The sequence below is a fragment of the Serratia sp. Ser99 genome (assembly GCF_024519545.1).
Classification (GTDB): Bacteria; Pseudomonadota; Gammaproteobacteria; order Enterobacterales; family Enterobacteriaceae; genus Serratia; species Serratia liquefaciens.
In genome coordinates this window covers 113,472-171,142 of record NZ_JALJRT010000009.1, presented here as the reverse complement: position 1 = coordinate 171,142, position 57,671 = coordinate 113,472, and the positions used below count along the sequence as shown (strand labels likewise).

Annotated in this window: 52 protein-coding genes and 1 tRNA gene (2 of these 53 cut by a window edge); 29 read left to right on the top strand and 24 right to left on the bottom strand. The window is 55.9% G+C overall.

Annotated elements, in window-relative coordinates; genetic code table 11:
* The 6 genes from NR114_RS18330 to NR114_RS18305 form a co-directional block, all read right to left on the bottom strand.
* Positions 1 to 46 carry the beginning of a fimbrial protein gene (locus NR114_RS18330; RefSeq protein ID WP_256814432.1) on the bottom strand. It extends 446 nt beyond the left edge of the window, so 46 of the gene's 492 nt are visible here — the first part of the coding sequence; its start codon is at positions 44 to 46; its stop codon lies off the left edge, out of view.
* Between the two features lie 10 nt (positions 47 to 56).
* The gene (locus NR114_RS18325; protein ID WP_372907099.1) at positions 57 to 722 is read right to left on the bottom strand and encodes a fimbrial protein; all 666 of its coding nucleotides are present in this window, start codon (positions 720 to 722) and stop codon (positions 57 to 59) included.
* Between the two features lie 52 nt (positions 723 to 774).
* Entirely contained in the window at positions 775 to 1,524 is a 750-nt protein-coding gene (locus NR114_RS18320) for a fimbria/pilus periplasmic chaperone (protein ID WP_256814460.1), read from the bottom strand.
* Positions 1,525 to 1,658: 134 nt separating this feature from the next.
* Positions 1,659 to 4,250, bottom strand: coding sequence for an outer membrane usher protein (locus NR114_RS18315; RefSeq protein WP_256814434.1), 2,592 nt, complete (start codon positions 4,248 to 4,250; stop codon positions 1,659 to 1,661).
* 68 nt (positions 4,251 to 4,318) lie between these two features.
* Complete coding sequence (locus tag NR114_RS18310; RefSeq protein ID WP_256814435.1) at positions 4,319 to 4,855, bottom strand: fimbrial protein; 537 nt, start codon at positions 4,853 to 4,855, stop codon at positions 4,319 to 4,321.
* 104 nt (positions 4,856 to 4,959) lie between these two features.
* Positions 4,960 to 5,496 (bottom strand): fimbrial protein, encoded by a 537-nt coding sequence (locus NR114_RS18305; RefSeq protein ID WP_256814436.1) that lies wholly within the window; start codon positions 5,494 to 5,496, stop codon positions 4,960 to 4,962.
* 434 nt (positions 5,497 to 5,930) lie between these two features.
* Here NR114_RS18305 and NR114_RS18300 point away from each other — a divergent pair, with 434 nt between their 5' ends.
* The 10 genes from NR114_RS18300 (at position 5,931) to NR114_RS18255 (ending at position 14,141) form a co-directional block, all read left to right on the top strand.
* Positions 5,931 to 6,728 (top strand): winged helix-turn-helix domain-containing protein, encoded by a 798-nt coding sequence (locus tag NR114_RS18300; protein ID WP_256814437.1) that lies wholly within the window; start codon positions 5,931 to 5,933, stop codon positions 6,726 to 6,728.
* Between the two features lie 6 nt (positions 6,729 to 6,734).
* Positions 6,735 to 7,220 carry a hypothetical protein gene (locus NR114_RS18295; RefSeq protein WP_256814438.1) on the top strand — a complete coding sequence of 162 codons (486 nt, stop codon included), beginning with the start codon at positions 6,735 to 6,737 and terminating at the stop codon, positions 7,218 to 7,220.
* A gap of 258 nt (positions 7,221 to 7,478) precedes the next feature.
* Positions 7,479 to 8,069, top strand: coding sequence for a helix-turn-helix transcriptional regulator (locus NR114_RS18290; protein ID WP_256814439.1), 591 nt, complete (start codon positions 7,479 to 7,481; stop codon positions 8,067 to 8,069).
* Positions 8,070 to 8,092: 23 nt separating this feature from the next.
* Entirely contained in the window at positions 8,093 to 8,485 is a 393-nt protein-coding gene (locus NR114_RS18285) for a hypothetical protein (RefSeq protein ID WP_256814440.1), read from the top strand.
* A complete protein-coding gene (locus NR114_RS18280; RefSeq protein WP_256814441.1) occupies positions 8,482 to 9,882 on the top strand; it encodes an FKBP-type peptidyl-prolyl cis-trans isomerase N-terminal domain-containing protein in 1,401 nt (466 codons plus the stop codon). Before NR114_RS18285 ends, NR114_RS18280 begins: the two co-directional genes overlap by 4 nt.
* A gap of 480 nt (positions 9,883 to 10,362) precedes the next feature.
* The gene (locus tag NR114_RS18275) at positions 10,363 to 10,647 is read left to right on the top strand and encodes a DUF3892 domain-containing protein (protein ID WP_256814442.1); all 285 of its coding nucleotides are present in this window, start codon (positions 10,363 to 10,365) and stop codon (positions 10,645 to 10,647) included.
* 134 nt (positions 10,648 to 10,781) lie between these two features.
* Positions 10,782 to 12,008, top strand: a complete 1,227-nt coding sequence (locus NR114_RS18270; RefSeq protein ID WP_256814443.1) for a nucleotidyltransferase — start codon at positions 10,782 to 10,784, stop codon at positions 12,006 to 12,008.
* A 1-nt stretch (position 12,009) separates the two neighbouring features.
* Entirely contained in the window at positions 12,010 to 12,489 is a 480-nt protein-coding gene (locus NR114_RS18265) for a hypothetical protein (protein ID WP_256814444.1), read from the top strand.
* A complete protein-coding gene (locus tag NR114_RS18260) occupies positions 12,479 to 13,033 on the top strand; it encodes a 3'-5' exonuclease (RefSeq protein WP_256814445.1) in 555 nt (184 codons plus the stop codon). The genes NR114_RS18265 and NR114_RS18260 overlap by 11 nt, the downstream gene beginning before the upstream one ends.
* Before the next feature lies 1 nt (position 13,034).
* On the top strand, positions 13,035 to 14,141 hold the full coding sequence (locus tag NR114_RS18255; protein ID WP_256814446.1) for an SAVED domain-containing protein: 1,107 nt from the start codon (positions 13,035 to 13,037) through the stop codon (positions 14,139 to 14,141).
* 350 nt (positions 14,142 to 14,491) lie between these two features.
* Here NR114_RS18255 and NR114_RS18250 read toward each other — a convergent pair whose 3' ends face one another.
* From NR114_RS18250 to lptF, 10 genes are all read right to left on the bottom strand, one after another.
* The gene (locus NR114_RS18250; protein WP_256814447.1) at positions 14,492 to 16,840 is read right to left on the bottom strand and encodes a primase-helicase zinc-binding domain-containing protein; all 2,349 of its coding nucleotides are present in this window, start codon (positions 16,838 to 16,840) and stop codon (positions 14,492 to 14,494) included.
* 10 nt (positions 16,841 to 16,850) lie between these two features.
* The gene (locus NR114_RS18245; RefSeq protein WP_256814448.1) at positions 16,851 to 17,186 is read right to left on the bottom strand and encodes a DUF5375 family protein; all 336 of its coding nucleotides are present in this window, start codon (positions 17,184 to 17,186) and stop codon (positions 16,851 to 16,853) included.
* Positions 17,183 to 17,446, bottom strand: a complete 264-nt coding sequence (locus tag NR114_RS18240; RefSeq protein WP_256814449.1) for a hypothetical protein — start codon at positions 17,444 to 17,446, stop codon at positions 17,183 to 17,185. Before NR114_RS18240 ends, NR114_RS18245 begins: the two co-directional genes overlap by 4 nt.
* On the bottom strand, positions 17,443 to 17,985 hold the full coding sequence (locus NR114_RS18235) for a host cell division inhibitor Icd-like protein (RefSeq protein ID WP_256814450.1): 543 nt from the start codon (positions 17,983 to 17,985) through the stop codon (positions 17,443 to 17,445). The genes NR114_RS18240 and NR114_RS18235 overlap by 4 nt, the downstream gene beginning before the upstream one ends.
* Entirely contained in the window at positions 17,972 to 18,184 is a 213-nt protein-coding gene (locus NR114_RS18230) for a hypothetical protein (protein WP_256814461.1), read from the bottom strand. The genes NR114_RS18235 and NR114_RS18230 overlap by 14 nt, the downstream gene beginning before the upstream one ends.
* Positions 18,184 to 18,447 (bottom strand): AlpA family transcriptional regulator, encoded by a 264-nt coding sequence (locus tag NR114_RS18225; protein WP_256814451.1) that lies wholly within the window; start codon positions 18,445 to 18,447, stop codon positions 18,184 to 18,186. The genes NR114_RS18230 and NR114_RS18225 overlap by 1 nt, the downstream gene beginning before the upstream one ends.
* An 872-nt stretch (positions 18,448 to 19,319) precedes the next feature.
* Positions 19,320 to 20,579: an integrase arm-type DNA-binding domain-containing protein gene (locus tag NR114_RS18220; RefSeq protein ID WP_256814452.1), complete on the bottom strand. Its 1,260-nt coding sequence runs from the start codon at positions 20,577 to 20,579 to the stop codon at positions 19,320 to 19,322.
* Between the two features lie 164 nt (positions 20,580 to 20,743).
* Positions 20,744 to 20,828, bottom strand: a tRNA-Leu gene (locus tag NR114_RS18215).
* Positions 20,829 to 21,208: 380 nt separating this feature from the next.
* Positions 21,209 to 22,279 carry an LPS export ABC transporter permease LptG gene (gene lptG / locus NR114_RS18210; RefSeq protein WP_020825022.1) on the bottom strand — a complete coding sequence of 357 codons (1,071 nt, stop codon included), beginning with the start codon at positions 22,277 to 22,279 and terminating at the stop codon, positions 21,209 to 21,211.
* The gene (gene lptF, locus NR114_RS18205) at positions 22,279 to 23,373 is read right to left on the bottom strand and encodes an LPS export ABC transporter permease LptF (RefSeq protein ID WP_020825021.1); all 1,095 of its coding nucleotides are present in this window, start codon (positions 23,371 to 23,373) and stop codon (positions 22,279 to 22,281) included. The genes lptG and lptF overlap by 1 nt, the downstream gene beginning before the upstream one ends.
* 280 nt (positions 23,374 to 23,653) lie before the next feature.
* On the opposite strand from lptF, the gene pepA reads away from it, so the two are divergent.
* From pepA to NR114_RS18185, 4 genes are all read left to right on the top strand, one after another.
* Positions 23,654 to 25,165 carry a leucyl aminopeptidase gene (pepA, locus tag NR114_RS18200; protein WP_020825020.1) on the top strand — a complete coding sequence of 504 codons (1,512 nt, stop codon included), beginning with the start codon at positions 23,654 to 23,656 and terminating at the stop codon, positions 25,163 to 25,165.
* A gap of 209 nt (positions 25,166 to 25,374) precedes the next feature.
* Entirely contained in the window at positions 25,375 to 25,824 is a 450-nt protein-coding gene (locus NR114_RS18195) for a DNA polymerase III subunit chi (protein WP_012005017.1), read from the top strand.
* Between the two features lie 13 nt (positions 25,825 to 25,837).
* On the top strand, positions 25,838 to 28,714 hold the full coding sequence (locus tag NR114_RS18190) for a valine--tRNA ligase (protein WP_116691369.1): 2,877 nt from the start codon (positions 25,838 to 25,840) through the stop codon (positions 28,712 to 28,714).
* A 328-nt stretch (positions 28,715 to 29,042) separates the two neighbouring features.
* Positions 29,043 to 29,546 carry a GNAT family N-acetyltransferase gene (locus NR114_RS18185; RefSeq protein WP_041414155.1) on the top strand — a complete coding sequence of 168 codons (504 nt, stop codon included), beginning with the start codon at positions 29,043 to 29,045 and terminating at the stop codon, positions 29,544 to 29,546.
* A 47-nt stretch (positions 29,547 to 29,593) separates the two neighbouring features.
* On the opposite strand, the gene NR114_RS18180 is transcribed toward NR114_RS18185, so the two are convergent.
* A complete protein-coding gene (locus tag NR114_RS18180) occupies positions 29,594 to 30,583 on the bottom strand; it encodes an acyltransferase (RefSeq protein WP_256814453.1) in 990 nt (329 codons plus the stop codon).
* Positions 30,584 to 30,935: 352 nt separating this feature from the next.
* Here NR114_RS18180 and NR114_RS18175 point away from each other — a divergent pair, with 352 nt between their 5' ends.
* The gene (locus NR114_RS18175; RefSeq protein WP_129983232.1) at positions 30,936 to 32,543 is read left to right on the top strand and encodes a GMC family oxidoreductase; all 1,608 of its coding nucleotides are present in this window, start codon (positions 30,936 to 30,938) and stop codon (positions 32,541 to 32,543) included.
* Between the two features lie 24 nt (positions 32,544 to 32,567).
* Here NR114_RS18175 and miaE read toward each other — a convergent pair whose 3' ends face one another.
* Both miaE and rraB read right to left on the bottom strand, forming a co-directional pair.
* Positions 32,568 to 33,332 (bottom strand): tRNA isopentenyl-2-thiomethyl-A-37 hydroxylase MiaE, encoded by a 765-nt coding sequence (gene miaE, locus NR114_RS18170; RefSeq protein WP_234530828.1) that lies wholly within the window; start codon positions 33,330 to 33,332, stop codon positions 32,568 to 32,570.
* A gap of 99 nt (positions 33,333 to 33,431) precedes the next feature.
* On the bottom strand, positions 33,432 to 33,860 hold the full coding sequence (rraB, locus tag NR114_RS18165; protein ID WP_020825014.1) for a ribonuclease E inhibitor RraB: 429 nt from the start codon (positions 33,858 to 33,860) through the stop codon (positions 33,432 to 33,434).
* 163 nt (positions 33,861 to 34,023) lie between these two features.
* On the opposite strand from rraB, the gene argF reads away from it, so the two are divergent.
* Entirely contained in the window at positions 34,024 to 35,043 is a 1,020-nt protein-coding gene (gene argF, locus NR114_RS18160; RefSeq protein WP_046374616.1) for an ornithine carbamoyltransferase, read from the top strand.
* A gap of 202 nt (positions 35,044 to 35,245) precedes the next feature.
* On the top strand, positions 35,246 to 36,814 hold the full coding sequence (locus NR114_RS18155) for an ABC transporter substrate-binding protein (RefSeq protein ID WP_116691371.1): 1,569 nt from the start codon (positions 35,246 to 35,248) through the stop codon (positions 36,812 to 36,814).
* 238 nt (positions 36,815 to 37,052) lie between these two features.
* Here NR114_RS18155 and NR114_RS18150 read toward each other — a convergent pair whose 3' ends face one another.
* The 3 genes from NR114_RS18150 to NR114_RS18140 are packed head-to-tail and all read right to left on the bottom strand — an operon-like array spanning position 37,053 to position 39,810.
* Positions 37,053 to 37,451 carry a RidA family protein gene (locus NR114_RS18150; protein WP_020825011.1) on the bottom strand — a complete coding sequence of 133 codons (399 nt, stop codon included), beginning with the start codon at positions 37,449 to 37,451 and terminating at the stop codon, positions 37,053 to 37,055.
* Positions 37,448 to 38,908: an amidohydrolase family protein gene (locus tag NR114_RS18145; protein WP_256824845.1), complete on the bottom strand. Its 1,461-nt coding sequence runs from the start codon at positions 38,906 to 38,908 to the stop codon at positions 37,448 to 37,450. Before NR114_RS18145 ends, NR114_RS18150 begins: the two co-directional genes overlap by 4 nt.
* 38 nt (positions 38,909 to 38,946) lie before the next feature.
* Positions 38,947 to 39,810 (bottom strand): MurR/RpiR family transcriptional regulator, encoded by an 864-nt coding sequence (locus NR114_RS18140; protein ID WP_046374619.1) that lies wholly within the window; start codon positions 39,808 to 39,810, stop codon positions 38,947 to 38,949.
* A gap of 193 nt (positions 39,811 to 40,003) precedes the next feature.
* Here NR114_RS18140 and NR114_RS18135 point away from each other — a divergent pair, with 193 nt between their 5' ends.
* The 12 genes from NR114_RS18135 (at position 40,004) to NR114_RS18080 (ending at position 53,909) form a co-directional block, all read left to right on the top strand.
* A complete protein-coding gene (locus tag NR114_RS18135; protein ID WP_234530583.1) occupies positions 40,004 to 41,245 on the top strand; it encodes an amino acid deaminase in 1,242 nt (413 codons plus the stop codon).
* 19 nt (positions 41,246 to 41,264) lie between these two features.
* Positions 41,265 to 42,053, top strand: a complete 789-nt coding sequence (locus tag NR114_RS18130) for an ABC transporter ATP-binding protein (protein ID WP_234530582.1) — start codon at positions 41,265 to 41,267, stop codon at positions 42,051 to 42,053.
* A 236-nt stretch (positions 42,054 to 42,289) separates the two neighbouring features.
* On the top strand, positions 42,290 to 43,246 hold the full coding sequence (locus NR114_RS18125; protein WP_020825006.1) for an ABC transporter substrate-binding protein: 957 nt from the start codon (positions 42,290 to 42,292) through the stop codon (positions 43,244 to 43,246).
* Positions 43,246 to 44,250: an iron ABC transporter permease gene (locus tag NR114_RS18120; RefSeq protein ID WP_234530581.1), complete on the top strand. Its 1,005-nt coding sequence runs from the start codon at positions 43,246 to 43,248 to the stop codon at positions 44,248 to 44,250. The genes NR114_RS18125 and NR114_RS18120 overlap by 1 nt, the downstream gene beginning before the upstream one ends.
* A gap of 313 nt (positions 44,251 to 44,563) precedes the next feature.
* Positions 44,564 to 45,499: an aspartate carbamoyltransferase gene (gene pyrB, locus NR114_RS18115; protein WP_020825004.1), complete on the top strand. Its 936-nt coding sequence runs from the start codon at positions 44,564 to 44,566 to the stop codon at positions 45,497 to 45,499.
* 12 nt (positions 45,500 to 45,511) lie between these two features.
* The gene (gene pyrI, locus NR114_RS18110) at positions 45,512 to 45,976 is read left to right on the top strand and encodes an aspartate carbamoyltransferase regulatory subunit (RefSeq protein ID WP_020825003.1); all 465 of its coding nucleotides are present in this window, start codon (positions 45,512 to 45,514) and stop codon (positions 45,974 to 45,976) included.
* Between the two features lie 157 nt (positions 45,977 to 46,133).
* Entirely contained in the window at positions 46,134 to 46,520 is a 387-nt protein-coding gene (gene ridA / locus NR114_RS18105) for a 2-iminobutanoate/2-iminopropanoate deaminase (RefSeq protein WP_044554008.1), read from the top strand.
* Between the two features lie 207 nt (positions 46,521 to 46,727).
* The gene (locus NR114_RS18100; protein ID WP_234530580.1) at positions 46,728 to 49,709 is read left to right on the top strand and encodes a non-ribosomal peptide synthetase; all 2,982 of its coding nucleotides are present in this window, start codon (positions 46,728 to 46,730) and stop codon (positions 49,707 to 49,709) included.
* Positions 49,710 to 49,954: 245 nt separating this feature from the next.
* Positions 49,955 to 51,391: a circularly permuted type 2 ATP-grasp protein gene (locus NR114_RS18095; RefSeq protein ID WP_041415185.1), complete on the top strand. Its 1,437-nt coding sequence runs from the start codon at positions 49,955 to 49,957 to the stop codon at positions 51,389 to 51,391.
* Positions 51,385 to 52,314 (top strand): alpha-E domain-containing protein, encoded by a 930-nt coding sequence (locus NR114_RS18090; RefSeq protein WP_128865681.1) that lies wholly within the window; start codon positions 51,385 to 51,387, stop codon positions 52,312 to 52,314. Before NR114_RS18095 ends, NR114_RS18090 begins: the two co-directional genes overlap by 7 nt.
* Positions 52,311 to 53,105, top strand: coding sequence for a transglutaminase family protein (locus tag NR114_RS18085; RefSeq protein ID WP_046374624.1), 795 nt, complete (start codon positions 52,311 to 52,313; stop codon positions 53,103 to 53,105). The genes NR114_RS18090 and NR114_RS18085 overlap by 4 nt, the downstream gene beginning before the upstream one ends.
* Positions 53,106 to 53,180: 75 nt before the next feature.
* Positions 53,181 to 53,909, top strand: a complete 729-nt coding sequence (locus tag NR114_RS18080; protein ID WP_020824997.1) for a proteasome-type protease — start codon at positions 53,181 to 53,183, stop codon at positions 53,907 to 53,909.
* A gap of 62 nt (positions 53,910 to 53,971) precedes the next feature.
* Here the strand turns inward: NR114_RS18080 and NR114_RS18075 are convergent, their stop codons facing one another.
* Together NR114_RS18075 and mgtA are read right to left on the bottom strand one after the other, a co-directional pair.
* Positions 53,972 to 56,365 (bottom strand): beta-N-acetylhexosaminidase, encoded by a 2,394-nt coding sequence (locus NR114_RS18075; protein ID WP_048762839.1) that lies wholly within the window; start codon positions 56,363 to 56,365, stop codon positions 53,972 to 53,974.
* A gap of 271 nt (positions 56,366 to 56,636) precedes the next feature.
* A protein-coding gene (gene mgtA / locus NR114_RS18070) for a magnesium-translocating P-type ATPase (RefSeq protein WP_234530578.1) crosses the window boundary here: on the bottom strand, positions 56,637 to 57,671 show its 3' portion. 1,674 nt of this gene lie beyond the right edge of the window; only the last 1,035 of its 2,709 coding nucleotides appear in the window; its start codon lies off the right edge, out of view; its stop codon occupies positions 56,637 to 56,639.

Sequence of the window (57,671 nt, the reverse complement as noted above, 5' to 3'; positions counted from 1 at the left end):
TCAGCACACCTGCCAGCGCTCTCGGCAGCGTTACGATCCCATTCATTGCGGCCGCCTCAGTCATAGCTCAGATGAAAATCCACCACGGCCCGATAGCTGCCCGCCATCAGAGCGGCGGGAGTGCGTTCCGGGGTTATCGTGTAGCTCAGCGTATTCTGCCCCGGCGTCAGCAACAGCGGTTTCCCCCTGCTACCCAGGCGAACGTCTTCCCCCTGCGCATTTTCAAGCCGCAGCCCCAGCCCGGAAACGCCCTGCGCCTTCACCAACTGCGGGTTATCGGCGTCACGCGTCGCACGGAAACTCACCGTTACCGCCGGCTGATTGTCTGTCCAGGCCAGGCCACCGGTACGCACATCGCGGCTACCGGCCGGGCTGCGCAGACAATCCTCCAAACGCAGCTCGAATCGGATCGGTTCGCCGCGCGCGCCAACCGTTCTTAGGCGCCCCCCCCCCGTCTCACCGAGTGCGATATCCTGATGGGCGCTGGTCATCTCCAGCCGACAGGCGCTCTCGGTTAACGCCCCATGAACGTACAGGGTGCCGTTGGCGCCTTCGACATCCCAGTTGTCCACCGCCGCCTGCGCCGGTGGCAACAACCACACCACTGTCCCCAGCGTTATCGGGGCCATCAGCATCAATCCGAACAACGCGCCGTAATACTTCAGCTCAATCGCCCCGCACAGGCCCCGTCGGTATCTGCCCGTCTCGTGTGTCATGCCCATACTCTTGTCTCCCTTCGGTTCACCAGTGCCTGCACCGCCAGTTCATGCTCTGCTAGGCTTTCTTCGCCGGTATCACCGTGCATGTGTTGCCGGAGCAACTGAAGCTCAGCTGCGGCCGGCCGCCATAGTCGTTAACGTAGGTCAGCACCGGGCTGTTACCTACCTCCGCCGCACTCACCGTCAATGGCAAATTGCCCTTTGGCGGCACCATCATCGGCTCGAAGTTTTTGATCCCCGCACCGTCTTTTTTGGTGGCGGCATCAACCAGCGTGACGTAATACGCCGTCGGATTATTGACTACATACTTGTCGCCTTGCTTGCTCAGGGTCAGTTGCTCCTGCGGCGGCGGTGCGTTTTTGTCCATCGCAATGGCGGCCGGGCGGTAGAACAATTTGATACGCGTCTGCAACGCAATTTGCAGCGTGTTCGGCTTGGTGCTCTTCGGCGGAATTTCCCGCAGGTTGAAGTAATAGACCATCTCGCGGTCCTGCGGCAGCGTCTTCGCCACCGGCAGCGCCTGGATTTTCACCTGGCTCGGCTTGCCCGGCTCGATGCGCTGAACCGGAGGCAGTACCGTGAGGGGGCTCTGAATTTTGTTGCCCTTGTCGTCTTCAATCCAGCCCTGCGCCAGGTAAGGCAGCTGCTTGTTTTGGTTGCTGACGCTCAGGCTTACCGATTTTTGGCTGCCATCGAAAATAATCCGAGTGCGGTCCAGCGCTATCGCCGCCTGGGCCTGCTGAGCCAGCAATGCCGCGAGCAGGGCCCCAGCCACTGCCGTCGGCAACAGGCCCTTTTTCCGCATGGACGCGACTGGGCGACCTTTGTGATGCTGTTTCATGTTCAATTCACTCTTTCGCATGTTTTCATTCCCGGCCGCAGCGGCCCTCCTAGAATTTGGGTTAAATCTGCACGCCGTGTTATCCCTCAGCGCGGCGGTTACGAAGCCTGCTCCTGCTCAGGTACAACCACTGGCAGTGGCGCGCCCTTCGTCCGCACTTCAGGCTCGGTGTGCGCCCCCAGCGGATGACACGGCAACAGCAGCGTATTCATCAGCATGTCTGCCGGCAAAGGCGTTGGCATGCGCACCTCACACTGCGCGCCGCCGTTCCAGTGCACCGTCATGGCATCGCCGGCGTTAATGCCGCTCAGGTAAACACTGCCGCCGTCATTGACGATGCCCGTCTCCTGCTTACGGGCGTTCATCACCGTGGCGCCGAATGGGGGTTCACTGCCATCGGCCAGTTTGATGACCGCCATCGCCTTCTCACCGGCAATCACGTCGAACTGGCGGTAACCGATAGCGCCTTCGGTGAGCGTGGCCTGCACTACTGACTTCGTGGCTTCGGCGTTATCACCGAGTTTGTTCACATCGATACTCGCCCTGTTGCGGTAATAGCTGTTCACGTCCCCGATGACCGCCTTGCCCCAGGCATTGGTGTTGGTGGTGCTGCCATAGCCCCGCACCGGCACGTCCGCCACCCCCTGCGTGTCAATCAGCATGCGGGTGCCGCCCGGCACCCCGGCTCGATGCAGCGCCCCGCCATTCGCCGTCATCGTCATGCCGCCCTGCATCGACATCCCGAAGGCGCTGTAACGGTTTTCCTGATAACTGGCGTTAGCGCTCATCCGCGCCTTATCGCCTTCATGGTTGTAATACCCGTTCACATTCACCCCATTGCGCGAACTACCGGCCCGCAACTGGTAGTTGTTGTGCTCATCAATCCGGTCGTAATACCCCACCTGATGAGTGGTGTCGTCGCGGTTCACCGTGGTGTTGTAGCTCACCGTTGAGTTATCCCCCCACGGCATCGACAGTGAAAGGTAGGCCCCATCGTCTTTCGTTCCGTTGTATTCATTACGGTACGCCGACAGCGACAGGCTCAGGTTGCGGAACCGGCCCACGTCGAAATAACGCGACAGCGTCAGGTTGTAACGGTCATTAGCCGGCCGATCCCAATGCGTCTCGTGGCTATAATTGAGATAGGTACTCAGCCCCCAGTCGCGGAAGTGCTTATTGAAGGTAATGGTGTACATCTCTTTGCCATTCCCCGTTCGGGTGCCGTAATAGCGCGCGTCCAGATACTCACTCATGCTCATAAAGTCCTGCTCCGAGAAGCGATAGCCGGCAAAGGTCACCTGGCTGTCGTATTCGTCGAAGCTCTTTGAGTAACTGAGGCGATAGGAGCCGCCGCTGAGCGTGCCGTCTTCCTGTGGCAACCGCGCCCGCGACTGGGTAGCGTCAAACGACAGTGCCCCCAATGCCATCAGGTCACGGCCGATACCCAGTGACAGCGCGTTGTAGTCGCCGCCAGCCAGCGCACCGCCGTACAGCGACCAGCCGTTGCTAACCCCCCAGGAAAACTCGCCGGTGCCGAACAGCGGACCGCTCGAATGGTGCTGCCAGTCTGACGGTTTACCCGTCGCCAGCTTGAAGCGCACCGAGCCTGGCCGCGTCAGGTACGGGATGTTCGCGGTATTCACCACGAACTCCTGCACGCCACCATCCTGCTCTTCCACCCGCACGTTCAGCTCGCCGCTGACCGCATCATTGATGTCCTGAATGCGGAATGGCCCTGCGGCAACCGTGGTCTCAGACAGCACACGCCCCTGCTGGCTGATGGTGACTTTGGCGTTAGTTTTCGCCACCCCCACAACTTCCGGCGCATAACCGCGCAGATTAGGGGGGAGCATGCTGTCGTCCGATACCAGACTCGCCCCCGTAAAACGGAAACTGTCGAACATGCCTGAATCCAGATAGTTTTCACCCAGCGTCAGCTTCGAGCGCAGCGCCGGTATTGCCCGATAGGCGTAATACCGGCTCCAGTCCAGCTGTTTATTGGTCGGTTGCCCGCTCCCCGTCTGATGGTCAAGATTCGCCTGCCAATCGGCACGCAGACGCCATGCGCCCAGGTTGGCGCCCGCCGTACCGTTGCCGCTGAGGCTATAACCATGCGAGCCGTCCCGCTGCTGATGCTGGCTACGCGCATTGACGTTGTAATCGAAGAGCAACCCTGGAATACCCTCATCCCAGCGAGACGGCGGATCCCAGTTCTCGTCGCTGTACTCCAGATAAGCCTGAGGAATACTCAGGTAAAGAGAAGACGTGGGCAGATCGCCACGCACTTCCATTCCCTGTACGCTGGTCTCGTTCAGGCATTCTCCCTCGCGCCACCAGGTCAGGTCTTTCAGTACGCCGGGTTTAAATCCCAGTTGTTGCACCAATGCGGGGCTGAGGCAGGCGCGACTGCCGTTTGGGTCACCCTCCGGCGCATAAAATGAGATCTGTTGCTCCTGCAAGTCATTCTTATTAACGTGCACCACCATGCCGTAGGTACCTGGCATAATGTAGCCACTGCGCGAGAATTGGCTCAGATCAATGTTTTTCCGATCGTTGACATCCAGCACATCTGTATTGAACTGAATATTATCGGCAGCATGAGCGCTTATCACTGAAGTACCCAGCGCAAGGGAAATAAACAATCCTAACGAATGCAGAGGCGCAACTTTTCCAAGCGAAGAAAACTCCATGCCATTACCCTATTAGTATAAATAAATCCATTACGCGAGGCGAAAAACAGCGCTCTTCCAGAAGGAAATTAAAAATAGTCCAGTTTAAATCGGATAGATGATAGATAATCCCCAGCTTTCAACGTCTGACTATTGGCCACCAACCTCATGGCGTAATTCAATTGACTATCGCCGGGGACAATATCCATTGGTGGCATAGCCTTGCCCGGCATTGCGACATTACCCTGAGTATCGATGATTTGCAGCGCTACGCCGGAGGCATCACCGTTAACACCAAATAACCCGCCATTAGCTTCACCATCAAAAGTAACCTGAAACTTCTTCCAGCCTTCCTTTCCAGGACGCTCAGTGATGCAGTTAACCAAATCAATGGAAAAAGGCTGGCTGCGGCCTTGCCCATCGCGAATAATATCTGACAAGGGTAGAACCCCCATATCAATGGTTTGCTCCCTGCTGTCAACAGCAATAGCACAAGCGGTGTCTATAATGGATCCTTGCATATTTACCCGCCCCCATCCGGCAATATGATCGTCGGCTAAAACAGAGACCACTGGAAAGGAAAACAGGCAAGAAACCACTATAATAACGGTATTATGCAGCCTCATAAAACGTGCTCCATACTTTGTAATATTGTCAAAAAGGCATGCGGGGATACCGCATGCATATATACACATACAGAGAAAACACTTACTTTATGTGGAGTGAACTTTTAGTTATAAGCCAGAGTAAAATCGGCCACCGCTTGGAATTCACCTTCAGTAATAGATGCGGCAGAAGCGGTATCACCCTGCATGTAGGCGGCGAAACTCAGCGTGTTGTTACCGTCCTGCAATGTTTGCTCTTTAGTTGGCTCGCCCAGTTTGATGATTTCACCATCAGCCTGAGTGATGGCTACGCTGGCGCCTTTAGCCGTGCCGGTAATCCCCAGCAGGCCATTTTTAGCTGCAGATTCCATACCCGTAAAGGTTACCTGCACCTTATTTTTGGTGGCAGGTGATCCAAACGTGCAGTTCTCCAGATCGATCGAGAAATTACGCGGGGTAGATTTCCCTCCACTGAGTAAAGCAACCTTAGAGATCTGGCCCAGCTCAACTGTTTGATCAATAGATTCTGGAGTAATAGAGCAAGGTGCATCAATAATAGAACCGGTAAAGGTGACTTTACCATGGCCCTGGTCGGCGGCCTGTGCACCAGAAACTGTACCGAATGCCAAAACTGCTGCCATCATGATTTTATTCAATTTCATTTCCACTTTATCCTTATTTAAGGTCTATCCCATTTTTGTGAAGTCGCCACTATTTCGGCACTACAGATCCAGCATATCAAAGGGTTATTTCTTCTCACCCCGTAAATTAGCAGCATCATGGTTACCGGCAACTGGAAACAATGATAAACGCCAAAAAAAATAAAAGCCAAATAATCTAATTAATATATAAAAATTAGATTATTATGCTAAAACGCCACCAAAAACATCAAAAAATTAGATATTAGTTTCAAGTTTATTAACTAAATTAAATATCAATACTACTTTAAATTCAAAGAGATCCGGACTGAAAAAGAATTTCCATAAAGGTGTTGACTGTTAGTGCAAAATTCCAATAAATTCTATCAACATATATTTGAGACTATTCTTATCACCAAGTATTTTTGCCTATACACCAGGAATGAACGGGTATCCACATGAAATACATAATAAATCTAACTATTGTTTTTGACCCGGAAAGCAGGACATTGATACTGAGAAACGATAACCAGCTCACGGCTGGGTTATCTAACCCAGCAACACGGCTATTAATTGAGCTAATAAAAAACAATAAAGTCGAATTGACGCGCGAGGACCTAATAAAGCGCGTCTGGGAGGACTATGGTTTTTCACCTTCCAGCGCTACGCTGAGCAATCATATAAGTGAACTAAGAAAAGCGTTTGAGACACTTGGTGTAAGCAAAAACATTCTCATTACCATACCGAGAACAGGGTTCAAAATGGAGGCTGAAATTCACCCCGAGACCAAGGTGCCTGACAAGCCAGCCGCTACAGGAAAGATCGGGGATAACTCGTTACCTCTCGAGTCAGAGCCCGAGAGTAATACAGCTTCATTATTAATAGAGACCAGCCAGGATAACCATTCCGGCAGGATGAAAAAAACGCTATTTTTTCTAGCCCTTGCTTTGATAGCCATTGCAATAGCGACAGCATTCGTTACCCTGCCCAAAAGTGACGAACCTATGTTAATCGGCATTCATGAGCAATGTAAAATTTATACTTTTGATGGTAATGAACACGGTATTGAACAGCTCAATGGCGCACAGGAAATGCTGGCTGCTGAGGAAGTAGATTGCACAAAGCAGGGTCGTGACATTTACTATATGGAAGCTCGCCCCACCAACAAGTTACTCAAGGTAAAATTTATGGCTGCATGCACAAAAAATGGAAATTCGAGTTATAAAAATTGCAACAACTACAAATTGGTCGAGTAGATTGAAATGAATAAAATGAATATCGGTTTTTTGATTTTTTTCATCATTATCTTGGGTTGCGCTGCCCTTTACCTTAACTACCCGAGCGAGAAACCTTTTCGTTGTAACGCTCACGTAAGTACATACTTTACTTCCAAAGATGGCAAGAAGCTTGTACTCAATCTGGATCTCAATGTTATCACCGCGCGAGAGGGACGCAGTGAAGTTCTTGCTGTAGGCTCTGTTACAGGGTTAGACAAAGATTACGTTATCGCCCGGCGGATATTCATTTCCATGAAGGAATCTGATTTTAAAAATTTATCCAAAACCCTAGTCACCCGAGAAGAACGTCACCCTATTGATAACCTTCCGGAAGAAATTTGGCGAGAATATGTGCTACCTGAAGCGCCAGGCGTCGCGTTTTATGCAGAAGCGAAAAAAATAAGGGAAAACTTATATCTTATCAAAGGGCTAACAAACCCCTATTTCATTTGCACCCTAAGCCCGCGTTAGCCTCTTGGGCGGCTTAACTTCTTCCCCTTATGTAGTTAAGCCCCCTCACCCCAAAAATCATCGCAGTTAATTTAACTAATTAATTAATATAATTATGGCTAATTATATTAATTAAATTTAAAAAACCATACCAAATCAGAGCTTAACTTCATATTGAACCCATTAAATTCATTACCTTGAGTGTGTTACAGCTTGTTAGATAACCTAGTATCATCGCTGATTGAGTCGAGTTTACTCCGCCACGAAGATAATACTATCATGAAGAATACATTAAACATCGTCATCATTGACGATAATAAGTTTTATACTGCCGGACTAATTATGGTGTTATCCATATACTTTAAAAATAAAAAAATGAAGGCGATTGTCTCCGATTGCTCTAATATCCATACTGCAGATATCATTTTTCAAGCTATATGCAGCGGGGTAGTCGTCGCTCCGCATCCCCGAGCGAATAAAGGCAAGCCGCTTTACTTCGCTATCGCGGATAGCAAAAAAGCTCATTTGCAGCATCTATATCGTGGTGTGGAAAAATCAAACATATTATACCGGCACCAACCGGTAGCCCTAATATTTCAATGTATTGAAAGCACTATTTTTCCACAACTATTATCAAACGAGCAGGCGCGACCATCCGCTGAGCTCTTTATCCATGAACCACTCACACCACGTGAACACGAGGTTTTATTCCACCTCAAACAAGGAAAAACGCCTGCTGGTGCGGCGATCAGTATGGGGGTCAAGGTAAAAACCATAAGTTCTCACAAACGCGCGGCAATGAAAAAATTAAATTTCAGACGTACCAACGAACTCTTCCATTGGATGCTGCAAGGCGGTTTATCTCGTTAACAGGCAAGAAAAGGAAATTAAACATGCGTTATAACCCACTCGTTGTTGCCATCGCATTGATGGGCATGCTGTTACTCAGCGGTTGCCAGTCGGTGGAAAAAAACCGGGCTAAATCAACCTCAACGGTAGCGTTACAAGATGAAAAAGTGAAACGTGAAATCCAGGATTTAAAACAATGCCAACAAAATTTAAACGTGCTCGCCACGTTAAAAACAGATAACTACGCCGTTAAAAAGAAAATATTTGACGATCTGATGTCTGGAGCCTCTCAATATGCCGGCATTCGCGCTCAGGTTAATGCGAATACTCAAGATACCGTTGATGCACTCTATCGTTACCAGGTTAGCTATCAGTGCGCCGAGATTAATCAGGCGCTGCTTGCCGAGCTGGCCAAACGCGGCGGGGCGGTGAAATGACCTTATGGAAGCGACGGCTCTACCGTTTTCTGGCCTGCCTGCTGGGAGGCTTACTGTTACCTGCTGCTTCGTCAACACCGCGCAATGGTAATGCCGATATTCCGGCCTTGCTGCAGTTTGCCGAGCAATACAGCGAAAAAAGCTATCCGGCAGAAAAAGCCCCTGTCGCGCGGGATCGCCCTCGCACCGAAAAACGCCCAACCCAAAGTGCCGAGAAAGGTAAGCCCGACAAAAAACCGCCACCGCAGCGCGAAATCTGGAGAATTAAGGATAAGGCGATCCAGCAACAGCGCACGGAAATAGCCCAGCTAAAATTACAGATAACCCGTCTGCAGCAAAACGCCGTAACGGCAACGGCAACGGCAACGGCAACGCCGGATTGGGCCGCGCTATCCCAATTGGCGCAAAGCTTGCGCCAGGCGCTGGGGATGACCCCGACAGAACGCCAGGCAAAAGCCAACCTATTACAGATACAGCAGCGCTGGGATCAGGATCGGGCGGTATTACAGCAACAGTTGTCCAAAGCAAAAGCAGAAAACCAGGCCTTATCAGCGGCAGCCAACCACCAAAAAAATTTGCTGATGGAAGTAGAAAAGCGAGACGCGGTGCTGCAGGAACAGCAAGCTGAATTGCAGTCGCAGCGCCAACTGATGCAAACCGAATTGGATGAAACCGTTAAAAAGCTGGCAGATACGCGAGCCGACATGGTTTCTTTGCAGGCGCGAAGCCCGCGCCTGGTGACTGCCGATGCGCTCAAAGACGCACAGCCGCGTGAAGATTACGCCGCTGGTGTTTCCCTGGGAGAAGAAATTCTGCAAATGCAGGAAGAAAGACACCGTTGGGGAGCCAACTCGGAGAAAGGGATGATATTGGCCGGTATTGCGGATGCCTTTGCAGGTAAACGTATGTTGTCCGATGACGAACTCAATAACACCCTGACCACCGCCGAGAAAAAGGTGGCAGCTGCAAGAGAGAAAATTAACGTAACCCAGCGGCAAAAAGGTGCGGCATATATAGAGGAGTTCAAGAAAGATAAGCGAGTTCACCAGGCATTATCCGGATTCTGGTACCGTATAGACTATGCGGGTGATGCGCAGATCCCCGCTACCGCCTCAGTGGATGTGGTGGTAAAAGAAACGCTGGTCGACGGCACCGTAGTGCAAGATATGGAAGCAACTGGCGCCACACTGTCGCAGCCGGTGACGGATTTCCCGCCGTTGTTTAAAGAGGCAATTTCGCTACTGAAAAATCACGGTACGATGACCCTGGTGGTTCCCCCAGAGCAGGCTTACGGAGAGAAAGGTTATCCGCCTAAAGTCCCCCCTAACGCCACCATGATTTACACTTTGCGTATAGCGGAGATGTACCCACCCGCTCAAGCTAAAACACAGCTCTAGCCCCACTAGCCCTCCCTGATATCTCTCATGAATTTAATAGGGATAGCAGGCTGATGCGCAATCTATCAATGACAGATAAAACGCGGCATAGCGTTTAATAAAACTTAAATTAAATTAAATTAAATTAAATTAAATTACGAATATAAACACATTAAGGGCAGAGAAACCATCAATATAATATTAAAATAAACATTAATTATAAAAATTATTTTCTCAAATTATAAAAAAACACATGGTAATAAATCAAAAAAACCATCACATTGGTGTTGACTTTAATTAGAGCAAAAAACATGATTAATGCGACAAATAATTAGAAACCTCATTACCCGTAATAGACTGGCTATTGAATGCACTACCATTATCCGGCTATACATTTATAGCAGTGATTTCAACCCAGGTTACGTAAAGGGCTATCCGGACTCATGGTTTCTGTTTCCCCTTACGCCTATGCGTAAATATTCCCCTAACCAAGGAGTTGTTATGTCAGACCATCAAGTCACCTGTATCAAAAAATCCGATCACCAAAACGCGCATGAGCGCATTCAGGCTATTGGCGGTGTCAACGCCGATGGCACCCGTTGGTCACTGCCCCAGGCAGACGCCATTGCCGGTATCGAGGCGGGCACCTGGCGTTTTTGGGTCACTGAGAATCGCCATTCCGTCTGGGTGATTGTCTCAACCAGCGCAGCGGGGAATAAATACCTTAAAACGCAAAATGACGGCGAACACCCCAATAACCTGCTCAGCCTGCCGGAATGCCCCTGATGCAACCCGGATTTCATGATTGATACGGTTTGCAGGGCCCTCTTGCGGCTCATCGCTTCACCTCTTTTTATTATTGGCCGCTGTAGCGTTCTCACGCTCGCAGTACAGCAGCCCCCATAGCATAAGGAAATACTATGTACGGTTCCGCTACCGCCAGAAACCTGTCGGCAGGAAAAAAGCAGCGTATCGCCGATTTATTATCGCAAATTATTGAAACGCTGGATCTCACCAAAACCCAATACGCCAACATCGAAAGCGCCTATAACGGTGTCGGCACCTTCCTGTCTGAAGGCGACGACCCATTACTGCAAGATGCCGTTATTTACCCGCAGGGCAGCGTACGGCTCAACACCACCGTTAAGCCCAAAAATGAAGAGCAATACGATATTGACCTGATTTGTTATCTGCCCCATGCCACCCAGGCGGATTATACCGGCGTGATATCGGCCATTCGCCAGCGGCTGACGTCGCATAACACTTATAAAGACCTCTTAAGCGATTTGCCCCGTGGATTCCGTATCAACTATGCCGGGGATTATCATCTGGATATCACGCCGGGCCGCGCGCACACCGGTGCAGCAGAACGTATAGGCCAGCCGCTGTGGGTCGTGGATGTGCAAACCGCCTGGAAGGAGTCCAACCCCAGCGGCTATGCGAAGTGGTTCGAGAGCAGCGCCAACGTGCAGCCTCTTCGCTCCATTCTGGTCATGGATTCCGCCAGCCGCGTCGGCACCGAGGCGTTGCTCCCGCTCCCCGACAACAGCGATAAAAAACTGCTTAATCGCATCGTACAAATTCTCAAACGCCACCGAGACGAATGGGCCGTCGAGCAGGATGACGTCCGGCAGCGCTGCCGCCCAATTTCGGTCATCATCACCACGCTGGCGTGCCATGCCTACAACCATATCATTGCTGACAGGTGCGCCTACGACAACGACCTGGATATCCTGTTAGACGTGCTGGAACTGATGCCGGATTTCATCGTGTCGACACAGGGAGAAATACAGGTCAGCAACCCGCACATGCTGGAGGAAAACTTCGCCGAGAAGTGGAACCGTTCAGAGCAGGATGAGGGCCCTCAGCGCAGTGAAACCTTTTACCAGTGGCATGCCGCGGCCCAGGCGACGTTTAACACCATCGCCGCCAGCGTGGGGGAAGATAACCTGTTCCTGAGCCTCGAAGACAGCTTCGGCAAAAAGCCGGTCGATGTCGTCAGGCAACGCCTGATGGAGCATATGCAGTCAGCCAGAGAACAAGGCAGCCTGCATCTTGATAAGAAAACCGGCGGGCTTATCGCCACCGGCCTCGCCAGTACGGCAGCCAATGCCGGCGTGCCTAAAAACACCTTCTACGGTGAATAACGTGGTTATCAGGCATCACTGCAAACCGCTGACCATCGCTCAGCAATATCACGCGTTGAAATCCGGCGTTCCGTATGAACGGCTGCGCATTATCCATCACGATCGTACCCTGCTGTGGGAAGGGTGGCTGCAACCTTCACTGTTCAGCCGCCGCTACAGGGTCGCGGTTCGGTACAGCCTCGGCACCCCACCGATTTGCGTGGTGACAGAACCGAATCTTTTCGCGTTGGCCGGTACGCGGGCTATTCCGCACCTGTATCCCGCCGACAAGCATATTCCCGGCGCCAGGCTGTGCCTCTTTTTGCCTGACTCACAGGCCGACGATGGGCTCAGCGAATGGCGCGCCCAGTTAAAAATCAGCGACACGATCATTCCCTGGGCATCGCTCTGGCTGTTTTATTTTGAACAGTGGCTGCACACCCGCGACTGGGAAGGCGGTGGCAAGCACCCACGCACCAGCGAGGTTAAAAATGAGCGTTGAACATGAAGGCTTCATCTCGGTCGATATTGAAACCTCCGGGCCCATACCCGGCGTATGCAGCCTGCTCTCTATTGGCGCCTGCGTCATCGACCACCCGGCGGATAGCTTTTACATTGAAGTGCAGCCGCTGAATCTGCATTACGATGCTGAGGCGCTGGCCGTTACCGGTTTCAACCTGCAGATCCAAATAACGCGCGGCATCGACCCGAAAGTGGCCATGCAGCAATTTGCCCACTGGGTCACCGCCGTCACCGACACCGCGAGTAAACCGATTTTCGTCGGTTTCAATGCGGCGTTCGACTGGTCATTCATCAATTACTACTTTCACGTTTATCTCGGCCATAACCCGTTTGGCTTTGCCGCCCTCGATATCAAAGCCTTGTACATGGGCGCCACCGGCTGCGACTGGCAGGACACCCGCTCCAGCCGTATCGACGCCCGATTTAATCTCAAAAACCAAGGCAGTCACAACGCGCTGGATGACGCGCTGTATCAGGCCGAGATGTTTGTGAAAATCAACGCACACATGAGGGAAAAACGCTGACATGGAAACGGTAAAATATATTCTGATAAAGCTGGTCGACTGGAAAACGCGCCAGCGGAAAACCCAATACCTCATCATGCTGCTCGGCGCCGGGCTCCTGGGTGCGAACAACTTGCTGGGGAAGGCGTTAACCCTGGAAAAAGGCGATGCCCGCTTTTCGCTGGCCGTCTCGGAGGGGAATGTCATCACGGACTCTGCCGTCACGTTTGTGGCGGCGTTTATCATTCTGGGGGGATTTGTCTGGCTGCTGGTCGACGCCTACCGGGAGGCTAAAATCACGGTGCGCAAAAAGGGGGTGGTCATCGAAGGGAGAGCGCTGCGGAAAGTCGCGACAACGCCGCTGCATAAAACGGTCTCTCGTCATTTCAACGGAAAGATAGACGCATTAACCCTCGATATGACGCAGCGGATGCAGGATGGCGCAATCAGTCACCCGGAAGAGACCTTTGACGACAATATCAGCACGCTGGCCAGCAATATCGCCACCCGCATTGACGGTATCGATCATCAGGACCTGACGCTGGTGTATGGCGGGCAATTGCCGGTTCCGTTCACCTTCTACATTGGCGCCATTCTCGATGACAATGGCCCAGTTTCTGTTTTTGACTGGGATAGAGCGCAAGAAACGTGGCGGCCGATTGACAACAAAGCCGACGATGACGGCGACGATTTTACCCTGATGGAAAGCCTCGTCACCTCAGCGGCCAAAGATGTGGTGCTGGCGGTCTCGGTGTCATACCAGGCCGATATTGCGGCCATACGCCAAACCTTCCCCGCCTACCCGCTGTCGCATCTCTCGCTGAATGCCACAACGCTCGGTAATCACTGGTCGCTGTCCAAACAAACCCGGCTGGCGCTGCAATTTACCGAACAGGTCAAAATGCTGACGGCGTGCGGCGCCGAACGCATCCACGTGATTTTGGCCGTCCCCAGCAGCATTGCGCTCAATTTCGGCCGCCGCTATGACCACCGTAATCTGGCACAACTCATTGTTTATCAGTATGAGAAAGAACAGCAACCGGCCTATCCCTGGGGGGTGGTGATGCCGACGCAGGGGCAACGCCGGGGCGCGGTGGTTAAGCCTCCCGTCGTTCACTCAACCAACTGACTGTCGGGCAGCCCTGTGGTTCAGCGCGTGCGTCAAGAAACTCACCAAGAGAAGGGAAGGCAGCGTCGCTGCATTGGGGTGGCGTGTGCAGGCTGCAATGGCATCGCCGCAGCAAACCAGCCGTCCGGCAGCGGTGCTCTCTTTCTCAACGAGGATATAAAAAAACCGGCCTGAGCCGGTTTGGGGAACGCTTGTCGTTATGATACCGGCCGCTCTGCGGCCGGGGTAATGCCCTGGTGTTGCTGCGTTTTTTTACTGCCACTATAGGCGGCGCGGCGATTGAGCGTCCAATGGGTTCGGCAGATCAATAAAGGTCTATTGATCGGCCCGGCCGATCGACTCACTCACCGTCACACAGCGCCACACTTCGGCAGCCAGTCCGCTTCGCACTCTTCACTCAAGACCACATTGGTTTGCATCCCCAGCCGGGTTTTACGTTTGAGCAGGGTTTTCTCATACTCTCTCAATGTCTGTGGCACCGCCAAACCAAACGCCGTCAGGTTCATCACGTGCTGATAGCCTCGTGCCGCCATAAACGACAGGTAGGCGTGGTACAGGTAGCGGCGCGGGTTGGCCGGGGTGATGTTGGCATTGCCGATCATCATGCCTTCCGGAGTACCCAGCACCGTCAGGTAGCCGCAAAAATCAACCAGCGGGTCGGCCTGGCGTTTGATGGTCAGCGCCTCGTCCGAGCTTTGCTGCGCCTGGAGCAATGTGCGGGCCTCGTTCGGGTTGGCGAAGCGCTGCATCAGGTGACGCACAATGACTGCCAGCTCCTGAGTGATTTTGTCCAGCAGCAACGGGTCGCGCTCGGCCAGCGGTATCGCGTCCGGGAAGGTGATAATCACCCGCCGCCGGGAGACGCCGCCGCTGCGGTCACTGAACTGCATCGGGTTGTTGTTCACCGCCAGTATCACCGCCGGGATGTAGGCGGCGTAGGCATCGCGGTACTTCGGGTCGATGGCGACCACATCACCGCCGGTGATGGCCTTGATGCCCGCCCCGTCACCGCTCCATTTCTCCTGGTCAGGCAGGATAATCAGCGAGAAGCCGACCACCGAGGCACGTTCGCGCGCCGACTCCAGGTTGTCGATGGTGGCAGAAGTGGTGTTATCGACACCGGCCAGCAGCCGGGCAATGGCCGCCATCACGCTCTTGCCGCTGCCGCCGGGGCCGGTCACCTCGAGGAACAGCTGCCAGTCGTAGCGGTTGGCCAGCACCATAAAGAGTGCCGCGAGAATACGCTCCTGTTTGTCGTGATTGCCCCCGGCGGCCCGCGTCAGCCATTGCCAGAAGTGCGGCGCATGGTCGGACAGGTTCTCCCCGGCACGCGGCGGGGTATAGTCCACGCTGTTAACGGTGCGCAGCCAGTGCTCTTGCCGGTGGGCGCTGAACTGCCCGCTGACGGTATCGAATACCCCGTTACGAAAGCCTATCAACCGGCGGGCCGGGTCGCCCATCTGCGGCACCATCAGCTTGAGGGTGTCCAAAATGCTGTTGATACCGGCGGCAGAGAACGGCGCGCGTACCTTCTGGAACAACGCGGCAATCTCCCGGCTCAACTGCCGGTGTGGCAGCACCTGCCAGGCGCCGCGCGTATAGCGGCACAGCTCTTCCCCCACCGGCGGTACCGCCAGGGTATTGCCGTAGTGTTCAGCCAGCAGCTCGGCTTTCTCACTGGCGCTCATGGCTTTCAAGTCGGCATCGCTCAGCGTGTCGAACGGGCTCGGCTGCGGCGGCTGGCTGAACGCCTGGAGCTGCGCGCGCGTGGACTCAGCGCCCTGCTGACAGTAGACATCGTTCCAGTCACCTTCCGTGGGCGGTAGTGCCGGAGTGCCGCCAGTGAGTGTGGCCGCCTCGGCGGCGCGGGTCTGCCCGGTGCCGTTCCAGTCATTATCGGCCGCCAGCAGCAGCCTCGCATCCGGATAGTGGCTGCGCAGTTGCTGCGCCACGGCCGCCAGGTTGTTGGCACTGAGCGCCGCGCACACCGTCTCACCGGTCAGGCGGTGCACGGTAAGGCCGGTGGCGTAGCCTTCGGTGAGCCAGATAACCGCGTTGTCCGGGCCGTTCAGAATGTGGCAGGCGGCTTTCACCTGCCCGCCTGCCAGCATGCGCTTGTCACCATTGGAGTTAATCAGTTGCACGTTGATCACCTCGCCCCCGGCATTGTGCAGCGGCAATAACAGGTCGCCGGGCTGGAAGGTGATACCACCAACGCGCAGCGGCTGGCCCTGCAAGGTCAGGGTTTCTGCCTCCGGCCAGCCTTTGGCGCTCAGGTAGGGGTTACCGGTTAGGCACTGAGCGGCGGCCACCAGAGCCTGTGCCTGTCGCGCGGTTTTGCGCTGGGCCTCGGCCTTGTCTTGCCCGCAGCCCTTCTGTAATACATAGCGGGTCTCAGCGGCCGGTGGCAAAGCGCTGGTGCTCTCCCCCATCACGGCGGCCACCTGTTCGGCGGCGGCCCTAGCAGACAGTGACAGGGCCTTTTCCACCAGGTTGAGGCCATCACCGGCCCCGCACTGATTGCAGAACCAGGTGCCGCGACCGTCCTGGTTGTCGAAGCGGAAGCGATCTTTACCGCCGCAGGTCGGGCACGGCTGCGGCTTGCCGTTCGGCTGCAAGGCGATGCCGAGAGCCGGGAGTATCACCGGCCACTGGCCGGTGGCGGTGCGTACGGTCTGGGAAACGAACTGGGCGCTCATCTTCTTCTCCTCAGTGTACGATGGCGTTCTGCGATGCCGACAGGCGCTCGCAACACACCTCGTCCATCATCTTTTGCCCCAGCGCGGTCAGGCGCGGCGCAGCTACCAGAACGTCCGGCTGCACCATGTCGCTCAGCATCGTGCACGCCATGTCCATGCCATCCTCTGCGCCGTACTGACGCACAAAATGCCCTTCCAGACGCAGGGCAATCGTCATCTGCAGCTCGTCCAGCGTGTAACCCAGGCTCACCCGGTAAAAGGCACAGGTGTCCAGATAGGCCTGCGCCACGGCGCGACGGAAAACGGCGGTACGGACTTCAATCGGTAAACAGGATGAGGTATTCATGCGGCGGTGGCCTCCATGCGGGCAAGGATTTGGGATTCACAGGTATTGACGACGTGGCCGAGCTGGTCGGTCAGTAAGGCAATGACCGAGGCAAACGATGCCCGCTGCACGGCATCGGGGCGCTGCCCGCCGAGGTCGAGAGTGTCCAGCAGGTCAAGGAACAGCACACCGGTGGCGTGCGCATGCTGGAGACGCAGAAAATCGGCGTGCGGGATAGGGTAATGAGTGTCGCGGTAGTAGCGGTCGGCCAGGGTGTTCATGCTGCCGCCTTAACCGGCAGACGACCGGCAAAGGACAACACGTAATCACGAGCCAGCAGGCGGCGGGAATTGCATTCGGTATCCGCCACGGTGCGCACCATACGCGGTGAAGCCGTCAGCGCAGAACGGCGCACGGCCGCAAACAGAAAGCAGAATGTAGGGTGAGTCGGGGTGAGGGTCATCGCCATGGTGGCAGCCTCCAATAAGTATTGATTATTGCTACCACCGAAGTTCTCACGCAAGGGTGGTAGCCCAGACGGGGGTGAGAAACCGGCCTTATTGGAAACCGGCCAGCCCGAAGGCTGCCCCGCCTGAGCCACCATTGATTGACTGCTGCGATAGCATAACATCCACCGCGCAAAAAATGAGCGCACTAAGGCCACGACATAAAAAAACACGCCTGGCGCGTGTTGTGTCGCCAATAAGTAACTCGGGTTCTCACGCCCGGCTGCCGATTTTGCGGCAGCGGAAGGACTATAGCGCAGGGCCGGACGTGGGGGCAAGCCATAAGACACCCCCGGACGTTCAATCGATCGCATAGTGATCAACCACTTCATCAGCACAGATACGACGCCGCTCTGCATGCCAGTTCGTCAGGCAAATCACAACGTGTTTTTCGCTGCGGTGCTCAGGTAAAACGATATCCGGGTGCTTGCGCTGCAACAAGATGGTTTTCGCTACAAACAAGGCGTCGTTGTCACTCAGGGCAAAACAGTGTCGACCGAGGGTTAACTGCATCACTCGGCGCTCCCCTGATAACGGTTGGCAATACGTTCATCCATCCACTGCTCGACCTCAGAGGCCAGCCAGGCGACGTTTTTACCGCCGAGGGAGACCTGAACCGGAAACTGCTTGCGGCTCATCATCTCGTACACGGTGGAGCGGGACAGGCCGGTGGTGTAGAGCACTTCCGGCAGACGGATAAAGCGCTCGCGCGGGGTGTAACCGCCAGGGATAACCGGCGACAGGGTGGATGGGATGGAGGTGGGAACGGTCAACATAAAACGCTACCTCTTTGTGTCCGGCCAACTCTGGCCGGAATAGTGTGAACTTCAGTAGCGCCCTATTATGTGAATATTTACCGGGGAGGCAACAAGGTGTTGTTGTGTGGTGGGACAGCTTTTATACCTGTTTTTCAACCAAGTGGGCATATAGGTTAATATTGACCTTTATTGGCAAACCTTGGCAAACCCAAAGAAATGAACGAGCCATGAATAGCCGTTTATTAATAGGTAGAAACAGGCGTGCAGGCACAACCTTAAGCTAGCCAGATAAAAGGGCCTTTTTAGCCGCGCGAACAGCAGTGAACACCGGGTGATGAGTGAGGAAATGACTCGTCACAGTTTATTTATTGATTTAACTATTTTTTTATTTAAGTGAACAGTAGTGAATAGTTTAAAGAAGAACTAAAACCGCAAAGGTGATTTTGCAGTCAACATCTGAGCCAGTTGCATAACAAAAACGCAGGCGGGAAAAATACAGCATGCTCACACTGGCGGCACAAGAACCCATCTCGAACCTCGCCGTGATGGGGTAATCAGGCCCACTTCCATCACACTATCTCCCCCTGAAAACAGCCTTTTTCCTGGCTAGCCGGTGTCAAATCGCGCGTGCATGATTTTGCATGCAAGAAAATGCATCTTTCATCCCCAGCCGCACCAGGATTGGCGCGGCTTGCGACCTCTCATGCAACTGCATGAAAAGCGACATATGAAGTGCGCAGGCGAGGCGGGGGTAGTATTGCGCGCAAGGGGGTATCACAAAGAAAAACCATCTTGGAGGGTTTGTTTTACTACAGTGCTATTTCTTAAGTTTTTAGGGGGAGTACCTTGAGGTGACACTCCCTTAAAGACAAAGCGCTATTGTGAATTACTCATCTTTTTTCACGGGCAAAATCATAGGGCCCGATGCTTGCTTCTTTATTCGCATCTAGATAATCAGCCCACCACTGCACCATCAATCTACGCTCATCCAAATGCTCGGAGGTATGGATATACGCCGCACGCACATTATTGCGTTCAGAGTGGCTTAATTGGCGCTCTATTGCATCATCACTCCACAAACCTGACTCCCCCAAAGCACCACGAGCCATTGTCCTAAAACCATGCCCGCACACCTCCGTTTTGGTGTCATATCCCATAGCACGCAGCGCGTTATTCACTGTGTTTTCGCTCATAACTTTTTTGGGATCATGGTCACCAGGGAAAAGTCGCTCATTACTGCAACTTAGCTCTTTCAACCTCTCCAGCAAGATCAACGCCTGGCGACTGAGCGGAACAATATGTTCTTCCTTCATCTTCATACCACGGTGCGAATAGCGTACACCTTTGATTTCTTCTCGTTGCGCCGGTATGCGCCAGCAAGCTCTATCAAAATCGAATTCATCCCAACGAGCAAAGCGTAGCTCGCTAGAACGCACAAAGGTAAGTAAGGAAAGCTCTACAGCAATACGGGTCATCAGACGACCACGATAAGCCGCAAGGCGAGAAAGAAACTCAGGAAAACGATGTGGGGGCAATGCGGGATAGTGTCGGGCTTTGGTCGTTGCCAATGCCCCAGCCATATCACTGGCAGGATTCGAATCGATATAATCGTTCTGGACTGCATAACGCATGATGGCCGTAACACGCTGCTGGAGACGCTGCGCAACATCGTGCTTGCCAGTAGCATCAACGGCTTTAATCGGTGTTAAGAGGTGGCTGGTTTTTAGACCGCGAATATCAGACGTTCCAATACGCGGGAAAATATACAGCTCCAGATAGCGAAGCACACGTGAACGGTGATCCTCACTCCAACGCTTATTGCTGGCATGCCATTCTCTGGCGATGGTTTCGAAAGTATATGCCCCCGCCGCTTCGGCCTGGGTTTCTTTGTGTTCGGCTTTCGGGTCTATCCCCTGCACCAGTAACCTTTTGGCCTCATCCCGTTTACTACGAGCTTCGGCAAGGGTTATTGACGGCCATACGCCAAAAGCTAAGCGATCTTCTTTTTTGTCGCTAGGTCGGCGGTACTTCATACGCCAGTACTTGGATCCCTTTGCCGTGACTTCAAGGTACAAACCGCCCCCATCAGCCATTTTGTAAGTTTTCTCTTTAGGCTTGGCGGTCTCGACCTGGCGGGCATTGAGCTTCATTTTGGGGGCACATTTCTAATCGAAGTGGGGATGCCCCCAATTATGCCCCCTGTGGGGTCTGGATTGCAACGGATGTACTCGGACGGATTCAGACCAAAAAAAAAGCCTTTCGGCTTTAATTTTAGTAACTTGCGGACTGTTACGGACGTTCTCGAACATACCAATGGTGCCGAAGGCCGGACTCGAACCGGCACGTATCTCTACGGTTGATTTTGAATCAACTGCGTCTACCGATTTCGCCACTTCGGCACTGCAAGTAGTATGCGGAAAACGGGTGCATTATACCTTTCAGCGATCCACGTGCAACACTTATCCGTTGTTCAATGAGTTAAGTGCTGAAAAAATCGTCGCCGGGGTCACATTGGGTTCGTTTTTTGGGCAAAGTAAGGCGTGTCGATTGGGGATAACTGTGGCAAACGGCAAGGGCGCAGCATGCGGCGCCCCTACGGAAGACATCGGGGATAACTGTGGCAAACAGCACGGACGCGGCGTGCAGCGCCCCTACGGATGATATCGGCGATAATGTGCACCTGTGCATAGCGTTATCAGCAGTAGTGCGCTGCAGAGCTCCCAGAAACAAAAAAGGCGTAACCGCATGGCTACGCCTTTTTAAATCGTCTGTCGTGCCGCTACTTGCGTTTTAGCAGCATATACACGCTGATCAGCAGGAACAGCATGCTTGGCAGCAACGCGCCCAGTACCGGCGGCATGTTGTACACCAGGCTCAGCGGGCCGAATATCTGGTCCAGCACGTAGAACAGGAAGCCGAAGCTGATACCGGTCACCACACGCACGCCCATCGGCACGCTGCGCAGCGGCCCGAAGATGAACGACAGCGCCATCAGCATCATCACCGCGACGGAAAGCGGCGAGAACACTTTGCTCCACATGTTCAACTGGTAGCGGTTGGCTTCCTGGCCACTCTGTTTCAGGTACTTCACATAGTTGTGCAGGCCGCTGATCGAAAGCGAGGTTGGGTCCAGCGCTACCACGCCCAGTTTGTCCGGGGTCAGGTTGGTTTTCCATTCGCCGGTCAGCGTCTGGGTGCCGGTCACCTGCTTTTCATTGGTCAGGTCAGAGGTATCCACCTGCGAAAGCTTCCACACGCCGTCTTCAAAGCTGGCGGTGGCGGCATAGCGCACCGTCTCCAGCCTGCGCTGGTCGTTGAAGTGGTAGATGTTGACGCCGGAAAGCTCTTTCTCGCCCGCCACGCGCTCGATGTAGATGAAGTCGTTGCCGTCCTTCGCCCACAGGCCGTTTTTGGTGGAAAGCAGCGAGCCGCCGTACATCTGCTGCGCACGGTAGTTGCGCGCCATCTGATCGCCCTGCGGTGCCACCCACTCGCCAATCGCCATGGTCAACAGCACCAGCGGGATAGCGGTTTTCATCACCGAACCGGCGATCTGCATGCGGGTAAAACCGGAAGCCTGCATCACCACCAGTTCACTGCGCGTCGCCAGTTGCCCCAGCCCGAGCAGTGCGCCCAGCAGCGCCGCCATCGGGAAGAAGATCTCGATGTCTTTCGGTACGCTCAGCAGGGTAAACATCCCGGCGCTCAGCGCCGTGTACTCGCCCTGGCCCACTTTACGCAGCTGATCGACGAACTTGATGATGCCGGAAAGCGACACCAGCATGAACAACGTCATGATGATGGTGTTGAAAATCGTCTTACCGATATATCGGTCTAAAACGCCAAACATCAGGCCGCTCCTCTCAGGCGTGCGCGCAGCTTACGCATCGGCACCGTATCCCACAGGTTTAGCGCCAGCGCGATCGCAAAGTACGCCGCGTTGACCACCCAAAGCCATATCATAGGGTCCAGTTTGCCCTTGCCGCCGTTGGAACGCAGCGACGTCTGCAGCAGGAAGAAAATCAAATACAGCAGGATGGCCGGCAGCATGCTGAGCACGCGGCCCTGGCGTGGGTTGACCACGCTGAGCGGTACCACCAACAGCGCCATGATCACCACGGAAAGCACCAGCGTCAGGCGCCAGTGGAACTCGGCGCGCGCGTCCGGGTCGTCAGACTCCAGCAGTGTCTGCATCGACATCTGCTCGGCCTGGTTGCCGTCCACGGCGACCGTGCGGTGGCCGACCACGGCTTTATAGTCGTTGAAATCGGTAATGCGGAAGTCACGCAGCAGCGCAGTGCCTTCGAAGCGGGTGCCCTTGTCCAGCGTCACCACCTGCGAACCGTCTTTCATCTGGTTGATCTGGCCATGCTCAGCCACCACCACGGATGGGCGTTGGTTGCCGTTCGGCCGCAGTTGCGCCAGGAACACGTCGTTGAAGGTGCTGCCTTTTACGTTGCCGATAAACAGCACCGCGTTGCCGTCTTGCGAAGGTTTGAACTGCCCTTCCGCCAACCCGGCGATGCTGGGGTTGGCTTTGGCTTCACTGATCACCACGTCCTGATAGCGCGAGGCCATGGGCCCGGCCCAGAACACGTTGACCGCCGCCACGGCAGAGGTGATCAGCGCCAGCACCATCGCGGCGATAATCAGGGTGCGTTTACCCAGCCCGCAGGCATGCATCACGGTGATTTCGCTGTCGGTATACAGCCGCCCAAGCGTCATCAATAAGCCGAGAAACAGGCTTAACGGCAGGATTAGCTGCGCCATCTTCGGCACACCCAATGCGAGCAATGAAAGGACTAAATTTGTCGGGACATCGCCGTCCACCGCATCGCCTAACACCTTGACCAGGTTCTGACAAAAGAAGATCAGAAGCAGGATGAAAAGGATCGCGATTTGGCTCTTTAGCGTTTCCCGTACCAGATATCTTATGATGATCACGCTTATTACGCCTGTGAAAACTTGTCTTTTTGCAGGAAAATCGATAGTTTCATCGCTAATCCGCCATTTATTCTCATCATATGGCAACCAACACAGCTAAAATAGTATTACAACATCTAGCATTTGGGTGTCCTATAGGAACTTACTTATAGTCGCCAAAACAGAGCAATTTACGCCGTTCAGGTTAACATAGTTAGTTAACTCAATGGCGGGAGATCGTTACGGAGTACGTTATTCTAGCCGTAGCGCCTGCCTTTGTCTTTAAGATTCAGGAGAGTGCATGGAGTTCAGTGTAAAAAGCGGTAGCCCGGAAAAACAGCGCAGTGCCTGTATTGTAGTCGGCGTTTTCGAACCGCGCCGCTTGTCCCCTATCGCAGAACAACTCGACAAAATCAGTGATGGTTATATCAGCGCTTTGCTGCGCCGTGGCGAACTGGAAGGTAAAGTCGGGCAGACGTTACTGCTGCACCATGTGCCTAACATTCTCTCCGAACGCATCCTGTTGATTGGCTGTGGCAAAGAGCGCGAGCTCGATGAACGCCAGTACAAACAGGTGATTCAAAAAACCATCAATACCCTTAACGATACCGGCTCCATGGAAGCGGTCTGCTTCCTGACCGAGCTGCACGTGAAAGGCCGCAACACTTACTGGAAGGTGCGCCAGGCGGTGGAAACCGCAAAAGAAACGCTCTACACCTTCGATCAGCTGAAAAGCAATAAAGTGGAGCCACGCCGTCCGCTGCGCAAAATGGTGTTCAACGTGCCGACCCGCCGTGAGCTCACCAGCGGCGAACGCGCTATCCAGCACGGTCTGGCCGTCTCTTCCGGTATCAAGGCAGCGAAAGATCTCGGCAATATGCCGCCGAACATCTGTAACGCCGGCTACCTGGCCTCTCAGGCTCGTCAACTGGCGGACGCCTTCAGCACCAACATCACCACCCGCGTCATCGGCGAACAGCAGATGAAAGAGCTTGGGATGAACGCCTATCTGGCGGTTGGCGCAGGGTCTCAGAACGAATCGCTGATGTCGGTGATGGAATATAAAGGCAACCCGAACCCGGACGCCAAGCCGATTGTGCTGGTGGGTAAAGGGCTGACCTTCGACTCCGGCGGTATCTCGATCAAACCTGCCGACAGCATGGACGAGATGAAGTACGACATGTGTGGCGCCGCCACCGTGTACGGCGTGATGCGCGTGGTGGCGGAACTGAACCTGCCGCTGAACGTGATCGGCGTACTGGCCGGCTGTGAAAACATGCCGGGCGGCAGCGCTTATCGTCCGGGCGACGTGCTGACCACCATGTCCGGCCAGACCGTCGAGGTGTTGAACACCGACGCCGAAGGCCGCCTGGTGCTGTGCGACACCCTGACCTACGTTGAGCGTTTCGATCCGGAGCTGGTGATTGACGTTGCCACCCTGACCGGCGCCTGCGTGATTGCGCTGGGCCACCACATCACCGGCCTGATGTCGAACCACAACCCGCTGGCACACGAACTGATCGGCGCATCCGAACAGGCCGGTGACCGCGCGTGGCGCTTGCCGATGTCCGACGAGTACTATGAGCAACTGGACTCCAATTTTGCCGATATGGCGAACATTGGCGGCCGTCCGGGCGGGGCCATCACCGCAGCCTGCTTCCTGTCGCGCTTTACCCGCAAGTACAGCTGGGCGCACCTGGATATCGCCGGCACCGCCTGGCGTTCCGGCAAAGCCAAAGGCGCAACCGGTCGTCCGGTAGCGATGCTGGCGCAGTTCCTGCTCAATCGCGCGGGGCTGAACGGCGACGATTAAATCTGAGCGGTAATTCAGGTATAATCCCCAAGGGTACAGCATGCTGTACCCTTGTGTTTTTAGTAATGCTGCACAATTTTATAAACCCAATAGCTTTCGAGTTGCAGCAAGGCGGCAACCGAGAGAATCCCCAGGAGCTTACACGGGTAAGTGACTGGGGTGAGGGAGGGCAGCCAACACGGCTGCAGCTTGAAAGATGAAGGGGTTATATGAAACAGGCTACGTTCTATTTAATTGAACATGCGGAACCGGCAGGTGCGCTCAGCGCGCATGAGGCCGTGGCCTGCGCCGTTGCCGCCGAACGCTGGCGCTCCGGCAAGCGGGTGTTGATCGCCTGCGAAAGCCAGGAACAGGCACAGCGGTTGGACGAAGCGCTGTGGCAGCGCGATCCGCACCAGTTCGTGCCGCACAACCTGGCCGGCGAAGGGCCACACTACGGTGCCCCGGTCGAGCTGTGTTGGCCCGGCAAACGCGGCAACTCACCGCGCGATCTGCTGATCGCCCTGCTGCCGCAGTTTGCAGATTTTGCTACTGCTTTCCATGAAGTGGTAGACTTCGTCCCTTACGAAGACACCTTAAAACAGTTGGCGCGCGACCGATATAAAGCCTATCGCAGCGTCGGCTTCCATTTGACCACGGCAACGCCGCCAACTCACTGAACAACGATATAAAATGGAAAAGACAAACAGTCATCTCGATACCGCATACGACCCGAAAGAGATCGAACAGAAGCTGTACGATCACTGGGAAAACCAGGGTTACTTCAAGCCAAACGGTGATACCAGCCAGGAAAGCTTCTGCATCATGATCCCGCCGCCGAACGTCACCGGCAGCCTGCACATGGGTCACGCCTTCCAGCAGACCATCATGGACACCATGATCCGTTACCAGCGCATGCAGGGTAAAAACACCCTGTGGCAGGCCGGTACCGACCATGCCGGTATCGCCACCCAGATGGTGGTTGAGCGCAAGATCGCCGCAGAAGAAAACAAAACTCGCCATGACTATGGCCGCGATGCGTTCATCGACAAAATCTGGCAGTGGAAAGCGGAATCCGGCGGCACCATCACCCGCCAGATGCGTCGCCTGGGCAACTCCGTGGACTGGGAGCGCGAGCGCTTCACCATGGACGAAGGCCTGTCCAACGCGGTACGCGAAGTGTTTGTCCGCCTGCACAAAGAAGATCTGATCTACCGCGGCAAACGCCTGGTGAACTGGGATCCGAAACTGCGCACCGCCATCTCCGATCTGGAAGTGGAAAACCGCGAGTCCAAAGGCTCCATGTGGCACCTGCGCTACCCGCTGGCTGACGGCGCCAAAACCGCCGAAGGCAAAGATTACCTGGTGGTCGCCACCACCCGTCCGGAAACCGTGCTCGGTGATACCGGCGTAGCGGTAAACCCGGAAGACCCGCGCTACAAAGATTTGATCGGCAAAGAAATCATTCTGCCGCTGGTGGGCCGCCGCATCCGCATCGTCGGTGACGAGCACGCCGATATGGAAAAAGGCACCGGCTGCGTGAAAATCACCCCGGCGCACGACTTTAACGACTACGAAGTCGGTAAACGTCACGGCCTGCCGATGATCAACATCCTGACTTTCGACGGCGATATCCGCCAGGAAGCGGAAGTGTTCAACACCCTCGGCGAAATCTGCACCGATTACTGCAACGAAATCCCGGCCCAGTTCCGTGGCCTGGAGCGTTTCGCGGCGCGTAAAGCGGTGGTTGCCGCCTTTGACGAATTGGGCCTGCTCGACGAGATCAAACCGCACGACCTGACGGTGCCTTACGGCGACCGAGGCGGCGTGGTGATCGAACCCATGCTGACCGACCAATGGTACGTACGTACCGCACCGCTGGCGAAAGTGGCGGTGGAAGCGGTTGAGCAAGGCGAAATTCAGTTCGTGCCGAAGCAGTACGAAAACATGTACTTCAGCTGGATGCGCGACATTCAGGACTGGTGTATCTCTCGTCAGCTGTGGTGGGGTCACCGTATCCCGGCCTGGTACGACGTGAACGGCAAAGTCTACGTGGGCCGCAGCGAAGAAGAAGTACGCAGCGAAAACAACCTGGGCGCCGACGTGGTGCTGACTCAGGACGAAGACGTGCTGGACACCTGGTTCTCTTCCGGCCTGTGGACCTTCTCTACCCTGGGCTGGCCAGAGCAGACCGACGCGCTGAAAACCTTCCACCCGACCAGTGTGATGGTCAGCGGCTTCGACATCATCTTCTTCTGGATTGCGCGCATGATCATGCTGACCATGCACTTCATGAAGGACGAAAACGGCAAGCCGCAGGTTCCGTTCAAGACGGTCTACATGACCGGTCTGATCCGCGACGACGAAGGGCAGAAGATGTCCAAGTCAAAAGGCAACGTGATCGACCCGCTGGACATGGTTGACGGCATCTCGCTCGAAGACCTGCTGGAAAAACGCACCGGCAACATGATGCAGCCGCAGCTGGCGGAGAAAATCCGCAAGCGCACCGAGAAGCAGTTCCCGAACGGCATCGAGCCGCACGGCACCGACGCCCTGCGCTTCACCCTGGCGGCGCTGGCCTCTACCGGCCGTGACATCAACTGGGACATGAAGCGTCTGGAAGGCTACCGCAACTTCTGTAACAAGCTGTGGAACGCCAGCCGCTTCGTGCTGATGAACGCGGAAGGTCAGGACTGCGGCTTCAACGGCGGCGAGAAAGTGCTGTCGCTGGCAGACCGCTGGATCCTGGCCGAATTCAACCGTACGGTGAAGGCATACCGCGAAGCGCTGGACACCTACCGCTTCGATCTGGCCGCCAACATCCTGTACGAATTCACCTGGAACCAGTTCTGTGACTGGTACCTGGAGCTGACCAAGCCGGTCGTGAGCAACGGCAGCGAAGCGGAACAGCGCGGCACCCGCCACACGCTGATCACCGTGCTGGAAGCCCTGCTGCGCCTGGCGCACCCGGTGATCCCGTTCATTACCGAAACCATCTGGCAGCGCGTGAAAACCCTGACCGGCGAAACCGCAGACACCATCATGCTGCAACCCTTCCCAGAGTACGACGCCGCGTTGGAAGACGCGCAGGCGCTGAACGATCTGGAGTGGATCAAGCAGGCGATCACCGCGGTGCGTAACATTCGTGCCGAGATGAACATCGCTCCGAGCAAACAGCTGGAAGTGCTGCTGCGCAACTGCAGTGCCGACGCTCAGCGTCGCGTGCAGGAGAACCAGAGCTTTATCGAGCGTCTGGCGCGTCTGGAGTCTATCGCCCTGCTGCCTGCGGGTGACAAAGGCCCGGTATCGGTCACCAAACTGGTGGACGGCGCCGAGCTGCTGATCCCTATGGCCGGCTTTATCGATAAAGACGCCGAAATCGCGCGTCTGTCGAAAGAGATGGGCAAGCTGGATGCAGAAATCGCCTCGATCGAAGGCAAGCTGGCCAACGAAGGCTTTGTAGCGCGCGCGCCGGAAGCCGTAGTCGCCAAAGAGCGCGAACGTCTGGCAGCCTGCAAAGAAGGTAAAGTGAAGCTGCAGGAACAGCAGGCGACCATCGCCGCGCTGTAATCTTACGGTTCACTGCAACAGTTGAAAAACAGCGGGGATTTCCCCGCTGTTTTTTTATCGCCGTTGCATCAGCCATATAAATACCCAATAGATTTCGAGATGCAGGAAGGCGGCAAGTGAGCGAAGCCCCAGGAGCTTACATAAGTAAGTGACTGGGGTAAGAAAACGCAGCCAACACATCTGCAGCTTGAAAGATGAAGGGTATAGATGTTATTACAAGATATTAAAGCTGCATGGACGCCGCCGAGATATAACCCCGGCGCGTTTTTGTCTGCACAAAAAACGATATTCCGGAGCCCTTCGGGTTCTTTTTATGGCGAGTGTAACTATGACAACAGCAACCCCAGTACGTCTTCTGGTGCGCCCAATAACGGCTGACGACAATGCCGCTATTGCTAATGTCATTCGCGAAGTCTCTGCCGAGCACGGCCTGACGGCGGACAAAGGCTATACCGTTTCCGACCCCAATCTGGACGTCTTGTATCAGCTCTACAGCCTGCCACGCAGCGCTTATTGGGTGATAGAAGTCGATGGCCGGATTGCCGGCGGTGGCGGCGTGGCCCCGCTGCAGGGCGGTGACGACGATATTTGCGAATTACAGAAAATGTATTTCCTGCCGATTTTGCGCGGCCAGGGCCTGGCAAAACGCCTGGCGCTGCAGGCACTGGAGTTTGCCCGTCAACAGGGCTTCCGCTGTTGTTATTTGGAAACCACCGCCAGCCTGACGCAGGCCATCGGCCTGTACGAGCATCTGGGCTTCGAACATATCGACCACGCCATGGGCACCACTGGCCACGTCGACTGCGAAGTCACCATGCTGAAAACGCTTTAATCTTGCTGCTGCGCCCGCGGTCATCACGGGCGCAGTATTCAGCCTCCCTACGCCGTTACCCTGCCCTTGATCGCCAGCTCAATCCGGCTCAGCACCAGGCTGGTCAGGTAGGACACCACAATCAGCAGCAGCAGGATCAGCGGCGTATAGCGCGGCGCAAAAATCAGCTTTTGGGTAAAGTAATAGCAGTAGAAGCTGTGGGTCAGCCACATGTACATCGAATGCTTGCCCAGCTCGCCCACCACCCGATTCACCGTGCTGCCCAGCCCGTCTGCGGTTTTCATCATCGCGATGATAAACAGCGGCGTCACCAGCAGCAGCCCCGGATTATGGGCGACGATAAACACCGCCACCGTCACCATCAGCAAGATCAGCGGATGGGTGCGGCTCAGGGTAACAATCAGCTTCGACAGCCAGAAGTCCGCCGGCATTTGCTTGCTGCGGCCAAACACCATGCCAAAGCCGAAAGGCAGTAGCCAGGTGCAATATTCGATCAAGATTTCAGGCGCCCAGGCGAAATACTGTAGCCCTCTGCCGCACAGCGCCGCCAGAACCAGCAGCCCCAGCAGAGGGTAGATATTCAGCCGCGACAACAGCGGCAGAGAAAGCACGTACAGCACATAGAGTTTGAAGAACCACCACTCGCTGTTATACGTGGATTTAATGCCAATCAGGTTTTCGAGAAACAGCGACAGGGAAAGGCTATACCTTTCTCCGGGAAAGAAGAAAATGCCGATAGGGACAAAGATAAATAACACTATCCAATAGCTGATATATAAATTCTTCAGCTTTCCCCAGATATAGTGAAACGACACTTCTTTTTTCAGCGCAAACCCGTAACCGGACAGAAACAGAAACATCGAAACGCAAATCTTGCCGAACAGACCAAGATACATTTCAAGATCAACGCTGTTAACAATATGATAGACCGGGATATCCGGGCTAATTCGGATCGGGTAGGCAAACAGGTGATGGATCAGCATCAATATGATGGCAATCCCTTTTAAATAATTAGATTTATTAATCGAAATGTCCATATTTCTTAATATCTTATCCAACCACAGAGTGGCTCATCATATAGCAGCATTTTTGTGCTGACATCCTCTTTCCCGCTCGGATAAATCTCATATTTAATATTCCGTTTAGAAACAATGCGCCGGATATTTATCACCGCGTATTTTTCGCTCCGGCATCGTCACGGTCGCGCAAACCACAAAAAATATTAATATGAACATTTTATTTTTTATATATTTAAATCAATTAGTTGATAAAAATTAAAAACAATTTATGTGATATTCATTAACAAATTAACGATTTGAAATTGACCTACCGTCCGCTTGCGATACTCTGCCATGACAGGCTCATGCCGTAATCGCACAGGGAGCAGTCATGTCGGAAAACGCTTTTGATTACATCATTGTCGGCGCAGGTTCCGCCGGCTGCGTACTGGCAGCGCAGTTGATCCGCCGCACTCAGGCGCGGGTGTTACTGCTGGAAGCCGGTGGCGACGACAATAATTTATTCATCAAGATGCCGGCCGGCGTGGCGAAAATCATCGCCAAAAAAAGCTGGCCCTACGAAACCGAACCCGAGCCGCACGCCAACAACCGCCGCATGCAGATCGCCCAGGGCAAGGTGTTGGGCGGCAGCAGCTCGGTCAACGGCATGATCTATATTCGTGGCCAGCGGCAGGATTACGACGAGTGGGCCGAACGTTACGGCTGCGTCGGCTGGGGCTATCAGGACGTGCTGCCCTATTTCAAACGTGCCGAGGCCAACGAGAGCCTGTCCGACACCTATCACGGCGGTGAAGGCCTGTTGCCGGTCAGCGAGAACCGCTACCGACACCCGCTCAGCATGGCGTTTATCCGCGCCGGCCAGGAGCTGGACCTGCCCTACCGCAACGATTTCAACGGCGACAGCCAGCACGGCGTCGGCTTCTACCAGACCACCACCCATAACGGCGAGCGCGCCAGCACTGCACGCACCTACCTGAAAGCGGTGCGCAACGACCAACGCCTGGTGGTGAAACTGAATGCGCTGGTGCACCGAGTGGTTTTGGACAACAACGTCGCCACCGGCGTGGTGTATAGCCAAAACGGCGGTGCCGAAGTCACCGCGCATGCGGCAAAGGAAGTGATCCTCAGCGCCGGCGCGGTAGGATCGCCGAAGATCCTGATGCTGTCAGGCATTGGGCCACGCGAACATCTGCAACAGTTGGGCATAACCCCGCTCGCCGATCTGCCGGTGGGCAAGAACTTCCACGATCACCTGCATATGTCGATCAACGTCAGCACCCGACAACCGATCAGCCTCTACGGTGCCGATCGCGGGCTGCAGGCGCTACGCCACGGCACCGAATGGCTGGCGTTTCGCAGCGGCGTGCTGAGCTCCAACGTACTGGAAGGTGCCGCCTTCACCGACAGCCAGGGTGACGGCCGGCCCGACGTGCAAATCCACTTCCTGCCGATGCTCGACAGCTGGGACGACGTGCCCGGCGAACCGCTGCCCAATATCCACGGTTTCACGCTCAAGGTCGGTTATCTGCAGCCCAAGGCGCGAGGGGAAGTCCTGCTGCGCAGCCGCGATCCGCGCGATCCGGTGAAGCTGCACGCCAATTACCTCGGCCATCCGGAGGATCTGGCCGGCAGCGTGCGCGCGGTGAAATTCGGCCTGCGCTTCCTGCAAACCGCGGCCCTCAAGCCGCTGATCAAAGATCTGCTGATGCCGCAGCCGGCGTGGTTGAACGATGACGCCCAGTTGGAGGAGTTTGTGCGCAACTTCTGCAAGACGGTGTATCACCCGGTAGGCAGTTGCCGCATGGGCCAATCGCCGCAGGACTCGGTGACCGATCTGCAACTGCGGGTGCACGGTTTTGAGCGACTGCGGGTGATCGACTGCTCGGTGATGCCGCAGGTCACCAGCGGCAATACCAATGCGCCGACCATTATGCTGGCGGAAAAAGCGGTGGATTTGCTGCTGGGCGCACCGGCGTAACTGAGTTGCGCGGGCGCCCGGCTATCAGGCGAAGGCGGGCACGCCGCTGTGGAAGCGGAACTCGCTGTCCGGCGTTTGGATAAGCACTGCTTCAATGCGGCCGAAATAGGCCACCCGCTCACTGATGTCGCCACCGGCTATCTGTTCGGCAAGCTGCAGGTAATCCTGATAGTGGCGCGCTTCGGAGCGCAGCAGCGAAACGTAGAAACGGTTTAACTCGTCGTCCAGATGCGGTGCCAACCGGGCAAAACGCTCGCAGGAGCGGGCTTCGATATAGGCACCGCAAATCAGCTTATCAATCAGCGTGGCCGGATCGTGGGTGCGGATCTCGCGGATCATGCCTTTGGCATAGCGGCTGGCGGTGATCTTTTTATACGGGATCTGCCGCGCCAGCATGATCTCCAGCACCTGCGAGAAATGATGCAGCTCTTCTTTGATCAGCAACACCATCTTGTCCGCCAGATCCTGGCCGTAGGCCGAGCCGTTCTTAGGCAAGATCTTGCGGGTGAAATTGTTTTGCTGGAACAAGGCTTCCGGCACGCCCTGCGCTTCATGCAGAAACGCTTCATAAGGCCTTAGCAGCGCCAACAAGGCATCGCCGCTCTCCTTGTCTGCCACGTAACGGCGGATTAGCCACATGCCGGTTTGCGCCGCTTTCAGCTCGCACACCATATGGTCGGTCAGCAACAGCGGCAGGTTTTCCGGACGACGGGCGGCGTCGATCCAGGCGTCTGGGGTTTCGCAATGCAGGAAGTTTAAAATGGGGGCTAACAGGGATTGGTATTTCATCTGCTTCAACTGCCCTGTGCATTTCAAGTTACAGCTAGCGCTGCGGCTTGAAAAACGGCGGGATAGGCGGGGCCGGCGAGCGCCGGCCCACAAGATTAATTAATGGCGTTTACCGTCGTCGTCTTCGTCGATGAAGTCACCTTCTTCTTCGTCGTCGTCACCTTCTTCGCCGTTCGGATCTTCAAAGTAGGTGCCCCAACCGTCGTAGTTGACGCCGCAACGTGCCGCCAACGCCACCAGCTGCTCTACCTGAGTGTCGATCAGCTCGGCGTTGAGACCGATTTCGCTGATCACGTCACAGCACATCACCAGGGTACCGTCTTCCACTTCCAGCTCTTCGGCGTCGGTCACTTCGTAGCCCAACTTGAAGGCTTCAACGGCGGCCTGCTCCAGCACTTCAAACTTCTCAGCAGAAAGGTGGTGTTCGATAGTGTAGAGCGCTTCCGGATCGCTGCCGTCTTCCAGCAGTTCTTCGATGATCAGGCGGGTCTCTTCACGTTGTTCTTCTAGCTGTTCGCGGTTTGCCATGCCTATATCCTCAAGTCAAATGGCCTGTATTCCTTCTATTTTCACACACCGTCGGCATTGCTTCCACGATAAACGTGAAAGATTTCTCCCACGGGGTTGAAATTGAATATTCATACATATAAAGTGAATTTTAATTCAATAACAACAATCAGGATACACGGCAATGAGTAGCATAAACCCGTTCTACAAACGTCACTTCCTAAGGTTAATGGATTTCACCCCGGCGGAGCTTCAGGCGCTGCTGCAGCTTTCGGCCGAGTTAAAGCAGGCCAAGCGGAAAGGCCAGGAAAAACGCCACCTGCAGGGCAAAAACATTGCGCTCATCTTCGAAAAAGACTCGACCCGTACCCGATGCTCTTTCGAAGTTGCCGCTTTCGATCAGGGTGCTCAGGTCACCTATCTGGGCCCAAGCGGCAGCCAGATCGGCCATAAAGAATCGATGAAAGACACCGCCCGGGTGCTGGGCCGGATGTATGACGGTATTCAATACCGCGGTTATGGTCAGGCGCTGGTGGAAACCCTGGCCAACCATGCCGGCGTACCGGTGTGGAACGGGTTGACCAACGAGTTCCATCCGACCCAGTTGCTGGCGGATCTGCTGACCGTACAGGAGCACCTACCGGGCAAGCCGTTGAGCGAGGTGAAGCTCGCCTACCTTGGCGACACCCGCAACAACATGGGCAACACCCTGCTGGAAGCTGCCGCCCTGGCGGGCATGGACCTGCGGCTGGTGGCGCCGAAGGCCTGCTGGCCACAGCCGGAGCTGGTGGCAGAGTGCCAGGCATTGGCAAAACAGACCGGCGCCAAGATCACCCTGACCGAAGACATTGCCGAAGGGGTGAAGGACGCGGACTTTCTGTATACCGACGTGTGGGTATCGATGGGCGAGCCGAAAGAAACCTGGCAGGAGCGTATCGCGCTGCTGAAGCCTTATCAGGTCAATATGGCGATGGTGAAACTGACCGGTAACCCGAACGTCAAATTCCTGCACTGCCTGCCGGCGTTTCACGACGACCAGACCACGCTCGGTAAGCAAATGGCCGAACAATACGGGCTGCACGGCGGCATGGAAGTCACCGATGAGGTGTTCGAATCTGCACACAGCGTGGTGTTCGATCAGGCCGAGAACCGCCTGCACACCATCAAGGCGGTGATGGTCGCCACCCTGAGCGAAACGTTTTAATCTGCATTGCCGGGGCGCAGTGATCCAGCACGCTGCGTCCCCCTCCCGCCTCTTCCGTCTAATATATTTTAAGCATATCAAATAGCCGATTGGCCTTTGTCAGCCGCCGACAAAGACTCTACCGTGGCATTCTGGCGGCGAAAACGCCGTGAAAACAAACGATAACAATAATTTCTTGCCGTACATTCAAGGGAAAACATCGATGAAAGCCAAAGTCCTGCCGCTGTTAATACTTGCCGCCCTGTCCTCCTCCGCGCTGGCCGCCACCCCGCCCAATACGCTGGTGGTCGTGCAATCGCTCGACGATATCGTCAGCCTGGATCCGGCGGAAGCCAACGAGCTGTCGAGTATCCAGACCGTCCCAAGCCTGTATCAGCGGCTGGTGCAGGCGGATCGCGACGATCCGGCGAAAGTGGAACCGGTGCTGGCGGAAAGCTGGCAGGGCAACGCCGCAGCCAAAACCCTGACTATCAAACTGCGTCCGCAGGCGACCTTCGCCTCCGGCAATCCGCTGACCGCCGATGATGTGATATTTTCCTTTAGCCGCGCGGTGAAGATGAACAAGTCACCAGCGTTTATCCTCAACGTTCTCGGCTGGCAGCCGGACAACATCGACGCACAGCTGAAAAAAATCGACGACCACAGCCTGCAACTGAGCTGGACGGCGAACGTCAGTCCTGCGGTGGCGCTGAATATTCTCTCCACGCCGATCGCCTCGATCGTCGACAGCAAGGCGGTGCAGCCTAACGCCAAAGACGGCGACTACGGCAATGCCTGGCTGAAAATGCACTCCGCCGGCAGTGGGCCGTTTAAAATGCGCGTCTATCAACCGCATCAGGCGATTGTGCTGGACGCCAACCCGACGTCGCCGGGCAGCAAGCCACTGCTGAAAAGCATCATCATTAAAAGCGTGCCGGACTCCGCCACTCGCCGCCTGTTGATCCAGCAAGGTGACGCAGATGTGGCGCGCGAACTGGGCCCGGACCAAACCGTGGCGCTGAAAAATCAGCCGGGCGTGAAGGTGCTGGAAATCCCCTCTGCCGAGCAGAATTACCTGGTGTTCAACACCGGCAATACCGCCAATCCGCTGTTGAAAAACCCGGCGTTCTGGGAAGCGGCGCGCTATCTGATCGACTATCAGGGCATCACTAAAGATCTGTTGAAGGGCCAATATTTTGTGCACCAGAGCTTCCTGCCGGTCGGCTTGCCGGGCGCGCTGAAAGACAATCCGTTCAGTTTCGATCCGGCCAAAGCCAAGGCCATTCTGGCCAAGGCCGGTATCACCAATGCCTCGCTGACGCTGGACGTCGAGAACAAACCGCCGTTTATTACTATTGCTCAGGCGTTGCAGGCCAGCTTTGCCGAAGGCGGCGTGAAGGTGGAACTGTTGCCTGCCGCCGGCAGCCAGGTTTATTCGCGGGTACGCGCCCGACAGCATCAGGCGGCGATCCGTCTGTGGATCCCGGACTATTTCGACGCCCACTCCAACGCTAGCGCCTTCGCCTATAACGACGGCAAGACCAGCACGGTCGCAGGCCTCAACGGCTGGCAGATCCCACAGTTGAACCAGCAAACGCTGGCGGCGGTGGCCGAAGCCGATCCCGCCAAGCGCAGCGCGCTGTACACTGCCATGCAGCAAGAACTGCAACGCAGTTCGCCGTATGTCTTTATCGATCAGGCGAAAACCGAAGTGGTGCTGCGCGATAACGTCAAAGGCTATCAGCAGGGTCTGAACGCCGACATGGTCTACTACGATCGCGTCAGCAAATAACTGACTCGCGCCGCGGAGCTCCACCGCCTGGTGAAATGATGATTAAGGGAAATTTTCCCCCTAAGGCCACTGGCAAAGTGCTCCAAAGTTTCGTAGTAAGGGCGCTGCATGCTGCGCCCTATCGCATAATCAATCGGTTAAATCGGGTCGAACATGTTCGACCCCTACCGGTTTAGCCATTATGCGGGTTTGTCTGCGGTCTGAGGGTGGCTTCACCCCCCTTTAATCGGCAAGCGCTCTAGCGGGGAATACGTGCGGCGTTATAGCAGGTGATATCCACTTCAACCTTGCAATCCACCACCAGATCGGCGACCGCGCAAATCCGTGCCGGGGGGTGAGCGGCAAAGAACTCGCGAAAGACTTTATTGAATGACTGGAAGTAACGCGCATCAGTCAGAATGACCTTAACGTGCACCACGTCTTCCAGGCCATATCCCGCTTCCGCCATAATATCCAGGCAGTTTTGGATCGCCAGGCGAGACTGATCGATAATCCCCCCCTCCACCACTTCACCGTCTTTCATCGGCGTTTGGCCGGAAATGTACAACCAGCCACCGGCTTCTACCGCGCGGGAAAAGGGCAGATGCTGCCCACCGGTCCCGGTTCCGCCGTCAATGCCGTATCTTTTGATCGTCATGCCTTGCTCCTGTCGATTGTGTTGCCCTGACGGCACAAAAACCGCCCGGCGCGCAGGCCGGTCACGGCCTGATGTTGATAACTCAGTACGCCGTTCACCCACACCGCGTCGATCCCTGCGGCGGGTTGCTGCGGTTGGCTGAACGTCGCGCTGTCTTTCACTTTCAATGCGTCAAACAATACCAGATCGGCGTAGTACCCTGTTTTGATCAGCCCACGCTGCGGCAGTTGATAACGCGCCGCCGACATACCGCTCATTTTGTGCACCGCCACCGTGAGCGGGAACAAACCTTCATCGCGGCTGTAGTGGCCCAGCACGCGGGGAAAAGCGCCCCACAGGCGCGGGTGCGGCATCGGATCGTTCGGCAAGCCATCCGATCCCACCATGGTCAGCGGATAGCGCAATACCCGGCGCACATCCTGCTCGTCCATGTTGTAATAAATCGCCCCCGCCGGCATCAGCCGTTTGCCGGCCTCATGCAGGCTCATTGACCAGGCCCCGGCGATATCCCGCAAGGATTGCCCCGCCATTTCCGAGTGCGGTTCGGACCAGGTGATGACGATATCGAACTCATCGGTGATTTGTTTTAAATCCAGCGTCGATGAACTGGCGGAATAAGGGTAACAGTCGCAGGACACGTCCTGCGTCTGGCGCACCCTGTCGAACAGCTTGAGTGTTTCCTGCGTGCGGCCCCAGTTTTTGGCCCCGGCGCATTTGTGGTGCGAAATCACCACCGGCACCCTGCCATGGCGGCCAATGTGGAATGCCTCCTCCATTGCCTCGAGTATGGGCTCAAATTCAGAACGCAGGTGAGTGGTGTAAATCCCCTGCTCACCCGCCAGCTCTTCCGCCAATGCCATCACCTCTTGCGTGGGGGCAGAGAACGCCGAGGCATACGCCAGACCGGTGCTCAGCCCCAAAGCGCCCTGTTGCAACGCGGCACGCAGCTGCTCACGCATGGCGCAGATTTCCTCGGCATTAGCCGGGCGAAACAGGTCGTCCATCTGGTTACTGCGCAGCGTAGTGTGTCCGATCAGCGTCGCCACATTCACCGCCGGCGTGACGGCCTCGACCTGCTGACGATAATCGGCAATCGTGGGGTAAACGAAATGCGCTTTTTCTCCCAGCAGGTTCATCGGGTCGGGCACGCTGGTTTTGATCACCGCCCCGGCAGCGCTGATGCCGCAGTTGCCGACAATCACCGTTGTCACCCCCTGAGATATCTTCGGCAGCATCTCGGGCATGCGGATCACGTTGGTGTCGTCGTGAGTATGTACGTCGATAAACCCCGGCGACAGCACCCGCCCCCGGCCGTCGATCACCACCTCCGCTTCAGCCTCTATGGCGGGTGCGATCGCCGCAATCCGATCGTTTTCCACCGCCACATCGGCACGGTATTGCGGCCCGCCGCTGCCGTCGATCACCGTGACATTTTTAATCAGATACTGATACCGCATGAATCATCATCCTCAGGTTAGTGTCTTGGGGCAGCGACTCAGTCCCCCAGCGGCTGCCGATCTTCTCCTCCACGGTGACTGTCCAGCGCCAGCTTGATGCGGCGCAGACGATCCCGGGACTGGCGTTTATTCGCCATGGCCAGCGCAGTCGCCAGCACGTCAACCATCGCCAACATGGCGTAGCGCGAAGTACTGGGTTTGTAGATGTAATCATTTTCCCGCACCACCAGCGCCAACAGCACGTCGGCCTGCGCCGCCAGCGGCGTTCCTGCCGGCGTGATGGCCACCACTTTGGCCCCGTACTGGCGAGCAATCGCCGCGCTTTCCACCACTTCCTGCGTGTAGCCGCCCAGCGACAGCGCCACTACCACATCCTGCCTGGCCACCGCCGCCGCCATCATGCGCACCAGCAAGCCGTCGCTTTGCGCGGTCACCGGCAGCCCGAGCCGAAACAGACGGTGCTGTACCTCAGCGGCACAAATGGTCGAGCCGCCCCCCATGCCAATGGCCAGAATTTGCCGCGCGTCGCTGAGCCACTCCACCGCTTTGGCCAGCGCCGGCTCATCGATCGTCCGGCGGTTAATCGTCAGGACATTGATGATGGTTTCGTAAATCCCCTGGATCCCTTCCAGGTCCGGTTCTTCATGGATAAACCGTTGCCCCACCGCCAACGACTGCGCCAGCTTGACCTTAAGGTCCCGCACGTCACGGCAACCCAGCGTTTTGGCGAAGCGCGTGATCGAGGCCTGGCTGACGTTGGCCTGCCGGGCCAGCTCGGCAATCGGCAAAGCGGTCACCGCGTCCGCCTCGTCCAGAATGAATTGCGCGATACGTTTTTCGGCGCTGCTCAGCTCAATAAAAAGCTCTGTAATGCGCGAGATAATGTCGATATCCACACCCATCGCCTCACCCCATAGTGATTAAATTTTGTCATTTACAATGCAAGAAAACAGTGGAAGACTACACAAAAATCAGCGTTAAAAATGATACTTTGTACCCTAAAATAAAAAAATAATATTTAAATTCAATTAAAATCAAATAAATAAATCAAGATACCCCAATTTAAAAAAGATAGAGCACCCAAAGGATAATGTTATGAAATACCAAAAAGATTTCACCGTTACCCATAAGGCCGCCGTGCTGCGCAGTGACCCGTCTGCGCCGGCAAACCTGCTTAACGAAGATGTCTGCCTGCCGGCCGCGGTGATCAAGCTCAGCAGCCTGGAAAACAATATCGCCTGGATGCAAAACTATGCCGATGCACGCGGCGTCTCGCTGGCCCCGCACGGTAAAACCACCATGACCCCCTGGATCTTCCAGCGTCAGGTAGCCCAGGGCGCCTGGGCGGTGGGCGTCGGTTCCGCCTGGCAGGCGAAGGTGGCAATGGAGGCGGGCGTACCCCGGGTACTGATGGCCAACCAACTGGTCGGCAAGGCCAATATGCGACTCGTGGCCGAATTGAAAGCGCAACATCCCTCCACCCTTTTCCTTTGCTGCATCGACAGCCTGAGCAATGCGCAAGCCCTCTCGGCGTTTTTCAGCCAGCATGGGCAAACCCTGGATGTCCTGTTAGAGCTGGGCGTGCCCGGTGGCCGCTGCGGCTGCCGTAGCGTGGCACAAGCCGAGCAACTGGCGCAGGATATTGCCGGGCTGCCAGGGCTGCGCCTGCAGGGTATCGAGCTATATGAAGGCGTGATGCACGGCGACGACGCCCAGAGTAAAATCGAACAGTTCCTGCGTGACGCCGCCGGCTTGCTGCGTGAACTGCACCGGCAACGTCTGCTCAGCGGTGAAGAAGCAATCCTCACCGGTGCGGGCTCTTCCTGGTATGACGTGGTTTGCCGCGTTTGGGGTGAAGAGTCTCTGCCGGAAAACTGCCGTCGGGTGATCCGCCCCGGCTGTTACATCACCCACGATCGGGGAATTTATCAGGACGCGCAAAATGCGGTGCTGGCCCGCGATAGCTACGCCTGCGATCTGGCGGGGGAGCTAACCTCGGCATTGGAATTGATAGCGCTGGTACAGTCGGTGCCGGAGCCGGGCCGGGTTATCGTCAATTTTGGCAAGCGAGACGCGGCTTTTGACGCCGGATTACCGCAGCCGATCGCCCATTACCGCAACGGGGTTCGGCAAGACAGTGGCGTGCAGCAGTTAACCACCCAGGGGATTATGGACCAGCACGCCATGTTAAGCTGCCCGGCAGACTTCCCGGTGCAGGTTGGAGATATACTGGTGTTTGCCACCTCTCACCCCTGCCTGACCTTCGATAAATGGAAGACGCTGTTGGTGATTGATGATAATTACAACGTTATAGAAACCATTGAGACATTTTTCTGAGCTCGGAAAAGGATATTTCATGACCAGCCTGCCCACCGACAGCCTGCTGTCGGTGCAGAATCTTTCTCTGGCGACCCCAGGGAAAGCCCCGCGAATTGATCGGGCCAGCTTCAGTATTCAACCCGGTGAATCCGTTACCATTATCGGCCCGAACGGCAGTGGGAAATCCACGCTATTGCGGCTACTGACCTGTGAGCTCAAGCCGACCGAAGGCGAAATTCTCTTTCAGGGAACGCCCCTAGCCAGCTTAAAACCCCTGCAACGCGCCCGCGCTATCGCCTTGCTGAGCCAGCACGATGATGCGGATTTACGGCTTAAGGTTAGCGAGTATGTGGCGCTGGGACGACTGCCCTGGCTGGCCGATCATTCGCCATCTCAACACGCGCTGATAGTTGCAAAAGCGATGGAGGAGGTGGGTATCGGCCACCTGCAACATAGCCCGCTGGGCAAGCTTTCAGGCGGTGAACGCCAGCGCGCCGGGTTCGCCAGAGCATTGGCGCAGCAGCCGGTGCTGTTATTGCTTGATGAACCCACTAACCATCTCGATCCGCTGGCCCGACATCAACTGCTGTCGCTGATCCATGAAAAAAAGATAGCCACGATAAAAGTGCTGCACGATCTCGAGCTGGTGCAACCCTTTTCCGATAAGGTGATGATCATCAATAAAGGGAAAATCCTTTGTTATGACCGCCCTGAAACGGTGCTGGAATCGGCGCACCTGCAACAGGTGTTTGGCATGAGAACGCTGCAGGTTCGTCATCCGGAAAGCGGCGAAGCTGTGCGTTTCTTCGAGGCTTTACCGACATAATCCCCGCGATATTCGCCACAACCGACAATTGTTTGATCTAACTATATTTGTCATACGAATTATTCAGGTATGTTGCCCCCGTTTCCAATAAACCGGGTTATTGACTTCGGTTTTGCCGTTTTGCCCACGGGGTTACCCGAGTGGGATGACCTTCCTCCGCCCCACTGACGCCAGGCCAGACAACCGACGGTAATGCCCAATCAATAGCCTTTCGGTGCAATGAATCTGGAGTCGATGTGAAAAAGTTAACCCTCGCCGCGTTACTGGCATTCACCGCGGCAAGCGCCGGGGCCTCTGGTTTCCCGGTTACGGTGGACAACTGCGGTCAGCCCTTGACCTTTGAACGCCCGCCACAGCGTGCCATTATTCAAGATATCAATATGTCGCAAATGGCCTTTGCCCTGCAGCTCCAGCCTTCTATCGTCGGCGTGACAGGGATCTCCGGCTGGTACAAAAACATCCCTGAATTCACGCAGCAGCAGGGAACCATTCCTGAACTGGCCCCCAAATACCCGACGATCGAAAACCTTCTCGCCGCCAGCCCAGACCTGTTCTTCGCCGGTTGGAATTATGGTCTTCGTGGGGAGGTGACCCCGCAAGCGCTGGCAAAATTCAATATCAAAACGCTGGTGTTGAGTGAAAGCTGCATCCACGTCGACAATCATCGGCCGCGGGCCAGCATGGATTTGCTCTACGACGATATGATCAGGCTCGGCAAAGTCTTTGGTAAACAGGAACAGGCGGAAAAGCTGGTCGCAGGCTGGCAACGGCAGGTGGCAGATATCCATCGCAAAATTGCGACGCAAAAACCCGTCAGGGTGTTCCTTTATGATTCCGGCGAAGAAAAGCCCTACACCAGCGGGGCCTACGCCATGCCGACGGCGATTATTGAAGCCGCTGGGGCAACAAACGTGATGGATACCCTGAACACCAGCTGGGTGAACACCAATTGGGAAAGCGTGGCGGCGACAGAGCCTGAATTTATCATTCTGGTGGACTATCAGGCTGAGCCCACCGACAGCATCGATGCGCGGCAGCTTTTCCTTGAACAACACCCCCTGATGAAGCAAACCCCGGCAGTGGTCCATCACCGCTATTTGAAATTGAAATACCAGGCGTTAACACCGGGGCCGGTCAATATTGAGGCGATCCACAAACTGGCTCAGGCCCTTTATCCTGCCGCTGTTAGCTGATGTCGGAAAAAATACGTTTCAGGCTGGCCTGGACCCTCGCCCCGCTGTTATTGGCAGGGTTAATCTTCGCCAATGTCGCCCAAGGCAGCGTGTCGCTCTCTCTTGCCCAGGTGTTAAGCGCGCTGGGCATCGTCCCGGGTGATGTGCCCCCCATGATCAAGAGCATCGTGCTGGAACTGCGTTTGCCACGCACCTTGCTTGGGCTACTGGCGGGGGCTGGCCTGGCGTTGGTCGGCGCACTGTTGCAAACCACAACCCGCAACGATTTGGCCGATCCCTTTCTGTTTGGCCTCTCCTCTGGCGCCTCCTCTGGCGTGGTGCTGGTGATGACCCGTCTCGGTGATAGCCTCGGGGCCTGGACGTTACCGGTGTCTTCCTTTGCCGGTGGCATGCTCTCTGCTGCCGTAGTGCTGGTTATTTTTATGACTCAATCGCAAAAAGGCACCGAAAAACTGATTATCTGCGGGCTGGCGGTCTCTTTTTTATTCGGGGCCTTCACCAACTATCTGGTTTTTTCCGGCGATCAGCGTACCGCCAGCAGCGTACTGTTCTGGACGCTGGGCGGGCTGGGGCTGGCCCGCTGGGATAATGTGATTTTTGCCTTGATAGCGCTGCTGTTGCTGGTGGTATTGATTGCCTTGCGCTGGCGATCGCTGGACGGTTTACTGGCGGGCGAACAGACCGCCGGCACGCTGGGCATCAACACCCGCCGTTTGCGCACGGAAGTGTTTCTTTGCTGTTCGTTGGCGACGGCATTACTGGTGGCATTGACCGGGGTGATAGGATTTGTCGGCTTAATGGTTCCCCATCTGGCGCGCCCTTTTACCGGCGTACGTCACCGGCGTCTGCTGCCGTTGGTCGGGGTGTTAGGGGCCATATTGCTCTCTGCCGGCGATCTGCTGAGCCGCGTCATCACCGCCCCCCAAGAGCTGCCCATCGGGATCATTACCGCCGGGCTGGGCGGCGTTTTCGTTCTGGTGATTTTGCTGCGCCGAGCCCACTGAAGGTAAATTTTCTGCCATGCGGCTAAAGGCTACCAGCCAATCGATTGCGAAATGACAAAAATCGGCGTTTTAGCGCTTGCAGTGGACAAAGGCGCGAGTATAATGCGCGACAATTTGCCAGGAGAAAGCATGAAAAACGACGTTTGTTTTGTTAGCCACAACCGACAAAACCGACTGCCAATCGGCAGCCAACTGCCGTTGTTTCTCCTGTTGCTAAACCGATCGTTTCAAGCCCCTCGTTGAGGGGCTTTTTTTTGCCTGAAAAATCTGTTCAAAGCCCCGCGCCACGGGCACGAGTCGAGGAGAGTGAAAAATGGCCAACCCGCTGTATCACAAACATATCATCTCTATTAACGATCTCAGCCGCGAGGATCTGGAGCTGGTGCTGCGCACCGCCGCCAGCCTGAAAGCCAATCCGCAACCCGAGCTGCTAAAACACAAGGTGATCGCCAGCTGCTTCTTTGAAGCCTCGACCCGTACCCGCCTGTCGTTTGAAACCTCGATGCACCGTCTGGGCGCTTCGGTGGTGGGCTTTGCCGACGGCAGCAACACCTCGCTCGGCAAGAAAGGCGAAACGCTGGCCGACACCATCTCGGTGATTGGCACCTACGTCGACGCCATCGTCATGCGCCATCCGCAGGAAGGCGCGGCGCGCCTGGCGACCGAATTCTCCGGCGGCATCCCGGTGCTCAACGCCGGTGACGGCGCCAACCAGCACCCGACCCAGACGCTGCTCGACCTGTTCACCATTCAGGAAACCCAGGGCCGCCTGAACAACATCAATATCGCCATGGTTGGCGACCTGAAATACGGCCGCACCGTGCACTCACTGGCGCAGGCGCTGGCCAAGTTTGAAGGCAACCGCTTCTTCTTCATCGCGCCGGACGCGCTGGCAATGCCGGCCTATATCCTGCAAATGCTGGAAGAGAAAGGCATCGAGTTCAGCCTGCACAGCAGCATTGAAGAAGTGGTCCCCGAGCTGGATATTCTCTACATGACCCGGGTGCAGAAAGAGCGTCTGGATCCTTCCGAATACGCCAACGTGAAGGCGCAGTTCGTTCTGCGCGCAGCGGATCTGGCCGGCGCACGCGCCAACCTCAAGGTGCTGCACCCGCTGCCACGTATTGACGAAATCACTACCGACGTGGACAAAACGCCGTACGCCTACTATTTCCAGCAGGCGGGTAACGGCATTTTTGCCCGTCAGGCGCTGCTGGCGCTGGTTTTAAACGCAGATTTGGCTCTTTAAGGGGGAACCGTCATGACTCACGATAACAAACTGCAGGTTGAAGCGATCAAGTGCGGCACGGTGATTGACCATATTCCGGCACAGATCGGGTTTAAGCTGCTGACGCTGTTCAAGCTGACCGCCACCGACCAGCGCATCACCATCGGCCTGAACCTGCCTTCCAACGAGCTGGGCCGTAAAGACCTGATCAAAATCGAAAACACCTTCCTGACGGAGCAACAGGCCAACCAACTGGCCATGTACGCGCCGAAAGCCACGGTTAACCGCATCGACAATTATGAAGTGGTACGCAAGCTGACCCTCAGCCTGCCGGATCACATCGACGGCGTGCTGACCTGCCCGAACAGCAACTGCATCAGCCGCAGCGAACCGGTGTCTTCCAGCTTTAGCGTGAAATCCCGCGACGGCGACGTACACCTGAAATGCCGCTACTGCGAAAAAGAGTTCGAGCATCAGGTGGTCTTGCAGGCGGACTGAGTTCGGCCGGCGGCCGGGAGATGAGGCTGTTATTCTCCCGGTGACTGCCTATAATGGGAACCCCGTAGGGGCACCGAATACCGGGCCCGACGCTACGGAGAGCCACGCAGCCCACCGCGCTGCGATTTGAAAGACGAAGGGTATATCAGGAGAAAAAATGTCACGTAACATCAGCACTGAACTCGCCCCGGCAGCCATTGGTCCTTACGTGCAGGGCGTTGATCTGGGCAGCATGATCATCACTTCCGGCCAGATCCCGGTCGATCCGAAAACCGGCGCCGTTGCCGACGACGTTGCCGCTCAGGCTCGCCAGTCGCTGGAAAACGTTAAAGCGATCGTTGAAGCCGCCGGCCTGAAAGTGGCCGATATCGTGAAAACCACGGTTTTCGTGAAAGATCTGAACGACTTCGCTACCGTTAACGCCGCTTATGAAGCTTTCTTCACCGAGCACAGCGCGCCGTTCCCGGCCCGTTCCTGCGTTGAAGTGGCCCGTCTGCCGAAAGACGTGAAAATCGAAATCGAAGCCATCGCCGTTCGTCGCTAATACCGCGACCACGCGCCCAACGGTCAGCCCAGGCTGGCCGTTTTTATTTTTAGTATTTTTATTATTTCAATTATTTTATAACGATAGACCTATCCTCCCCACATTTACAATTCCGCATTAAAAATACGTCTATAATTATTTTCGCCCGGCCAGGCTATGATTTCTTGTGATTTATTAACCAGACTAATTATCTCAGGAGAATATCCCATGGCTCAAAGCATATTGGATTATTTTATCCAACAGGTCACTTATTCCCCCGAAGCACTGGCGATCGTCAGTGACGATCAACGTATTACCTACCGACAGTTAAATGAAGCCAGCAACCGACTCTGCGGTCAGTTGCAACGGCAGGGCGTTAGCCCCGGTGACAACGTGCCATTAGTCGCGCTGCGCACGCCGGAATTGCTGATAGGTATCCTGGCGATTATCAAAGCTGGAGCAAGTTATATTCCCATCGATGCCCGATATCCTGAAAAAAGAATTCTGGATATTGTCAGACAAAGCGGGTCAAAAGTAATCATATTGAGTAACTTATCAATTACTTTTGAAATAAATAACCCCGATGTGAAAATTATTGCCATTGATAATATTACATCAGATAAACTGGTTCCTTTTGAATTAATAAATTCCAAGAGTGATGCAACGGCTTATATTATTTTCACCTCTGGCACTACCGGCAAGCCCAAGGGGGTGATGATTGAACATCATTCACTGTTGAATATTATTCTCTGGCATAATCAAAAATTCGCCATGAGCCATGAAAGCCGTTCCACGCTGATAGCCGGTATCGGCTTTGATGTGGCCCAGTGGGAAATCTGGGCAGCATTGCTCAGCGGCGGCACGCTATATTTGCCGCAAGAAGAGACCCGACTGCAGCCCTCTGCCCTGCTCAACTTCTTCGCAGACCACCAGATCACCCATGCTTTCGTGCCCACGGTGTTGGTGGCTGAAATCGTCGGCGCGCCACAGCCGGAAAACCTGGCGCTGCGCTATCTGTTTACCGCCGGGGAAAAACTCAACCCGATCGATCTCCGTGGAGTGAGTTACCCCTTGGTGGATTACTACGGCCCCACTGAAGCGACCATCTTCGCCACTTGGAATCGGGTCACTTGTGCAACACAAAACTCGGCCGCGACTATCGGTCGACCGGTGGCAGACACCGAGATTTTCATTCTCGACGATCATCTGCAACCGGTGAGTGGCCAACAGGCTGGCGAGCTTTATATCAGTGGCCGTTGCCTGGCTCGTGGTTACCTGAATGACCCACAGCTCACCGCAGAAAAGTTTATTACCCCGGTGCATTTTGCCGGTAAACGCCTCTACCGCAGCGGCGATCGGGCACGCTGGCTACCGGATCAACGCATTCAATACCTCGGGCGTCTAGACGACCAGATCAAAATCCGCGGTAACCGCGTGGAACTGGGCGAAATAGAAAGCGTTATGGTGCAGATTGCGGGAGTGAAGGCGGCTGTCGCTATCGCCACCCAACCTCAGGATCCTGCAAATAAACAGATTGTGGCGTTTCTGGCGGCTGACAATGACGACGGCGAGTTGGTCGAACGTGTGAAGCAGCAGCTGAAAGAAATGTTACCTTCATACTTCCTGCCCGCCAGCTTCCTGGTGATGGAACGCATGCCGATCAATGCCAATGGTAAAACCGATAAGGCCGCGCTGTTGGACCTTTCCCGCACGGATCAGTCTCTGGCAGCAGAGACGCTGACCGGCAGCCGGCAGATCATTGCCGCTATTTGGAGCCAGGTATTGGGGACGGCGAATATCCGCGCCGAAGACAACTTTTTCGACATCGGCGGCCATTCACTGCTGGCAGCAAAGCTGGCGACGGCCATCGATAACAAAATCGGAGTCAAAGTCTATGTGCGCGATATTTATGAATATCCGACGATAAACCGTCTGTCGCAGGCGCTGGATGAACGCAGCGGCCATGCACTGCCGACGGTGGACAGCGAACCGGTACGTGCTCTGCAAGACGATGTTTGGCTGCCTGCAGATATCACCATCAACCCGGATTATGATGTGCGACAGGTCAGCGACCCCAAAGCCATTTTGCTCACCGGCGCCACCGGCTTTGTCGGTGCGCATCTGCTGGCAGAGTTGCTCGCCACAACCCGTGCCGAGTTGTATTGCCTGGTGCGGCAGCGCAGCCGGATATCCCCGCAGCAACGACTCGACGAGATCCTGAATCGCTATCAGATTACTTTATCCGCCGAGCAGTACGCGCGCGTCCATCTGATCCCCGGCGACGTGGCCGAGCACGATTTCGCCCTGTCACCTGAGCACTTCCGTGAACTCAGCCAGCGGATCGATATCATTTATCATTCGGCAAGTGCGGTGAACTTTATCCAGCCCTATTCTTATATGAAACGCGATAATGTGCAGGGCCTGCGCGAAATCATTCGTTTTGCCGCGTACCGACGCACCAAACCACTGATGTTGATGTCGACGATTTCGGTCTACAGCTGGGGGCACTTGCATACCGGAAAACGGGTGATGCTGGAAAGTGACGACATAGATCAGAACCTGCCGGCGGTGATCACTGATATCGGCTACGTCCGCAGCAAATGGGTAATGGAGAAAATTGCCGATCTGGCGGCATCGCAAGGCCTGCCGCTAATGACCTTCCGTCTGGGGTACGCCACCTTCCACAGCCGAACCGGCGTCAGCGCCAGCTACCAATGGTGGGGACGGCTAGTCAAAACCTGTATCACCAGCGGCACCCTGCCAGTGTTGCAAGACCTGCGCGAGGGCCTGACGACGGTGGACTATATGACCCAATCCATTGCCCATATCACTCGCAACCCTCAGGCGTTAGGGAAGAAATTCAACCTGATCCACCAGCACCAGAATAACCTGACGCTGCAAGCCTTCTTCCGCCTGCTGGAGCGCGAGTGTGGCTACCGCTTCCGACAGTTGCCTTTCGATCAATGGCGAGCACAGTGGGAACACGACGCTAATGCACCGCTCTACCCGTTGCTCAGCCTGTTCAGGGACAATATGGTGAATGGGCAATCGACGGTGCAGCTCTACCAAAATACCTACCAATGGGATTGCAGCAACCTGCAGCATTTCCTGCGGCACAGCGGGATCGAAGAACCGCGGTTTACCCGGCAAATGCTACTGAATTATCTGCGGCAGTCTATCGGCACTTCGCAGCAAGCATTGCAGGTATAAATACCAGGGCGGGTCCTCAGGGCCCGCCCGCGTCCTTTGCACGGTGAGTTGCGCCATCACTGCTCATAGCCAACCCACACGCGCCGCAGTTTTGCCCCGTTTTAAGGCAGCGCCCGCTTTGGTTGCACCCAAAGCGGGCCATTTACTGCCGCGAGCCGGCGTTTTCGCGTCATTTTCGCCCCTTTATCACCTTGGCACATTTTATGCTGGTTCTGTATACAGCCTGCAATGTCGACGAGGTGATGATGCTAAATATCGATCTGTCTGCTTCACCGTTTTTTGATGAGATGCTTCTGGCTGAGGGTAAGCACCGGGGTCACTACGAGGCTTACTGGCATTGGCTGCAACAGGCTGACCAAAAGGCCATTCAACGCAAGAGGGAAGAGGCTGCGCTGCTGTTTCACCGGGTGGGGATTACCTTTAACGTTTATGGTGAGGATGACGGCGCTGAGCGCTTGATTCCGTTCGACAGCGTACCGCGCATCATACCCGCCAGCGAGTGGGCGATGCTCGATCGCGGTATTCGCCAGCGCGTACAGGCGCTTAACGCCTTTCTGCACGATATTTACCATCAACAACACATTCTGAAAGCCGGGATCATTCCGGCGGAACAGGTGCTGGCCAACGATCAATATCAACCCTGCATGCAAGGGGTCGATCTGCACCGCAATATTTACGCGCACATCGTCGGCGTGGATATGGTACGCAACGGTGACGGCCAGTATTACGTGCTGGAAGACAACCTGCGCACCCCGTCCGGCGTTTCCTATATGCTGGAAAACCGCAAAATGATGATGCGCCTGTACCCGGAGCTGTTCGCTCAGCAACGCATCGCGCCGGTGGAGCGCTACCCGTCGCACCTGCTGCAAACCCTGCGTGAAAGCTCGCCGATCAACGATCCTACCGTGGTGGTGCTGACGCCGGGCCGCTTCAACAGCGCCTACTTCGAACACAGCTTCCTGGCGCAGCAGATGGGGGTTGAGCTGGTGGAAAGCGCCGACCTGTTCGTCAAGGACGGGGCGGTCTTTATGCGCACCACCGCCGGGCCTTGCAAGGTGGATGTCATCTACCGCCGGGTGGACGACGCCTTCCTCGATCCGCTGGCGTTCCGCCCGGATTCGATGCTCGGCGTGCCGGGCCTGCTGTCGGTATACCGTGCCGGCAACGTGGTGTTGGCCAACGCCATCGGCACCGGCGTGGCCGACGACAAGTCAATTTATCCGTACGTGCCGGACATGGTGCGTTTCTACCTGCAGGAAGAGCCGATCCTCAATAACGTGCCCACCTGGCAATGCCGCCACAAGAATGAACTGTCGTACGTGCTGGCGAACCTGGAACAGATGGTGGTGAAGGAGGTGCACGGTGCCGGCGGCTACGGCATGCTGATCGGCCCGGCGGCGACCAAAGACGAAATCGCTCACTTCCGCAGCCTGCTGCTGGCCAAGCCGCATAACTACATTGCGCAAAACACGCTGGCGTTGTCGACCTGCCCGACCTTCGTCAACGACGGCCTGGCGCCGCGACATATCGATTTACGGCCGTTCGCCCTCAGCGGCGCGGAAATCCGCCTGGTGCCAGGCGGCCTGACGCGCGTGGCGCTGGCGCAAGGCTCACTGGTGGTCAACTCGTCGCAAGGCGGGGGAACCAAGGATACCTGGGTGTTGGAGGACGACGCATGCTGAGCCGAACTGCCAGTGAACTCTATTGGATGGCCCGCTATCTGGAGCGGGCGGAAAGCATCGCCCGGGTGCTCGACGTCACCAACAAGCTGTCGATGATGCCGATCCGCGACAGCGAGGATCAGGATCTGCAGGTACCGCTCAATCTGACCAGTACCGGACAGCTGTATGCCGCCGCCTACCCCGACCTGACGATGGCCAATCTGGTGAGCTTTTTTGCGCTCGACAGCCGCAACCACAGCAGCATTTACAGCTGTCTGCAAATGGGCTGGAACAACGCCCATGCGGTGCGCGGCAGCCTGTCTTCCGAGGTCTGGGAATGCATCAACGCCACCTGGATCGAAATGAAGCTGATCCGCCGTCAGGGCATAGGATCGGTGGGCGCGGATGGCTTTTTTGACTGGGTGAAGGAACGTTCTCACCTGTTTCGCGGTGCGATGTTCGGCACTTTGCTGCGCAGCGACGCCATGTGCTTTATCCGTCTCGGCACCCTGCTGGAGCGCGCAGACAGCACTGCCCGTCTGTTAGGGGTCAAGAACTCGCTGATGGACAGCGACGGCGACCCGGTGCGCGAATATTACCGCATGGACACGCTGTTGCGTGCAGTGAGCGCACGCGAAGCCTACCACAGCATCTACAAGCAGCAGCTCAGTCGGGACACCATTGCCGAACTGATGATCCTGCGTAATGAAATCCCCCGCTCCTTGCTGGCCTGCGTCGGCGATCTGGTGCAACAGCTGGAGCAAATTGGCGGCAACAGTGCCAATCAGCCGCGCCGGCTGGCGCATACGCTGCACGCCGAGCTGCGCTTTAGCAGCATGAAAGATCTGAACAAGGTCGGGTTGAACGACTGGCTGGACGCGTTTCTCGGCCAGATTAGCGGCATCGCGGAGAGCATCCATCACACTTATCTGGAGGCGCAATGAAACTGAACATTGAGCACAACACCCACTATACCTATGCCCAGCAGGTGCAGCGCAGCACTCAGTATCTGCGCCTGACGCCGCAGGATTCGGAGCATCAGCGCATCATTTCATGGCAGTTGACGCTGCCGGAAGATGCCGTGTGCACCACCGATGCCTTCGGCAACGTGCTGCACGTGCTGACGCTGGATCACCCGCACCAGGCCATCAGCATTCAGGCCCACGGCGTGGTGGAAATTGAAGACGGTGCCGAAGATCAGGTGATGGGGCATTTGTCGCCGCTGGTCTTCCTGCGCCACAGCCCGCTGACCCAACCCGACAGCGCGATCCAGGCCTTCGCCCTGCGCTACTACCAGCCGCAGGCGGTGCTGGACGGGCTGGAAAATCTGATGGGCGAGCTGCTGCTCAAAATGCCGTACACCCCAGGGTCGACCAGCGTCACCGACAGCGCGGCCCAGGCATTCGCGACCGGCACCGGCGTCTGTCAGGATCATACCCACGTATTTTTGGCCTGCTGCCGCAGCCTGAACATTCCGGCGCGCTATGTCAGCGGCTATCTTTACAGCGAGGACTCGGCCCACGTCGCCACCCACGCCTGGGCTGAGGCCTGGGTCGACGACCGCTGGCACAGCTTTGACGTCACCAACAATACACGCCTGCCGAATCAACACCTTAAGCTGGCGGTGGGCATCGACTATCTCGACGCCTGCCCGGTACGCGGGATGCGGCTCGGCGGTGGCTGCGAGAACATGCAGACCATCGCCGAAGTGCAGATGATGCCAACCGGCCAGTAGCCTCTTGCCGAAAACCAAGGTTTACGGCACGCTGGCGGTTGGCGGCGTGCCAGTATCGTTTTGAGGGATTGTGGTATGACCTATTGTGTGGCCATGCGCTTGTCTTCCGGGCTGGTCTTTGCTTCCGATTCGCGCACCAATGCCGGCGTGGATCATATTTCCACCTTCCGCAAACTGCACGTGTTTCAGCAGGACGGTGAACGCATGCTGGTGTTGCAAAGCGCCGGCAACCTGGCGACCACTCAGAGCATCATCAGCCTGCTACAGCGCCGCAGCAAAGATCCCGAACGCCTGAACCTGCTGAACGCACCGAGCATGTACGAAGCCGCCACGCTGGTGGGCGAAACGGTGCGGGAAGTGATCCAACGCGACAGCGAAGCCCAGCAAAGCGGCAGCACGACCGACTTTAGCTGCAGCCTGCTGCTCGGCGGCCAGATCAGCGGTGAAGAGATGCGGCTATTCCATATTTACCCGCAGGGTAATTTTATCGAGGCCACCCGCGATACGCCCTATTTCCAGATTGGCGAAAGCAAATACGGCAAACCGATTATCGATCGGGTACTGACCTACGACACCCCGCTGGAACAGGCGATGCAGTGCGCGCTGATCTCTCTGGATTCGACGCTGCGCAGCAACCTGTCGGTCGGCCTGCCGCTCGACGTGATGATCTACCCGCGCGACAGCTTTAGCAGTGCGCAGCAGTACCGTATCACCGAAGATCACCCGCATTTTAGCGCCATCCGTAAAGGCTGGGGCGAAGGGCTGGTCAGTATTTTCAAACAGTTGCCGCCGTTGCAACTGTAGGTTTTGAGGGCTCAGCATGCTGAGCCCCTACATATGCAGAGCGCTACATATACTGACTTATCTCATTCGATAGCGCTGGCGCGCAAAAGCGCTTCCAGCGGATAGACCGCCGCAATCACCACTTCGTCGCGTATCTGCGCCGCCGCGTCCAATTGCTGCTGTATCTGCGTCGCTTCTGCCTTGTTCAGCGGTTTACCCTGTTGATAACGCTCCAACAGCATCAACCCCAGCGTGGACAGCGCGCCGACATCCTGCGCCACCGGTGCCAGATCCTGCATCAGCCGGTTACCGGCAATCACCGTTTTTACCGGTGCGGTATTGAGCTGCCAGCGTTGTAAACGTTCGCGCAACGCCTGCGCCGCCGCCCGATCGTTGCGGTCCTTCACCAACGCCGCAACCTGCATGCCCATCTCGCGCACCGCGTTGCTTTCCGCCGGCAGTGCGTCGGCAAAACGGTTCAGCGGTTCGAACTGGTGATAGTTACCGGCTTTGAATTTCAGATGCTGTCGAGTGTAGTACTGGCCCGGCTCCACCGCTTCGGCCAAGGTTTGCAGCGGTGCTATCGTCACGCTGTTTGCCAACCGGGTGAACTCGCGTGCGGTTTCCGCATGCTGTTGCAACCCCACCGACACCACCGACCAGGCATCGACTGCCGCCAGCCTGCGGTACATATTATTTTCATCGGTCACGTCCTGCGCAGACCACAAGCGCTCCGCCACCGCGAACCCACGCGGCCAGAGCTTGAGATCGAGGATCGGCGCCCTGATGTTTTCCGCCCACAGCGCCGCCTCACCGCCGAGAATATTGGCCTGCTGCTTCGTCTCCGGCACCACCGGCATCTTGCCCACCGGGATCGCCGTCAGCTTGCTGCCGCTGGTCGGGTAACGCACGTTGCCCACCAGCGTATAGCCGCTGAGCTGGTCCTGGCTCAGGGTAAATACCGGGCGGGTATCCCCCATCCAGCTGTCGAGCCGGAAGCTCACCTGCTGCGGAGAACGCCAGACGATATCGTGCAACGCACGGCGCGATTTACCGTTGAAATCGATAAAACCCCGCCAGCCCTGCTTGCCTTCAATCAGGGTAAAACTGCCTTCTACCGCGCTGCCCTTCAGCCGCGGCATGCTGAACTGCCAGCTTTGCGCCTTTTCATCCGGCTGCACCTCGGTGTCGACGCCCAGCGGCTGCGGCAGGATCTCATTGCGATAGTGATAGGCCGCGCTTTGCGGTTGATCGAGGTAAAAACCGGTAGACAGAATGCCCTGGTAACCGTCCTGTGCGCTGGCGCCGAGCGAGTCCTGCCCCTGCCAGGACTGGATGACAATGCTGCGCGGCAGCGACGGATGATAGATCTCATCCCAACCCACCATCTGACGCTGATGCTGTTCGAGGATTTTCTCCAGCTTCTGATTGAAGTAGGCCTGCAGCGCATGGGTGTCCGCCAACTGGTGCTGCTGCATAAAGGCCTGAATGGTTTTGGACTGCTTCCACTGGCTGGCATCAACCTCATCACCGCCAATGTGCAAATAAGGATCGGGGAAGATCGCAGCCAGTTCGCCAATGATGGCGTCAACAAACCGATAAACTTCATCGCGGGTCGGATCCAGCGTCGGCAGATGCACACCCCACTTGCGCTCCATCGAATACGGGCCCGGCGCGCTCATCAATTCCGGGTAGGCCACGGCGATACTGGAAGCATGGCCAGGCAGATCGATTTCAGGTACTACCCGGATACCGCGCGCGCTAGCGTAAGCCACTACCTGTTGCATCTGTTCGCGTGTGTAGAACTGGCCGTCGCTGGCCTGCTGTTGCAGTTTAGGATAGCGCTCGGAGGCAAAGCGCCAGCCCTGATCGTCGGTCAGGTGCCAGTGGAACACGTTGAGTTTGGCCGCCGCCATGCCGTCGAGCTGACGCAGAATGTCCGCCAACGGCAGGAAATGACGTGCCGAATCCAGCAGCACACCGCGCCACGGGAAACGCGGTACGTCGGTGATGCTCACCAACGGCAGGAAGGTGTTCTGCCCGTCGGTCTGCACCAATTGCAGCAGGGTTTCCATGCCGCGCAACGCGCCGAAACGGGTATTGGCTGCCAGCGTTACCCCCTGCGGCGTCACCGTCAATTTATAGCTTTCATCGCTCCCCGGCAGCGGCTGCGCCGCCACCTTATCTTTGATATTCACCTTGATGACCACGCCCGTGGCTTTTTCGGCCTGCGGCACCAGGGTCCAGCCGGTTTGCAGCTCAATACGTTGGCGCCAGCGCTGCAGCGCATCGTCCAGATCGTCCCCCTGCAGGCTAATCGACAAACGGTGATCCAATACCAGCTTGCCCGCCGGCTGAGTCAGTTCAACCTGCTGCGGCCAGGGCATTAGCGGCAGATCGCCGGCCGGCTGCGCCAGCGCGCCCAGGGAAAGCAATAACGATGAAGCCAGTAGCGTATAACGCAAAGTTCTGTGCATCAGAAATTCCTCAGAGGAAAAAATATCAATTGCTCCCCAACGAATTTCAAATTACCGCCAGGCGGCAAACGTCTGAATCCCTGGGAGCTTAGATTTGCTAAGTGACTAGGGTGAAGACGTGCAGCCAACAACGCGGTAGTTTGAAAGGCAAAGGGGAAGACAGCTAAGCTGTAAATAAAGACTGAGCACAGGACAGATGTCCAACGACAAGGGTGAAAAGCCGGGTTGGATCACAGATGCCCCTCTTCCAGGCGAAAGAGGGGCGCAGCGATTACTGCCAGCCGTAACGGCGCACAAACCAGCCTTTCACGCACTGAGTCAGCACCATATAGCCGGTCAGGATTAGCACCAGCCACGGGAAGTAGCCGAGCGGCAATGCCTGCAGCTGCAGGAATCCGGCCAACGGCGAGAAGGTCAGGCCGATGCCGGTAACGATGACCAGCAGGGTCATCATGCACAGCGGCCATGAAGGACGGCTCTGGATAAACGGTATTTTGCGCGTGCGGATCATATGCACAATCAGCGTTTGCGACAGCAGGCCTTCCACGAACCAACCGGACTGGAACAGCGTCTGCATTTCAGGCGTATTGGCCTTGAAAACCCACCACATCAGGCTGAAGGTCAGCACGTCGAAGATCGAGCTGATCGGCCCGAAAAATACCATAAAGCGTCCAATATCGCCGGAGTTCCAGCGTTGCGGCTGAGTAATCTGATCGTCGTCGACGTTGTCGAACGGAATGGCGATCTGTGAAATGTCATACATCAGGTTCTGGATCAACAGGTGCAGCGGCAACATCGGCAGGAAAGGCAAAAAGGCGCTGGCAATCAGCACGCTGAAGACGTTGCCGAAATTGGAGCTAGCGGTCATCTTGATGTACTTGAGCATGTTGGCAAAAGTACGGCGTCCCTCGATGACCCCCTGCTCCAGCACCATCAGGCTTTTTTCCAGCAGGATGATGTCCGCCGCTTCCTTGGCGATATCCACGGCGGAGTCCACCGAAATACCGATATCCGCCGCACGCAGAGCGGGCGCATCGTTGATGCCGTCCCCCATAAAGCCGACCACGTGGCCCTGCTGGCGCAATAGCTTGACGATGCGTTCCTTATGCAGCGGCGTCAGCTTGGCGAACACCGTGGTACGCGCCGCAGCCTGCGCCAGCTGTTCGTCATTCATCTGTTCGATTTCACTGCCGCGCAATACGTGATCCGCCGCCAGCCCGACGTCTTTGCACACCTTCGCCGCCACCAGCTCATTGTCACCGGTAAGGATCTTCACCGTGACACCGCTGTTTTTCAGCGCCGCCAA

Coding starts and splice junctions, on each gene's coding strand:
- NR114_RS18325 (WP_372907099.1), bottom strand. CDS start 722: ATGGGCATGACACACGAGACGGGCAGATACCGACGGGGCCTGTGCGGG.
- NR114_RS18320 (WP_256814460.1), bottom strand. CDS start 1,524: ATGCGGAAAAAGGGCCTGTTGCCGACGGCAGTGGCTGGGGCCCTGCTC.
- NR114_RS18315 (WP_256814434.1), bottom strand. CDS start 4,250: ATGGAGTTTTCTTCGCTTGGAAAAGTTGCGCCTCTGCATTCGTTAGGA.
- NR114_RS18310 (WP_256814435.1), bottom strand. CDS start 4,855: ATGAGGCTGCATAATACCGTTATTATAGTGGTTTCTTGCCTGTTTTCC.
- NR114_RS18305 (WP_256814436.1), bottom strand. CDS start 5,496: ATGAAATTGAATAAAATCATGATGGCAGCAGTTTTGGCATTCGGTACA.
- NR114_RS18300 (WP_256814437.1), top strand. CDS start 5,931: ATGAAATACATAATAAATCTAACTATTGTTTTTGACCCGGAAAGCAGG.
- NR114_RS18295 (WP_256814438.1), top strand. CDS start 6,735: ATGAATAAAATGAATATCGGTTTTTTGATTTTTTTCATCATTATCTTG.
- NR114_RS18290 (WP_256814439.1), top strand. CDS start 7,479: ATGAAGAATACATTAAACATCGTCATCATTGACGATAATAAGTTTTAT.
- NR114_RS18285 (WP_256814440.1), top strand. CDS start 8,093: ATGCGTTATAACCCACTCGTTGTTGCCATCGCATTGATGGGCATGCTG.
- NR114_RS18280 (WP_256814441.1), top strand. CDS start 8,482: ATGACCTTATGGAAGCGACGGCTCTACCGTTTTCTGGCCTGCCTGCTG.
- NR114_RS18275 (WP_256814442.1), top strand. CDS start 10,363: ATGTCAGACCATCAAGTCACCTGTATCAAAAAATCCGATCACCAAAAC.
- NR114_RS18270 (WP_256814443.1), top strand. CDS start 10,782: ATGTACGGTTCCGCTACCGCCAGAAACCTGTCGGCAGGAAAAAAGCAG.
- NR114_RS18260 (WP_256814445.1), top strand. CDS start 12,479: ATGAGCGTTGAACATGAAGGCTTCATCTCGGTCGATATTGAAACCTCC.
- NR114_RS18255 (WP_256814446.1), top strand. CDS start 13,035: ATGGAAACGGTAAAATATATTCTGATAAAGCTGGTCGACTGGAAAACG.
- NR114_RS18250 (WP_256814447.1), bottom strand. CDS start 16,840: ATGAGCGCCCAGTTCGTTTCCCAGACCGTACGCACCGCCACCGGCCAG.
- NR114_RS18245 (WP_256814448.1), bottom strand. CDS start 17,186: ATGAATACCTCATCCTGTTTACCGATTGAAGTCCGTACCGCCGTTTTC.
- NR114_RS18240 (WP_256814449.1), bottom strand. CDS start 17,446: ATGAACACCCTGGCCGACCGCTACTACCGCGACACTCATTACCCTATC.
- NR114_RS18235 (WP_256814450.1), bottom strand. CDS start 17,985: ATGCGATCGATTGAACGTCCGGGGGTGTCTTATGGCTTGCCCCCACGT.
- NR114_RS18230 (WP_256814461.1), bottom strand. CDS start 18,184: ATGCAGTTAACCCTCGGTCGACACTGTTTTGCCCTGAGTGACAACGAC.
- NR114_RS18225 (WP_256814451.1), bottom strand. CDS start 18,447: ATGTTGACCGTTCCCACCTCCATCCCATCCACCCTGTCGCCGGTTATC.
- NR114_RS18220 (WP_256814452.1), bottom strand. CDS start 20,579: ATGAAGCTCAATGCCCGCCAGGTCGAGACCGCCAAGCCTAAAGAGAAA.
- lptG (WP_020825022.1), bottom strand. CDS start 22,279: ATGTTTGGCGTTTTAGACCGATATATCGGTAAGACGATTTTCAACACC.
- pepA (WP_020825020.1), top strand. CDS start 23,654: ATGGAGTTCAGTGTAAAAAGCGGTAGCCCGGAAAAACAGCGCAGTGCC.
- NR114_RS18195 (WP_012005017.1), top strand. CDS start 25,375: ATGAAACAGGCTACGTTCTATTTAATTGAACATGCGGAACCGGCAGGT.
- NR114_RS18190 (WP_116691369.1), top strand. CDS start 25,838: ATGGAAAAGACAAACAGTCATCTCGATACCGCATACGACCCGAAAGAG.
- NR114_RS18185 (WP_041414155.1), top strand. CDS start 29,043: ATGACAACAGCAACCCCAGTACGTCTTCTGGTGCGCCCAATAACGGCT.
- NR114_RS18180 (WP_256814453.1), bottom strand. CDS start 30,583: ATGGACATTTCGATTAATAAATCTAATTATTTAAAAGGGATTGCCATC.
- NR114_RS18175 (WP_129983232.1), top strand. CDS start 30,936: ATGTCGGAAAACGCTTTTGATTACATCATTGTCGGCGCAGGTTCCGCC.
- miaE (WP_234530828.1), bottom strand. CDS start 33,332: ATGAAATACCAATCCCTGTTAGCCCCCATTTTAAACTTCCTGCATTGC.
- rraB (WP_020825014.1), bottom strand. CDS start 33,860: ATGGCAAACCGCGAACAGCTAGAAGAACAACGTGAAGAGACCCGCCTG.
- argF (WP_046374616.1), top strand. CDS start 34,024: ATGAGTAGCATAAACCCGTTCTACAAACGTCACTTCCTAAGGTTAATG.
- NR114_RS18155 (WP_116691371.1), top strand. CDS start 35,246: ATGAAAGCCAAAGTCCTGCCGCTGTTAATACTTGCCGCCCTGTCCTCC.
- NR114_RS18150 (WP_020825011.1), bottom strand. CDS start 37,451: ATGACGATCAAAAGATACGGCATTGACGGCGGAACCGGGACCGGTGGG.
- NR114_RS18145 (WP_256824845.1), bottom strand. CDS start 38,908: ATGCGGTATCAGTATCTGATTAAAAATGTCACGGTGATCGACGGCAGC.
- NR114_RS18140 (WP_046374619.1), bottom strand. CDS start 39,810: ATGGGTGTGGATATCGACATTATCTCGCGCATTACAGAGCTTTTTATT.
- NR114_RS18135 (WP_234530583.1), top strand. CDS start 40,004: ATGAAATACCAAAAAGATTTCACCGTTACCCATAAGGCCGCCGTGCTG.
- NR114_RS18130 (WP_234530582.1), top strand. CDS start 41,265: ATGACCAGCCTGCCCACCGACAGCCTGCTGTCGGTGCAGAATCTTTCT.
- NR114_RS18120 (WP_234530581.1), top strand. CDS start 43,246: ATGTCGGAAAAAATACGTTTCAGGCTGGCCTGGACCCTCGCCCCGCTG.
- pyrB (WP_020825004.1), top strand. CDS start 44,564: ATGGCCAACCCGCTGTATCACAAACATATCATCTCTATTAACGATCTC.
- pyrI (WP_020825003.1), top strand. CDS start 45,512: ATGACTCACGATAACAAACTGCAGGTTGAAGCGATCAAGTGCGGCACG.
- ridA (WP_044554008.1), top strand. CDS start 46,134: ATGTCACGTAACATCAGCACTGAACTCGCCCCGGCAGCCATTGGTCCT.
- NR114_RS18100 (WP_234530580.1), top strand. CDS start 46,728: ATGGCTCAAAGCATATTGGATTATTTTATCCAACAGGTCACTTATTCC.
- NR114_RS18095 (WP_041415185.1), top strand. CDS start 49,955: ATGCTAAATATCGATCTGTCTGCTTCACCGTTTTTTGATGAGATGCTT.
- NR114_RS18090 (WP_128865681.1), top strand. CDS start 51,385: ATGCTGAGCCGAACTGCCAGTGAACTCTATTGGATGGCCCGCTATCTG.
- NR114_RS18085 (WP_046374624.1), top strand. CDS start 52,311: ATGAAACTGAACATTGAGCACAACACCCACTATACCTATGCCCAGCAG.
- NR114_RS18080 (WP_020824997.1), top strand. CDS start 53,181: ATGACCTATTGTGTGGCCATGCGCTTGTCTTCCGGGCTGGTCTTTGCT.
- NR114_RS18075 (WP_048762839.1), bottom strand. CDS start 56,365: ATGCACAGAACTTTGCGTTATACGCTACTGGCTTCATCGTTATTGCTT.